Source organism: Brevibacillus choshinensis (assembly GCF_001420695.1).
In the GTDB taxonomy this organism is placed as follows: Bacteria; Bacillota; Bacilli; order Brevibacillales; family Brevibacillaceae; genus Brevibacillus; species Brevibacillus choshinensis.
Genome location: NZ_LJJB01000007.1, coordinates 1851705 through 1909375, shown reverse-complemented (window position 1 = coordinate 1909375; position 57671 = coordinate 1851705). Strand labels below are relative to the sequence as shown.

At 44.7% G+C, this 57671-nt stretch carries 50 protein-coding genes and 1 pseudogene (2 of these 51 cut by a window edge); 10 read left to right on the top strand and 41 right to left on the bottom strand.

The genetic code is table 11. From position 1 onward, the window contains the following. Positions 1-948, top strand: the 3' portion of a protein-coding gene (locus AN963_RS09025; RefSeq protein WP_055744150.1) for an FAD-binding oxidoreductase. Its footprint begins 378 nt before the window's first position; 948 of the gene's 1326 nt are visible here — the last part of the coding sequence; the start codon falls outside the window, past its left edge; its stop codon occupies positions 946-948. A gap of 168 nt (positions 949-1116) precedes the next feature. On the opposite strand, the gene AN963_RS09020 is transcribed toward AN963_RS09025, so the two are convergent. The 8 genes from AN963_RS09020 to AN963_RS08985 form a co-directional block, all read right to left on the bottom strand. Next, positions 1117-1710 carry a class I SAM-dependent methyltransferase gene (locus tag AN963_RS09020; protein WP_055744149.1) on the bottom strand — a complete coding sequence of 198 codons (594 nt, stop codon included), beginning with the start codon at positions 1708-1710 and terminating at the stop codon, positions 1117-1119. A 161-nt stretch (positions 1711-1871) separates the two neighbouring features. Then, positions 1872-2792, bottom strand: coding sequence for a plastocyanin/azurin family copper-binding protein (locus AN963_RS09015; protein WP_055744148.1), 921 nt, complete (start codon positions 2790-2792; stop codon positions 1872-1874). A gap of 112 nt (positions 2793-2904) precedes the next feature. Then, positions 2905-3945, bottom strand: a complete 1041-nt coding sequence (locus AN963_RS09010) for an ABC transporter ATP-binding protein (protein WP_055744147.1) — start codon at positions 3943-3945, stop codon at positions 2905-2907. Between the two features lie 4 nt (positions 3946-3949). Then, complete coding sequence (locus AN963_RS09005; RefSeq protein WP_055744146.1) at positions 3950-4906, bottom strand: ABC transporter ATP-binding protein; 957 nt, start codon at positions 4904-4906, stop codon at positions 3950-3952. 6 nt (positions 4907-4912) lie between these two features. Further along, positions 4913-5767: an ABC transporter permease gene (locus AN963_RS09000; RefSeq protein WP_055744145.1), complete on the bottom strand. Its 855-nt coding sequence runs from the start codon at positions 5765-5767 to the stop codon at positions 4913-4915. After that, positions 5760-6737, bottom strand: coding sequence for an ABC transporter permease (locus AN963_RS08995; protein ID WP_055744144.1), 978 nt, complete (start codon positions 6735-6737; stop codon positions 5760-5762). Before AN963_RS08995 ends, AN963_RS09000 begins: the two co-directional genes overlap by 8 nt. Before the next feature lie 82 nt (positions 6738-6819). Continuing rightward, entirely contained in the window at positions 6820-8643 is a 1824-nt protein-coding gene (locus AN963_RS08990; RefSeq protein ID WP_055744143.1) for an ABC transporter substrate-binding protein, read from the bottom strand. A gap of 17 nt (positions 8644-8660) precedes the next feature. Then, complete coding sequence (locus AN963_RS08985; protein WP_201783724.1) at positions 8661-9404, bottom strand: PIG-L deacetylase family protein; 744 nt, start codon at positions 9402-9404, stop codon at positions 8661-8663. A 320-nt stretch (positions 9405-9724) separates the two neighbouring features. On the opposite strand from AN963_RS08985, the gene AN963_RS08980 reads away from it, so the two are divergent. Continuing rightward, positions 9725-10006, top strand: coding sequence for a metal-sensing transcriptional repressor (locus AN963_RS08980; RefSeq protein WP_055744142.1), 282 nt, complete (start codon positions 9725-9727; stop codon positions 10004-10006). Positions 10007-10019: 13 nt separating this feature from the next. Then, positions 10020-11396, top strand: a complete 1377-nt coding sequence (locus tag AN963_RS08975) for an MATE family efflux transporter (RefSeq protein WP_269084383.1) — start codon at positions 10020-10022, stop codon at positions 11394-11396. 117 nt (positions 11397-11513) lie between these two features. On the opposite strand, the gene AN963_RS08970 is transcribed toward AN963_RS08975, so the two are convergent. The 6 genes from AN963_RS08970 to AN963_RS08945 all read right to left on the bottom strand — a co-directional run bounded on the left by AN963_RS08970 (position 11514) and on the right by AN963_RS08945 (position 16932). Next, positions 11514-11837 carry a metal-sensitive transcriptional regulator gene (locus AN963_RS08970; RefSeq protein ID WP_055744141.1) on the bottom strand — a complete coding sequence of 108 codons (324 nt, stop codon included), beginning with the start codon at positions 11835-11837 and terminating at the stop codon, positions 11514-11516. A 102-nt stretch (positions 11838-11939) separates the two neighbouring features. Further along, entirely contained in the window at positions 11940-12146 is a 207-nt protein-coding gene (gene copZ, locus AN963_RS08965; RefSeq protein ID WP_055744140.1) for a copper chaperone CopZ, read from the bottom strand. Positions 12147-12315: 169 nt separating this feature from the next. After that, positions 12316-13332 carry an ABC transporter ATP-binding protein gene (locus tag AN963_RS08960; protein WP_055744139.1) on the bottom strand — a complete coding sequence of 339 codons (1017 nt, stop codon included), beginning with the start codon at positions 13330-13332 and terminating at the stop codon, positions 12316-12318. Between the two features lie 9 nt (positions 13333-13341). Next, positions 13342-14271 carry an ABC transporter permease gene (locus tag AN963_RS08955; RefSeq protein WP_055744138.1) on the bottom strand — a complete coding sequence of 310 codons (930 nt, stop codon included), beginning with the start codon at positions 14269-14271 and terminating at the stop codon, positions 13342-13344. Continuing rightward, positions 14271-15212: an ABC transporter permease gene (locus tag AN963_RS08950; RefSeq protein WP_055744137.1), complete on the bottom strand. Its 942-nt coding sequence runs from the start codon at positions 15210-15212 to the stop codon at positions 14271-14273. Before AN963_RS08950 ends, AN963_RS08955 begins: the two co-directional genes overlap by 1 nt. Positions 15213-15285: 73 nt before the next feature. After that, positions 15286-16932 carry a peptide ABC transporter substrate-binding protein gene (locus AN963_RS08945; RefSeq protein ID WP_055744136.1) on the bottom strand — a complete coding sequence of 549 codons (1647 nt, stop codon included), beginning with the start codon at positions 16930-16932 and terminating at the stop codon, positions 15286-15288. A gap of 201 nt (positions 16933-17133) precedes the next feature. Between AN963_RS08945 and spoIIP the strand changes: the two genes are divergently transcribed. After that, positions 17134-18240, top strand: a complete 1107-nt coding sequence (gene spoIIP, locus AN963_RS08940; RefSeq protein WP_055744135.1) for a stage II sporulation protein P — start codon at positions 17134-17136, stop codon at positions 18238-18240. 41 nt (positions 18241-18281) lie between these two features. On the opposite strand, the gene AN963_RS08935 is transcribed toward spoIIP, so the two are convergent. The 3 genes from AN963_RS08935 to copZ (AN963_RS08930) form a co-directional block, all read right to left on the bottom strand. After that, positions 18282-18908 carry an NAD(P)/FAD-dependent oxidoreductase gene (locus AN963_RS08935; RefSeq protein WP_055744134.1) on the bottom strand — a complete coding sequence of 209 codons (627 nt, stop codon included), beginning with the start codon at positions 18906-18908 and terminating at the stop codon, positions 18282-18284. Between the two features lie 35 nt (positions 18909-18943). After that, on the bottom strand, positions 18944-19381 hold the full coding sequence (locus tag AN963_RS30205; RefSeq protein ID WP_083496841.1) for a putative iron-sulfur cluster-binding metallochaperone: 438 nt from the start codon (positions 19379-19381) through the stop codon (positions 18944-18946). A gap of 94 nt (positions 19382-19475) precedes the next feature. After that, positions 19476-19679, bottom strand: coding sequence for a copper chaperone CopZ (copZ, locus tag AN963_RS08930; protein WP_055744133.1), 204 nt, complete (start codon positions 19677-19679; stop codon positions 19476-19478). Positions 19680-20358: 679 nt separating this feature from the next. Here copZ (AN963_RS08930) and AN963_RS08925 point away from each other — a divergent pair. Beyond that, positions 20359-22038, top strand: a complete 1680-nt coding sequence (locus AN963_RS08925; RefSeq protein ID WP_055744515.1) for a multicopper oxidase family protein — start codon at positions 20359-20361, stop codon at positions 22036-22038. Positions 22039-22484: 446 nt separating this feature from the next. Here AN963_RS08925 and AN963_RS08920 read toward each other — a convergent pair whose 3' ends face one another. From AN963_RS08920 to AN963_RS08870, 12 genes are all read right to left on the bottom strand, one after another. Next, positions 22485-23828: a sensor histidine kinase gene (locus tag AN963_RS08920; RefSeq protein WP_055744132.1), complete on the bottom strand. Its 1344-nt coding sequence runs from the start codon at positions 23826-23828 to the stop codon at positions 22485-22487. Positions 23829-23831: 3 nt separating this feature from the next. Further along, a complete protein-coding gene (locus AN963_RS08915) occupies positions 23832-24527 on the bottom strand; it encodes a response regulator transcription factor (protein ID WP_055744131.1) in 696 nt (231 codons plus the stop codon). Between the two features lie 126 nt (positions 24528-24653). Beyond that, positions 24654-24821 (bottom strand): prolipoprotein diacylglyceryl transferase family protein, encoded by a 168-nt coding sequence (locus AN963_RS32505; RefSeq protein ID WP_407922541.1) that lies wholly within the window; start codon positions 24819-24821, stop codon positions 24654-24656. Positions 24822-25190: 369 nt separating this feature from the next. Beyond that, positions 25191-25586 (bottom strand): tyrosine-type recombinase/integrase, encoded by a 396-nt coding sequence (locus tag AN963_RS32500; protein WP_161827260.1) that lies wholly within the window; start codon positions 25584-25586, stop codon positions 25191-25193. 330 nt (positions 25587-25916) lie between these two features. Next, positions 25917-27317, bottom strand: a complete 1401-nt coding sequence (locus AN963_RS08905; protein WP_055744129.1) for a M20/M25/M40 family metallo-hydrolase — start codon at positions 27315-27317, stop codon at positions 25917-25919. A 24-nt stretch (positions 27318-27341) separates the two neighbouring features. Continuing rightward, a complete protein-coding gene (locus tag AN963_RS08900; protein WP_055744128.1) occupies positions 27342-29369 on the bottom strand; it encodes a S9 family peptidase in 2028 nt (675 codons plus the stop codon). 5 nt (positions 29370-29374) lie between these two features. Continuing rightward, positions 29375-31168, bottom strand: a complete 1794-nt coding sequence (locus AN963_RS08895) for a S9 family peptidase (protein ID WP_055744127.1) — start codon at positions 31166-31168, stop codon at positions 29375-29377. Positions 31169-31275: 107 nt separating this feature from the next. Continuing rightward, complete coding sequence (locus AN963_RS08890) at positions 31276-32910, bottom strand: peptide ABC transporter substrate-binding protein (protein ID WP_055744126.1); 1635 nt, start codon at positions 32908-32910, stop codon at positions 31276-31278. A 33-nt stretch (positions 32911-32943) separates the two neighbouring features. Then, positions 32944-33891 carry an ABC transporter ATP-binding protein gene (locus AN963_RS08885; protein ID WP_055744125.1) on the bottom strand — a complete coding sequence of 316 codons (948 nt, stop codon included), beginning with the start codon at positions 33889-33891 and terminating at the stop codon, positions 32944-32946. Then, positions 33888-34910 carry an ABC transporter ATP-binding protein gene (locus tag AN963_RS08880; protein ID WP_055744124.1) on the bottom strand — a complete coding sequence of 341 codons (1023 nt, stop codon included), beginning with the start codon at positions 34908-34910 and terminating at the stop codon, positions 33888-33890. The genes AN963_RS08885 and AN963_RS08880 overlap by 4 nt, the downstream gene beginning before the upstream one ends. Before the next feature lie 28 nt (positions 34911-34938). Next, the gene (locus AN963_RS08875; protein ID WP_055744123.1) at positions 34939-35883 is read right to left on the bottom strand and encodes an ABC transporter permease; all 945 of its coding nucleotides are present in this window, start codon (positions 35881-35883) and stop codon (positions 34939-34941) included. A gap of 3 nt (positions 35884-35886) precedes the next feature. Continuing rightward, positions 35887-36819 carry an ABC transporter permease gene (locus AN963_RS08870; RefSeq protein ID WP_055744122.1) on the bottom strand — a complete coding sequence of 311 codons (933 nt, stop codon included), beginning with the start codon at positions 36817-36819 and terminating at the stop codon, positions 35887-35889. Between the two features lie 388 nt (positions 36820-37207). Here AN963_RS08870 and AN963_RS08865 point away from each other — a divergent pair, with 388 nt between their 5' ends. Further along, a complete protein-coding gene (locus AN963_RS08865; RefSeq protein ID WP_055744514.1) occupies positions 37208-38521 on the top strand; it encodes a helix-turn-helix domain-containing protein in 1314 nt (437 codons plus the stop codon). A gap of 1317 nt (positions 38522-39838) precedes the next feature. On the opposite strand, the gene AN963_RS08855 is transcribed toward AN963_RS08865, so the two are convergent. From AN963_RS08855 to AN963_RS08845, 3 genes are all read right to left on the bottom strand, one after another. Continuing rightward, positions 39839-41080: an MFS transporter gene (locus tag AN963_RS08855; RefSeq protein WP_236707902.1), complete on the bottom strand. Its 1242-nt coding sequence runs from the start codon at positions 41078-41080 to the stop codon at positions 39839-39841. 10 nt (positions 41081-41090) lie between these two features. Continuing rightward, on the bottom strand, positions 41091-42668 hold the full coding sequence (locus tag AN963_RS08850) for an N-acyl-D-amino-acid deacylase family protein (RefSeq protein ID WP_152985619.1): 1578 nt from the start codon (positions 42666-42668) through the stop codon (positions 41091-41093). Between the two features lie 425 nt (positions 42669-43093). Further along, a complete protein-coding gene (locus AN963_RS08845) occupies positions 43094-43660 on the bottom strand; it encodes a DUF1273 domain-containing protein (protein ID WP_055744118.1) in 567 nt (188 codons plus the stop codon). A gap of 420 nt (positions 43661-44080) precedes the next feature. On the opposite strand from AN963_RS08845, the gene AN963_RS31340 reads away from it, so the two are divergent. Further along, entirely contained in the window at positions 44081-44245 is a 165-nt protein-coding gene (locus AN963_RS31340; protein ID WP_162531861.1) for a hypothetical protein, read from the top strand. 171 nt (positions 44246-44416) lie between these two features. Here the strand turns inward: AN963_RS31340 and AN963_RS08835 are convergent, their stop codons facing one another. Continuing rightward, positions 44417-45475 carry a 2,3-butanediol dehydrogenase gene (locus AN963_RS08835; protein ID WP_055744116.1) on the bottom strand — a complete coding sequence of 353 codons (1059 nt, stop codon included), beginning with the start codon at positions 45473-45475 and terminating at the stop codon, positions 44417-44419. A 24-nt stretch (positions 45476-45499) separates the two neighbouring features. Beyond that, entirely contained in the window at positions 45500-46009 is a 510-nt protein-coding gene (locus AN963_RS08830) for a 2,4'-dihydroxyacetophenone dioxygenase family protein (RefSeq protein ID WP_201783722.1), read from the bottom strand. 180 nt (positions 46010-46189) lie between these two features. On the opposite strand from AN963_RS08830, the gene AN963_RS08825 reads away from it, so the two are divergent. Next, a complete protein-coding gene (locus AN963_RS08825) occupies positions 46190-48883 on the top strand; it encodes a tetratricopeptide repeat protein (RefSeq protein WP_055744115.1) in 2694 nt (897 codons plus the stop codon). A 216-nt stretch (positions 48884-49099) separates the two neighbouring features. Here the strand turns inward: AN963_RS08825 and AN963_RS32495 are convergent, their stop codons facing one another. The 6 genes from AN963_RS32495 to AN963_RS08800 all read right to left on the bottom strand — a co-directional run bounded on the left by AN963_RS32495 (position 49100) and on the right by AN963_RS08800 (position 54371). Further along, a complete protein-coding gene (locus tag AN963_RS32495) occupies positions 49100-49303 on the bottom strand; it encodes a transposase (RefSeq protein WP_083496839.1) in 204 nt (67 codons plus the stop codon). Between the two features lie 409 nt (positions 49304-49712). Beyond that, positions 49713-50309 (bottom strand): DJ-1/PfpI family protein, encoded by a 597-nt coding sequence (locus tag AN963_RS08820; protein ID WP_055744114.1) that lies wholly within the window; start codon positions 50307-50309, stop codon positions 49713-49715. A gap of 219 nt (positions 50310-50528) precedes the next feature. Continuing rightward, positions 50529-50858 carry a hypothetical protein gene (locus AN963_RS08815; RefSeq protein WP_055744113.1) on the bottom strand — a complete coding sequence of 110 codons (330 nt, stop codon included), beginning with the start codon at positions 50856-50858 and terminating at the stop codon, positions 50529-50531. Positions 50859-50909: 51 nt separating this feature from the next. Continuing rightward, positions 50910-52031: a Ger(x)C family spore germination protein gene (locus AN963_RS08810; protein WP_055744112.1), complete on the bottom strand. Its 1122-nt coding sequence runs from the start codon at positions 52029-52031 to the stop codon at positions 50910-50912. Next, positions 52028-53125 (bottom strand): GerAB/ArcD/ProY family transporter, encoded by a 1098-nt coding sequence (locus AN963_RS08805; RefSeq protein ID WP_055744111.1) that lies wholly within the window; start codon positions 53123-53125, stop codon positions 52028-52030. Before AN963_RS08805 ends, AN963_RS08810 begins: the two co-directional genes overlap by 4 nt. Continuing rightward, positions 53103-54371, bottom strand: coding sequence for a spore germination protein (locus AN963_RS08800; protein WP_236707901.1), 1269 nt, complete (start codon positions 54369-54371; stop codon positions 53103-53105). The genes AN963_RS08805 and AN963_RS08800 overlap by 23 nt, the downstream gene beginning before the upstream one ends. 497 nt (positions 54372-54868) lie before the next feature. On the opposite strand from AN963_RS08800, the pseudogene AN963_RS30195 reads away from it, so the two are divergent. Continuing rightward, positions 54869-55132, top strand: a pseudogene (locus tag AN963_RS30195) (transposase); the annotation flags it as partial. A 255-nt stretch (positions 55133-55387) separates the two neighbouring features. Here the strand turns inward: AN963_RS30195 and AN963_RS08795 are convergent. Further along, a complete protein-coding gene (locus AN963_RS08795) occupies positions 55388-56680 on the bottom strand; it encodes a 5'-nucleotidase C-terminal domain-containing protein (protein WP_083496837.1) in 1293 nt (430 codons plus the stop codon). A gap of 364 nt (positions 56681-57044) precedes the next feature. On the opposite strand from AN963_RS08795, the gene AN963_RS08790 reads away from it, so the two are divergent. Further along, on the top strand, positions 57045-57671 hold the 5' end (the start) of the coding sequence (locus AN963_RS08790) for a spore germination protein (protein WP_083496836.1). It continues 705 nt past the right edge of the window; the window shows 627 of its 1332 coding nt (coding positions 1-627); its start codon is at positions 57045-57047; its stop codon lies off the right edge, out of view.

Below are 57671 nucleotides of genomic sequence, written 5' to 3'. Positions count from 1 at the left end.
ACAACAGGCGTGTCCGGGTTGACTCTTGGAGGAGGGTATGGCTATCTATCCCGACTTCTTGGCATGACCTGTGATAATTTACTTGCAGTCGAGGTGATAAACCCGTGGGGTAGGATTATTCAGGTCAATGAACAGAATCACAGCGATCTGCTTTGGGCTTGCCGTGGCGCCGGAGACGGAAGTTTCGGTGTGATCACAGCCTTTACCTTCCGTGTGCACCCGATCGGTGATGTCGCACTCTACTCAATGACGTGGGACTTTACTGATCTTCAAAAAGTGGTGCGTTTTTGGCAAGAATGGGCTCCGTATACCGATGTCCGCTTAACCTCTATGCTACTGCTCCATGCACAAAACCAAGGCGATATCTTATCCCGTGGTATCTTTGTCGGCTTGGAACGAGACCTTCGTCACCTTTTACGGCCTTTGCAGGAGGCTGTACCGCCCAAGACGATCTCGATCCGTTCCGCTTCCTGGATCACAGCAGCACGAAGCTTGGCCGGAGCCGAGATCCTCCATGCTAAGTTTAAAAATACTTCTGCTTTCGTATACGAATCTCTCTCAAACGAAGCTCTTTCCATATTGACCCACCATTTATCTATTGCGCCCGGTGCCAGCAATTCCGTTATGTTCGACGCCTATGGGGGTGCGATTGGCCGGCTCACCCCCGATGCGACTGCCTTTGTCCATCGCAAAGCCTTGTTTATGATACAATACCTATCTTATTGGGAGAACGATAGGGAAGAGTCAACCAACATCCGATGGGTCGAACAATTTCGTACATCCATGCTTCCCTTTACCCGAGGTGCATACCGCAACTATTCCGATCTGCTGATTCCTGATTGGCCGACCGCGTATTTTGGTGAGAACATTGCCAAGTTGAAAAAAGTCAAAAAAAACTACGATCCAGAAAATGTCTTCCGCTTCGAACAGAGCATCCCACTACTATAACGAAGAACAAGCAGACCTATTCGAGAAAGTATGTAGAGAGTGTGCGGAACAGCACACCATGCCAACTTCAAAACCAAAGAAGAGGAAAGGATTTCTACTACCTTTCCCCTTCCCTCTTTTGTATACCCATCGTCCTTCTATAGGTTAGAACTGAAGTAGATCGAATAATTATTTCTTGTTTACCGCTTCAATTACTACAAAAATATTTTTAAAATATCTTTGCGTTCTAGTCACTTTCCATCCTTCCCGTTTTACTAACCCAAGAGTATCCCGATTCAGATGGCAACCATCGCAAAGTCGCTTCCAAAGAGGTGTTAACCTATCTTGTACGCGACCTAAAACGGCATGGTGTGATCGAACATGCTCAAATAGTAGGATTTGTCCATCAGGCTTACAGACCCTTCTCATTTCTTTTAGAGCGAGTTCTGGATTTGGAATTGTACAGAAAACCAAAGTCCCCACGATAGAATCAAAGGTGTTGTCTGGAAATGAAAGTATTTCTGCGCTTCCTTCAAGCACAGTTATGGGATATTTGGCACTTTTTGCCCTTTTATAAGACTTGTTTCTCATGTTTGGATTGGGCTCCAAGGCATCCACTTTTTTCGCATGTTGATAATAAGGGAAATTTAATCCGGTTCCTGTGCCTATCTCTAACACTGATCCAGTCGCCTTGCCAATTAGTTGTTTTCGAATTTCCTCAACACCGATTTGTTCAAAAGGCGCCATGAAAATGTCATATAACGTTGCGAACCATTTTCCCATTGTTTCTCAACTCCGAGTTTCGTTTATCTTAAATGGTAACGCTTAAATAGCATTCAACTGCACTTGTTCCCCTTTGATATATTGTACCGAGGGTTTCTAACGAACTTCGAAATGGATATCTGTAATTTTATCATAAGGTAAAAGGATTGTTATTTGTTCTATCATATTACTATCAGGCTTCCAACCATTCCGTTTTCTTTATGACCGGGAATTGTACAATAAAATTCATAGGAACCCTCTTTCGTTGCTTGCCAAACACTTGTAGCCGATTCTCCCGGTTTTGCATGCAAATGCGGCTTTTCTTTACCCTTATTTCCATGTTGATGATTGTTATTGGATTCAGAACTAATAACAAAATTATTTCCAGTAGAGACGACCTCAAAGTCATGTTCAACGCTCCCATTGTTTAGAAACGTGACTTTCATTGGAACACCCTTTTTCATTACGATCTGCTTAGGCTTATAGGAGAAATCGGATGCGATGAGATTTATTTCTTGTACGGCAGGTTGACTCATATGATTTTGATTATGCATTTGATCACTTTCTGCAGATAGAATGGGGAACGGCAACGATTGAAACCATATGAATACCCCAATTAGCAGAACAGGAGGAGTAATTGGATTATGCAATGTAAATAACCCTTTTCTTTTTGCTGGTTCTCTCTCGTCGGTCTCAATCAAGTTTGACAGCAGCAGTATACATCCCGTATGGAGCATGACAAATAAGAACAAAAGCGGTTCCATTTTTTCAATTGGAATCATTTCTCCCAGCATAGCTCCCATCATACCGGCCATAATTCCAGAGAGAGTCCCCTCTACTGTAGTCAGAAGGGATAATGGAATCCCTATAATCATCCCGGAGATACCCCCAATGAGCATTCCCCAAATGGTTGAGAGAAACAGATCACCTTTGTATTCAGCGCCAAATAATAGACCGGCTATCAAACCTATCATCATACCCATCGACATACCGATAATCATCGTATGCATGTGGTCCATACGTTTTTTCTTCTTCCAAGCAAAGAACGAGAACCAACCAAAAGATAATCCAACATAAATCAGGACTTGATAAGTCAAGCTCACGATACCACCCCCGAGTATATTCCCTCTTTAAAGAATATGTCGCTAGAGAGCAAAACAGGACAAGAATAAAACCCTCCGACACAAGGTCAAAGGGCTCTCTTTCTGCATGATTCTAGTTCGCTTGTTTGTTAGCACTTATCAAACTTTCAGGGTGAAGATGAAAACAAGATACATAGTGATCATTCGACAACTGCTCTAGCTTAGGGATGCTATTTTGGCAAGTATCCATTTGTTGTGGACAACGTGCAAGAAAGGGGCATCCCCCTTGGACTACTTCGTTTTGTACCTCGCCATCCAATATCATTTCGTGTCGATGCCCTAAAAAATGATGGAGATCAGAGACAACCGCGACCAGTGCCTTCGTATAAGGATGGGTGGGATTGGATATGATCTCTTTGATCGGCCCAATCTCTACAATATTGCCACGGTACATGACAGCAATACGGTCACACATAAAAGCAGCCGTAGAAAGGTCATGGGTGATAAACAGCATGGTTAAGCCCATTTCCTCTTTTAGAGACTTTAATAGTTGCAAGATCCCCATTCTTACAGAAACGTCCAACATCGAAGTTGGCTCGTCAGCGGCAACAAATTTGGGCTTTAAAATCAAGGCACGAGCAATCGCAATTCGCTGGCGCTGGCCTCCACTCAATTGATGGGGATACCGATACAAGAATGTTTCTGCTGGTTTCATGTCTATGTGCTCCAAGATTTCGATAACTAGCTTCCTTTTTTCTTCAAAAGGTACTTCCATTTTATGAGCATTGAGCGGTTCCATCAGAATTTCAAGGATCGGCATCCCCGGGTTTAATGAGTCATAGGGGTCTTGAAAAATCATTTGCATTTCCTGCCGAGCTCTGCGTAATTCCCGTTCCCCCATCTGACATAAATCTTGTCCGTCAAATAGAATTTGCCCTGAGGTTTCTTTTGTCAAGCGCATGACCATTCGAGCAGTCGTTGTTTTTCCGCAGCCGCTTTCGCCAATAATTCCTAGAATCTCGCCTTTTTTTATAGAGAAGTTTACATTATTTACAGCATGCACGGTTGATTTTGTTCTTCGGAAGATCGTTCCCTGTTTCTTTTCAAAACGTTTAACGAGACTCTTTACCGTAATCAAAGCTTCTTGAGAATGTGTCTTTTTCGAATTTGTCATGTAGCTATCCCCCTAAAAAACAGGATACGTAGTGACCCTCTTGCACTTTCCTCATGACGGGTACTTGTTGTTTGCATTTGTCCATCACAGAAGGGCATCTTGTTTGAAACCTGCATCCCTTTGGAGGGTCGATCAGCATAGGTACTGTACCTGGAATTGACTTGCACACTTTGTCCAGATTGTTAATATCTGGTGTAGCCGCAAGTAAACCTTGCGAATACGGATGCTGGGGATTATTCAACAATTGTTGAGTGGTGGCCCATTCTACAAGCTTTCCTGCATACATAATGGCAACCCGTTCGCAAATGGCCGTTACCATCGGCAAATCATGAGAAATAAGGATAATCGAAAGGTCCATTTTTTTCTGTAAATCTTTAATGACTGCAATGACTTGTGCCTGTGTTAAAACATCAAGTCCGGTTGTAGACTCGTCTGAGATAACGATCTGAGGTTGACAGGCGAGAGCCATCGCAATTGCCACGCGTTGTTTCATTCCTCCGCTAAATTCATGAGGATAAGATTTTCTTCGTTGCTTGGGGATGCCAACAATTTCCAATAGATATTCTGTCCGTTTGATCGCTTCGTCCTTCGTAACTTCTTCATGTAACAAAATAGCTTCCACAATCTGATCTCCGACAGTCATTACGGGGTTTAACGCGTTCATAGCGCTTTGGGGAATGACCGATATTGTTTTCCAACGAAGCTTCTCAATCTGATCCATAGGAGCATGCAATAAATCAATTCCATTCATTACTGCCTTTCCCTTCATGACTTTTCCAGGGTATTCCAGCAGGCGAAGGATCGATTGAATAACCGTCGTTTTTCCACAGCCAGATTCGCCGATCAACCCAAGCATTTCACCTTTCTCCAGATGAAAGCTCACATCCTCAACCGCTTCCACCACTCCGTTTTCCGTAAAAAAATGTGTGTGCAGGTTTTCAACAACAAGGACTTTATCCACGTTCTGTCACCCCTTTCTCAAACGCGGGTTAAAGATTTCTTCTAGCGAATACCCTGTAAAGGCGAAACCTATAACGAGTGCTGTGATCATGACACCAGGCGGCAGGACCCACCAAACCCATGCATCAGTCAAGAATGCGTTTCTTGCTTGGGCATAATACAGAATGGTTCCCCAACTCTTGTTTAATGGGTCTCCTAATCCTAGAAAACTTAGAGAAGCCTCAATTAATATCGCATGGCTCGCTGCCATAACGAATTGGGATAACGCAATGGGGACAACCCCGGGCAAAATATGCCGGCCCATTATTGTTGGAACGCTGCTCCCGATTGAGCGCGCTGCCTCCACAAAGCCTTTTGTTTTAACGGTAAGAACTTGCGAACGAATGACTCGGGCCGGAGATGCCCAACTTAATATGCTGATCACAAGGATAAGATTCCAAAAACTCGGGCCGATAAAGGCAGCGAGCAGGATCATGAGAGGCAAAAAGGGAACAACCAGGACAAGGTCGACCAATCTCATCAGGATGGAATCAGTTTTGCCGCCAAAATACCCAGCGACAATACCGACAAGACATCCAACTAAAATGGAGAGGAAAGCGGCAAGAATACCGATCAGTAGCGACACTCGTGTACCGAAAACCATTTCACTGAAGATGTCTTGTCCGACGTCATTCGTCCCTAACAGGTAGTCCCCTCCCGGTTGAAGAAACGGTTGTGCCACACGTTCCTCCGCATCGAATGGGGCGACAAGCGGTGCCGCAATGGCAACGACCAGATACAATAGAATAATGCCTGCTCCGATTGACCCAAGCCGACTGGATTGAAATACATGCCAATATTGTTGCCATCTTCCCTTATCCATTGTTTCTTCCCACCTTTGGATCGAGTATGGGGTAAAGTACGTCTGCCAGGAAGTTGGCAATTACCACGCTTAGCGTAATGATAAGAAACGAGGCTTGAATGACAGGATAATCCCTGCTTAGCACAGCCTCAAACATGAGCCTGCCAATACCCGGATAGGCAAATACGGTTTCTATCACCGTTGCTCCCCCAAACATAAAACCAAGACTCAACATAAAGACAGTAGCTACCGGAAGTAATGCATTTCGCATTGCATGCCTGTACTTGATCATTTTTTCCTTAACACCTTTCGCTCGTGCCATCATGATATAATCTTCGCCAAGAACGTTCAGCATGGAATACCGCATGGTCATGAATACGTTCGTCACTGAAATTAACACTAGTGTAGTTAAGGGCAAGACGAGATGGTGCCCAACATCCAGAACACGGTCCAACCCTTTTAAATTGCTCCAGGCCGTCTCTGCACCGTAGATTGGAAAAAGGCCTAATTGTGATGCGAAAATGGAAACTAGAATCATGCCCAACCAGAAAGAAGGCATGGCACTTAAAAACATAAAACCAGTCAGCAGGCTGATATCCCTGTTACTGCCGCGTTTCCATGCTGAAATGGTACCGAACAATACACCCAAAACAGTTGAAATGATCAAATTCAACCCCGTCAATAGCAACGTCCAAGACAAACGGTCCAGTACGATCTCAATAATTGGCATCTTTTGTTGGTAAGAATAGCCGAAGTCGCCAGTCACAATATTTTTCAGATAAAGAGCATATTGCTCCCAGAGTGATTTATTCAGTCCGTGTGATTCTAAAATGGCTTCTTTTTCGGATGCCGACATGAGACCTACATCTTCTCCAGCAAGAAAGGCAAGAGGACTGCCTGGCATTAATCGCGGGAGAAGAAAGTTCAAAGTAAGCATGATGAAGATGACAAATACATATTGGGTCACCTTGCCGGTCAAAAATCGTGACATGGGTTCACCTCTTTTTGCGGAGTCTTAGCACGGTAAGCAATTCCCCCACAATGAACAAACGGGGTCATTGTGGGGGAATACTCTATAAATTCTTACCTTTGTTCTGAGTTTTTGTCCGTCTTAGCCAGTAACCCCCTCCGGCAATCACAACCAGAATAACGAGGAGTGTTACTAAGGCACTCGATCCTTTTCCAGTATTGGCGTTGGGCTGTTCTTGTCCTGTACCAATAGGTTTTGAAGGTTCGGACTGAGTGCTGTTCGTAACATCTGTCTTAGCTGACGCCGGTTGGTCTGCTGCTGCTTTTGTTGTATCGCTGGTAATGAAAGACAACTTGTTGATTATTCCTTTTCCGTCCTGGAATACCCACCCTCCATACTTACTAGAATTGAAGGCATTGGTAACCTCTTCATAATAAAGTGGCACGATTGGATTTTCTGCAGCAATTTGCTCTTGCATTTTGTTAATAAGTTGGCCTCGTTCTTCCGGCTTTTGCGTGACCTTCAATTGGTCAGCAAGTTTATCGAATTCCTTGCTCTTGAACGCCCCGATGTTTGTATTTCCGATTTCTAAATTGGAGTGGAACAGTTCGGTTATTCGTGCCGGAAACAACTGCATGGTTGATGACCATGACCAAATTGCCATGTCATAATTTCGCCCTTTTGTCACATCAAATTCAGGCCATACAAGAGAATCGACGGTAGTGGAGTCCATCGGCCGGACTTTTACATTCAGCCCGATACTCTTCATCCAATCTGAAATGATTTCTGCGGTTCGTATCCTTGTTGGACTATTCGAATAAACCAAGTTCACCAATTCCACTTTTTTCCCGTCGGGTGCTTCTCTCATCCCGTCGTTGTCGATGTCCTTATAACCCGCTTGTTCAAGTATTGATTTTGCCTTTTCAATATCTGTCTTGTGCATAACGGTCTTATTGTAATATGGGGAATCTGGATGGATAAATCCGGGGCTTCCCGTTGCTCCATAACCTAACAGGACTGTATCTACCAGATACTGTGGTTCAATTGCGAGACTGATAGCTTCACGCACCTTGACATCAGTGAGCGGGAACTTTTCCGAATTGAATTGAAGCATCGTTGTGGAAAAACCTGGTCCTCTCATTAATTTGATATTTTGGTTGTTCTCAAATTCCTTGGCCAGTTCCGGCGAAACCGAACGACTCACGGCATCCAACTGTCCTGCTTTCAATGCGGTAAACAATGCAGTTGGATCTTCAATAATGGGTAAAACCATGTTCTCGATTGGAGGCTTGCCTTTAAAATAATCCGGATTCGATTTGAATTTGTAATACTGCCCTTGTTTATACTCTTCAAGAAGGTATGGGCCGCTTCCTAGATGTTCAGTAGATTGATCGGGATTGGAAATAGTGCCCCAAATATGTTTTGGAAGAATGGGCAGATCTGCGAGAGGTTGGATAAAAAAGTCAGGTTCAGGTTGATTGAGCTCCATGATAACCGTTGCAGCATCGGGGGTCTGAATACTTTTGATTGCTTTTACTGGTTTGGTAAAGCGGGATTTATTGTGGGTAACCAGATACTCGTAAGTAAATTTGACATCCTCCGAGGTCAACGGTTTCCCGTCTTGCCATTTTACATTGTCATGCAAGATAAACTTGTACTGTTTTCCGTCATCGCTAACAGAAAAGTCTTTTACCAACCAGGGAAGCGGTTTGTTGCTTTCATCAAGCACAAACAGCGTATCGTAAATCAGATTCACAAGGTCAAGCCCTGGTGAGCCAGTGACATACGTGTAAGGGTTTAGCCAGTTTTCGTCCTTGCTGATCCCCAGTTTCAGCTCTTTAACAGGTTCCGCACTGTAGGCGGGTACCGCAACGGTACAGAGTAGAACAATCAGCAAAATCAAGATGGGAATCCGTTTTGGCTTCATGGGGTACTCTCCTTCCGTTAATCAATAAGCTCTTTCAGATGGAAATTACCTTCTCGTTTGTATGCTTCCGCAAGGACAAAATGCCCATGTGTCGCCAGTCCATGATAAACGTGAATGGCTTGGTCGAGGACTTTGTGCATCGCCCTGCCCTTCTCGTAATCATTGGATAATGTCGAGAAGCCTGGAACGATTGCTTCAATTGCCTTTAGCTCGATAGCTTCTTCAAAATGCCGGCCGCTGAATTCCATTTGGCTATGTAGTACATCCATAGCTCGATTTTTTTGTTCCCAAACAGGAGAAATGTCAACGACACAATTTGGATGGTGCGGGGTCATGTAGTAGATTGTAGGAATGGGGTGGGGATTAAGTCCCGGCATTTCATCCAATGCAAAGTCCCTGCTGGCCAACGCGATGCTTTCCAGAATTAATACCATTGCTTGTCTGCGATCTGGATCCAAGTCGTGGAAAGAATGCTCGGGATCCTGCGTGATTATGATATCAGGTTTTACCTCCCGAATGATCCGCACTAGTTTTTTCTTGGACTCCGGACTTACATCTACATACCCGTATTGAAAACCAGGAAAATACATATTCACACCCAGAACTTCTGCCGCATGAGTAATTTGGGGGCGTGACTTTTCACTGGACAGCATGATGGAAGCGTATGATTCCCCCCCATTTTTCACGTTAATAGCAAGAGCTCCTCCACATTCGACAACCTCCATGCCGTACACACCCAGTAGTAACATTTTTTTGCCCAATTGAATTCCTCCCTCTCTACATATGGATATTCACAATTCAGTATTGATACAATTTTCTGAACTTTTATATACTATACCCCACTGACCTATATTTATCAATAAGAATTACATATTTTCTCTAACAAGCTACATGTAACAGTCTGTGAGCTAATTGCTATCGATTTAAGTGCTTTTATAGAACAATGAACAAGGTTTCTTGAAGATCTGACTATACCCATACGCGGTATTCATGATTTATTTCTCTCTTTTGTTCGGCTTGACACTATCCCCCCCCGAGGGGTTAGGATGGTGTCAAATGAATCAAGAGGAGTTCGGATACTATGGAACATCACGACCATGAACACAAACATCGAAAACAAATTGTAAATCGATTGGCACGAATCGAAGGTCATTTGCGGTCCGTTAAGGAAATGACGGCAGGGGGACGTGACTGTTCAGAGGTTTTACTGCAAATTGCCGCAGTACAAAAAGCATTGGATAAAGCTGCGAAATTGCTCCTCAAAGACCACCTTGAGAGTTGTGTAGTTGACGCAGTGCTTCATGGCAATCAGGAGAAAGTGCTGGAGGATTTAAATAAGGCTTTAGATAATTACATCCGATAAGGGAGTGAAAACCTTGTCAAACTTAGTATCGGTAGGTGATACCAGCAATAAAGAGAAAATGAAAGTTATTTTAGCCTTGGCAGTGCCAGCCATGATTGAAAACATGCTTCAAACGATCGTCGGTTTTGTAGATACCTTATTTGTTTCCAATCTCGGTCTTGGCGAAGTAGCTGCTGTTGGTGTAACAAATGCCATATTAGCCGTTTATCTTGCCGTTTTTTTAGCAATGGGTGTCGGTACTTCAGCTCTTATTGCCAAGAATGTGGGCGCAGGAAATTTCGCAAAAGCAAAGTCCATCGCAAGGCAATCGACTTTGCTTTCTGCTCTCTTGGGCATTCTTTTTGGCCTGATTACCTTTTTCTTTGCGGAGCCATTGTTGAGATTGATGGGAGCAGAAGCAAGTATATTAGCTGATGGGGTTATCTATTTTCGGATCGTGGCAGTTCCCTCCATATTCATTTCATTAATGACGATATTTGGAAGTATTTTGCGTGCCTCAGGTGATACAAAAACTCCGATGAAAGTGGGCATTTGGGTCAACCTCATCCATATCGTCCTGGACTATGTGCTGATCTTCGGTTTTATTGGAATAAACGGATTTGGGATTGCCGGGGCTGCTTGGGCTACTGTCATCGCTAGAATTATCGGAACATTAGCGCTTTATCATAAAATCCAAAAATCAAATCTCTCTATTTCCTGGCGGAATGGTGGATCAAGAGAATTTTTATTACCTCTTTTACAAATTTCATTTCCTGCTGCGATTGAAAGGTTAATCATGAGGTTCGGTCAGGTACTTTATTTTGGACTGATTGTCCGAATTGGAGCGGATGTTTATGCGGCCCATACGATTGCAGGCAACATTGAGGTATTTTCTTATATGCCTGGTTATGGTTTAGCTGTTGCAGCAACAACATTGGTAGGGCAAAATTTAGGGGCAAATCGGCGCAAGGACGCTTACCGTTATGGAATTCTAACAACCGGTATAGCTGTCATATTCATGTCATTTGTAGGGGTTCTGCTTTTCTTCCTCTCCCCCATTGCGGCATCTTGGTTTACTGATCAAGCTGAAGTAATTCAAATGGTAACGACTGCACTCCGGATCGACGCTTTCGCTCAACCGTTTCTAGCTGAAGGATTGGTTGTTGCGGGTGCCCTGCAGGGAGCTGGCGACACCAAAAGTCCAATGTACAGTACAGCAATAGGCATGTGGCTAATCAGGGTTGTCGGGGTTTATGTCTTGTCCATCCACTACGGGTTGGGAATTGCCGGAGTTTGGTTGTCAATTGCTGTTGACCTTTTTGTCCGCGCTGTATTCCTATATCTTCTCTTTAAGCGGAAGATGCGATTAGATGATCACGTACATGATTCAAGCAAAAACCTATCGGTATAGCGCATACATCAATTACAAACACGAAACCGACAGCCCTTGCCTTTGTGCAAGGTTGCCGGTTTTCTAGGCTCAAAATGTCTTGTTCCGCCCAAGAAAAAAAGCTTCGTACAGAAGCCTTTATTTCATAAGTTTATTCATCGTCGTTAAGATCTCGTCAATAACTGCGTGATCACCTTCTTGAATTCGTTCAATAACACATGACTTCATATGTCCTTCCAGAAGAATTTTGCCAACTGAATTTAGAGCGGATTGAATGGAAGCAATTTGGTTAAGGACTTCATCGCAATATGCATCCTTTTCAATCATGCCTTTTATACCGCGTACTTGACCTTCAATTCGATTTAATCTGGACTGAAGATTTTGCTTCGTCTTCTCAGAATGATGACTCGTTCGTTCAGATGTATGGCAGGACTGACCGATATTCGCTTCGATTGATGACATGTATGTTCCTCCTCAAAATTCACGATCTATTACTAGTATCCCCTATTCTGCCGAGTAGGCTATTCGTCGATCGGCGTATACCCTACTCGACCATGGCAAGCCCTATACTACATCATAACCTTGCTCTTCGATTGTCTCTTTAATCGTGCCAACACTGATTTTGGAATCATCATACGTGACAAATACGTGATTCGCTGAGAGTTCTACTTTAGCCGAATGAATACCGTCTAGCTTACCCAATGATCCTTCGATTGCGTTCACACAATGTTGGCAAGACATGCCCGCCACCTCCATTGTAATTGCTTGCATGAGTCATTCTCCTTTCAAGAGCCAAGGTGGGATGATTTTTTAATTTGAATATTCAAATTATTGTACATTCTACTTAGATACACGAAAAAAGTTAGATACAATATGAATGTTAGCATACCCCCCCTGCGTATTCAAGAGTTTTGTAAAAAGACTTGGTGAAGGAGCCTTTTTATTGTTCCGTTGCAGTTCTCTCGTATGTCCATGAGACTTTAGGAGCTCGATCATCCTGCAACCAACATGAAGTTTTATGGTCTGTAGAGAGACTATATTCAGATGGCTTCGTGGATTCACATATTTCCATGGTATACGGACATCGAGGAGCAAATGTGCACCCGATAGGGGGATTGAGCAAGTCAGCAGGTGTACCAATGATTGATTTGAGCGTCCCTCCTTTTTTAGCATCCATTCTTGGAAGCGACTCTAATAACCCCCAGGTATACGGATGTTGTGGCCTGGTAAAGATGCCCTCGACAGTTCCGCTTTCTACAATTTCTCCTGCATACATGACGATGACACGCTGCGCAACATTTGCAACAACACCTAGGTCATGGGTGATCAGTAATATGGACATATCCCGTTTATTCTGTAAATCCTTCAGCAAGTCAAGAATTTGCGATTGTACCGTTACATCCAATGCTGTCGTAGGCTCGTCGGCGATTAACAAATCAGGCTGCAATGCCAACGCCATTGCTATGAGAACTCGTTGTCTCATACCCCCACTGAATTGATGGGGATATTGTTTTGCTCTCGCTTCTGGACTTGGAATTCCCACGATCTGTAATAATTCAATTGCCTTCTGAAAAGCTTTTTTTGCAGATACTCCAAGATGGACGACAAAAGCTTCGGCCACTTGTTCTCCAACTGTCATGGTAGGATTCAACGAAGTCATCGGGTCTTGGAATATCATTCCGATTTTGGATCCTCTAATTTCTTTCATTTGTTTCTCTGAAAGCGATAATAAATCCTTCCCTTCCATGAGGATGTAACCTGAAGTTGTGGCATTGAGTTTCGGCAAAAGGCCAAGAATACTTTGAGCAGTGGCACTTTTTCCGCACCCTGATTCTCCCACAATGGCGACTACCTCCTTTCTCCCAACATGAAAGGAAACATCCCTGATTGCCTGCACTATTCCGTATTTAGTATGAAAACTTACTCGCAACTGAGTGACGTCAAGCAAATTGCTCATTTCCATCCCCTACTTTCGATGTCGTGGATCCAAAGCGTCTCGCAAACCATCCCCCAATACGTTAAATGCAAACATCGTCAAGGAAATCAACATAGCCGGAAAGAGAATACGCCAGGGTTGACCTGTCAAAATGCCAACCAATCCATCAGACGTCATTGTCCCCCAACTGGCTAAGGGCACAGGAACCCCCAACCCCAAAAAGCTAAGCGTGGCCTCAGAGAATATCGCTCCCGGAATTGTGAGAGTCATCGCTACAGTGATTGGCCCTATCGTATTTGGAATTAAGTGCTTGAACAAAATACGCGGAAAGCTAGAACCGAGAGCTTTCGCTGCAATGACATATTCCATCTCTTTCAGCTGCAAGACTTGACCTCGAACCAGACGGGCCATCCCAATCCACCCTGTAGCTGTCATCGCAAGAATGATCGTTAATAACCCCGGTTTCAGAACAACCATAAGCAGGATGGTTACGAGAAGATGAGGAAGGCTGTACAACATATCTGCAATTCTCATCATCACTTCTTCTGTTTTTCCGCCTGCATACCCGGCAATCGCTCCGTAGATTACTCCTATCAATAAGTCGATTAAGGCTGCAGTGATTCCAATAAATAGCGAAATTCTTGCGCCAACCCATGTCCGTGCGAATATGTCCCTTCCTAAATCATCAGTACCAAACCAATGCTGCAGATCCGGTGGCATATCCGTATCCAATAGACTTTGTTCTGAGTAGGAATACGGGATTAAATATGGTCCGATTGCTGCCATCAAGATTAACGAAATGATGATGATCATGCCTGCCATTGCCAGCTTATTTTTCAGCAGCTTTTCCCTTGCCTCTTGAAAAGAGGACCGGCTCGTGCCGAGAAGTGGTTCTTGACGAATGACTTGATCCCTTCGTTCTACAAATTGAAATTGTTTGTCCGACATAGTTGGCTGCATCAGGATTTCCTCCCTGTCACTCTAATGCGAGGATCAATGAATCCATAAGCGATGTCAACAATGAAAACAAGCAATACCAGGATGGAACTGAAAAAGACAGCTGTCCCTAGAATAACCGGATAGTCACGGTCTACAATACTGGACACAAAGTATTTTCCCAAGCCCGGTATGCCAAAAATTTGCTCAATAACAAAGCTTCCTGTGAGGATACCTGCTGAAATAGGACCTAACACTGTAATCACAGGGAGGATAGCGTTACGTAAAACATGTTTTAAAATTAATCGTTTACCAAAGACACCTTTGGCGATTGCTGTTTTTAAGTAGTCCTGCTCCAATACTTCCAGCACGCTTGATCGCATCAATCGTGCAATGTACGCTAAAGGAGTCATTGCCAGTGCAAAAGATGGCAGGATTGTATGTTCCCAACTCCCCCAACTCGCTACAGGAAAAATTCGCCACGTCACGGCAAAATAATGAATAAGAAGTGTAGCTAGAATGAAACTGGGGACGGAAATACCGATTACTGCCAGTACCATTGAGAGGTAATCAATGAGACCATTTTGCTTCAGTGCCGCAATGATTCCTAATGTGATTCCTAATGTGATCCCGAAAATGACCGCGATCAAAATAGCCTGAATCCCCAACCTTGCTGATACTGGGAAACCATCCCAAATAATATCAATTACTTCCCGGGTCTCCGATTTTAATGAAGGGCCAAAATCAAGTGTGAAGATGCCTTTCATGTATTGGAGGTACTGTATAAAAAGAGGTTTGTCCAATCCGTAGTATGCATACAAGTTTTTTAGAACTGTATCTGGGATACGCTGTTCGCTCGTAAATGGATCGCCTGGGATGGCATGCATGAGGAAAAACGTCAACGTCGTGATGGTCAACAATGTCAGGATAATACCCAAAATTCGTCTAACGATAAAAACAAGCATCTACATCCCTCCTCTGCCATTACTGATGGGAAGGGGTGATATTCTCGTCCCCTTCCTCATCGTGTTGCTATTCCTATTCCACGAATGCTTCCCTCAAATCCAATGCTGAAACGGCAAACCGATAAACGTTCTTTACCCGCTCATTTTCTAAAATGACTAGCTTGTCGTAATAAAGCGGATTGATAGCCATATCATTCATGAGAACTTTTTCAGCCTCGATCATCGCTTGGGCCCTTTTTGCCGGATCAGTTTCCTGAAATGCTGCTTTCACGAACTTATCGTATTCTGGATTACTGTATTTGCTGTAGTTATAACCGTCTCCCGTAGTAAACTGTCCAAACAGATTGTATGAGTCATCATAGTCAGCCCCGGTACTGTATAAAGCAAACTGAAATTCACCTGCTTTCACGCTTTGCACAAATACCTTTCTCTCCATACTTTTGATTTCTACTTCAACACCCAGGTTACGTTTCCACATTTCTTGGAGAGCCTGAGAAATCTTACTGCGGAGATCATTATTATCTGTTAGAAAGGTAACTGTCGGAAGGGAAGCCTGATTCAACTCTTTCAAACCTTCCTCCAGTAATTTCTTAGCTTCTTCGACTGAATATCCTGTAAATTGATCCGTACCGGCTTGTGTACGGAAGTCCCCGTTCCCACTGGATAGACCTTCAGGAATTAATGCTGTCGCCGGAGTCTGTCCACCTTGCACTACTTTATCTACAAGCATCTTGCGATCGATCGCAGAGGCAAACGCTTTTCTTATCTTCTGGTTGGCAAAAAGGCTATCCTTATGGTTGTAGCGAACGTAAGCTGTCCTAGCCACAGGGACTGTTTTCGCTTTTCCTTCTGTCAATAATTTTGCTGTAGCGCTGGTAGGAGGGTAGGCAATATCCAATTCACCTGTTTGATACATCTGATATTCCGTATTCTGATCATTGACCATTTTCCATTCGATGCTCTGAAGTTTAACTGAATTCTTCGCCCAGTAATGGGGATTAGGCACCATAACAATTTCTTGATCGTGCTTCCACTCTTTCATCATGAAAGGACCGTTTGAAACGAAACTTGGAGCTTCTCCAGACCAGTTAGGATTACTCTCGTCGAGTTTTTTGTTAATAGGCAAGACGGAAAAGAAAGAAGTAAGTCTGAGGAAAAATGGTGTTGGGCGTTCTAATGTGACTTGGAGAGTTTGAGGATTTATGGCCATAATACCCAATGTGGTTGGATCCTTTATTTCACCTGCTAAATATTTGCTTCCATTCTTAATAAAGCTAAGATTATCGGCGAGTGGAGCTCCCGTATCAGGGCGCAATGCTTTTTCCCACGAGTAAACGAAATCCTCTGCTGTAACTGGCTCCCCGTTCGACCATTTAGCATCTTGCCTTAAATGAAAGGTATAAACCGTTTTATCATCAGAAACATCCCATTTCTCTGCGACCCCTGGCAATATTTCGCCATTTTTATCTACCCGTGCCAGACCTTCAAATAATTGATTGGCGATATCTCCTGCTGATTGATTGTCGATCAACGCAGGATTTAAGCTAGGAGGTTCAGTTTTTGCATTAATTTTTAATGTTTGTGTCGTAGTTTTTGTGTTCGAAGATGATTCCTTGTTTGGTGTATTCGTTTGTTGTTGTGGTACATTTGTGGATTGTGAACAAGCAGTAACAGTCAATAAGGATAATAATAGACTATACATGATAACCTTCTTTATCATTATAAAATCCCCCCTTTTTGTTATATACCATGCATGGGTATAGTATTATTCTAATACAAACAGCCACCCCTATGTCAAATGTTTTTGTTGAATTTTGCGAATATTCAATCCGACGCTCTCTCTATTTTTATACCAAAAATCCTATTCATTTTTGATAATCGGTGCATAGATTAATAGTGAACAGCAGGAAGGAGGAGAATTATGTTAGGTCTAAAACGGTACTGGTATCTCACGTCATTTCTGTTTGGTTTCTTTATGGCCTTCACTCTCTTTAGTTCAAGCAATGGAAGTGTCATTACGCTTCTCTCCCCCTTATTCCAACAAAATGAAACTACTGTAATAAACCGATTAGTCAATGGAGCACGTCTTTTTTTAATTGATGAGACAAATAAAAAAATAGCAAGCCACCTTGTAGAACTAAGTTCAGGTGTAAATACACAAGAACTAAATACACTTCTCAACAAAGAATTACCCGGAGCTCCTAAAGGTAATTGGGAAACCATCGTTGCTATTACACCGCAAAATCTTGAAAATCCAATTACTGAATTGAAGAAGGAAAAAATAGCTGAACCGCGCGCTACGACATTCAAACCCGAGAAAAATCCTATTAAACCAGAAAAAGTAACAAACAAGCAGATAACGAAGGCGACTACTGCAGCGTCACTTGATAACAACAAAAAGAAAGTATTTGTCTATCAAACGCACAATCGAGAATCGTGGCTTAGCATCACCTCCCCTACTAAATTAACGAAATCAGTGGAACATACAACTAAGAATATGACATTAATGGGAAGGAAATTGGCGGAGAAGCTTTCTGAAAAAGGCATTGGAACAATAATCAACACCGATGATTTTTATCAAAACCTACTTGATCATGGCAAGTCATATGTTGATTCTTACGAAGAGTCACTGAAAGCGATACAAGCTGCAAAAAAGAAAAACAAAAGTTTACGTTACTTTTTCGATCTTCATCGAGATGATAAACCACGCGAAAAAACAACTGTTACGATTAATGGCAAAGAATATGCAAGAATTTTTTTCGTAGTTGGTGCTTCCAGTAAGCATAGTGACAAAAATAGAGAGTTTGCGGAAGAACTCCAGAACATCATGGAAGGTATATACCCTGGCCTTTCCCGTGGAATCATCGATAAAGGCGAAGATGGTGGGGACGGAGAATACAATCAGTCTGTCTCGCCCAACAGTATTTTATTGGAGATTGGAGGCATAGAAAATTCAATTGATGAGGGGTACAATTCGGTTGAAGCTTTTTCTGAAGTATTTGAAGAGTATCTATCTACTGCACATTAATAGTAAGGGGGAAGTTAAGGTTATTTCCCCCTGTTTATTATTTAAGAAGACAACCCCAAATCTTTACGAATGTTCTCTATTCCATATCTCTCCACAAATTTGAAAAACTTCTCCCTCTTTTTCCCTTTTTCCTGATACAAAATAACAACGCTTTTTACAATCGGAGACAGATCTTCTTCCTTAACCTGATCTATCAACAATTCTGCCGTCTTTGCCTCCAATGTTTTGGTTTGGCCACCAAGGTAAATTTCAAACGTTTCCTTTCGTTTAACGATTCCGATATCTTTGACAAGAGGTTCACCACATGCATTTGGGCAACCCGTATAGCCTACTCGCATTGTAAAAGGTACTGTCATCCCTACAATAGAATCGTTCAGGTTTCTTGCTGCTAACAGCCCCTCTTCTTCAGCTCCTTTACAAAAAGTGCAAACAGACAAGTTTTTCACTACAGAACCCGTTTCGTACACGCATAACCCTTTGTCACGTAACGCCTTTTTAGCCTCTTCAGACTTTTCTTCGTTCATCTCAACGATTAATTGTTGAAAGGTAGTAAGTTCAATTTGCGCATCATCACCGACAATTTGTCCAATTGCAATCATATCTTTTGGAGTAAAAACAGTTCCTCCTACTCGAATTTCAGGACTGACAGCAAATGTTACACGATTCATGGATATTTCCTCCCCCGACCACAAAATGAAATCCCTTATTTCTTGCCCATTTGTTGAACCACAAGCGATACGTTCCCTAAGCAACATGCCCCTTGAGGATTATTTACTTCATAACTACAACGATTCTCTTTAATCTGTTCACGAATAAAATCAATAGGGTTGGCTGTTACTACTGAGATCAAACTTGCTCTCGACAATCCAAAACAGTAACAAACTGGCACTTCTGATCCGGTATCCTTTTGGAATACAGGCACTTTAAGATCTTGGGTACGAAATGTGTTCAATTCACAGTAATACACCACTTCACAATGGGAGGATAAACAAAAAGAATAATTCAGTTTGGGATGTAACTTTGCTAGCGATACTGAGGATTTCAATGTGATTACCTTTACACCCTTACCACTTTGATAGCATGATGGACACAATGTTCCTGGAGAATCTGTTTCAATGGTGATGTGACAACAATTTGCCATATCATGTCCAACTCTATTTTTAAAACATTCTGAAATCTATCACTTCAAAGAAAAGCTACGATTTTTAACCGCAGCCTTTCTCACATAAACTACCTTAGACGACATCGTATCCCTGATCTTCGATTGTTTCCTTTACTTTATCAAGAGAAACAACGGATTCATCAAAGGTAACGCTAACCTGATTATCCTCAAGGGAAACTTTTGCTGTGCTAACACCTTCAAGTTTATTAAGAGCCCCTTCAATGGAGTTTACGCAGTGGTTGCAGGACATTCCTTGAACGTTTAGTGTAATAGACATTTTTCTCTCTCCTTTTTAATGGATTAATTTTAATCTTGGATTACAGTCTGCTTCATTAGCCTGGAACGCGTATCTAATCTTCAAACGCTTGAGACGCAGCGCATTAAGAACAACAGATACAGAACTAAATGGCATTGCAGCCCCTGCAACCCAAGGTGCCAATAAATCTATAGCAGCAACCGGGATTCCGATTTTTCCAATGCGTAATTTACTTTTACCTGCTTGACACCTTCCAACTTGCCTTACCCTTTTTCAATTCGAATCGCACGGGATGCACAGGCGATCCCCTCGATCTTCAGGCTTGCACTGTTTTCATTCGCCTCTTTGACCATGGTTGTGTTGTTGATTAGGCCGACATCTCCAAGAAAATCCAGACCTCTTTCTAATCACATATTACTATACCCCTGTAGGGTATTCAATACCTAAATTTTTTTATATCTTTTCTTTTGTTACCTACCTATGGTTTTACTTTTCCTTCGCTTTAAGGACTTTTCCTTCCCCGAGTACTTTGACACATTTACCACATGGGATCCATCTCTTGTACATTCTTGCCTTGCATTAAATCTACGTATACCCACAGGTAGTTCCTCAGTCCATCTCCATCTTTTCTTCACAATCGTATGCTATTCTTCACCTAGAAGTCGTAAAGGAGGATTCAAAAATGACCAACAAGAAACGAATGAAAAAGTGGATGGCACTTCCGATCGTTTTAACGGGTGTTTTAGTGTTGTCTGCTTGTTCGAATAATACCCAAAATAATATGCAAGGCCATGATATGTCAAAAATGGGCTCTATGAGTTCTGAAAATACTGAACAGCCCAAGCAAATGTCTGCCTCTGCAGATTCAGCATTTGAAGTTCTTACAGGCAACACTTTTACGCTAACAGCAAAAGAAAGTATGCTGCATCTTGATGACAACACCATGAAAACAGCCTGGACCTATAACGGAACCGTGCCTGGTCCGCAGTTGCGCGTCAAACAAGGTGAAACGATAAAGGTTTTTTTGAACAACGAACTGCCAGAGCCCGTTACGATTCACTGGCATGGATTGCCTGTTCCAAACAATATGGACGGAATACCAGGTGTAACGCAAAACGCAGTTAAACCGAGAGAGAGTTTCACGTATCAATTTAAGGTGGATGTACCGGGGACTTACTGGTATCACTCGCACCAAAACAGCGTTGACCAAGTTGACAAAGGTCTGTATGGATCAATTGTAGTAGAGCCTAAGAATGCCGAACCAGTTGACAAAGACTTCACGCTTGTCTTGGATGAATGGATGCAAGATGATAGCATGGCCGATATGCACGGTGGTGGTGGAACAGGAACGGATAATAATGCTAGTAACTCCAGTCACTCAAATATGAATATGAATAACATGAACCACGGAAGCAGTACTACTAACTCTAGCACGGATATGAGCAGCATGAACCACGGAACTAGCACTAACAACACCAGTACGGACATGAGCAATATGAGCGATGCCGAAATGATGCCGCTGATGTACAAGATCTTTTCTGCAAACGGGAAGACAGGTTCTGCCATACAACCTCTAAAAGTAAAAGAGGGAGAAAAAGTGAGAATCCGTCTGGTAAACGCGGGCTACCTCTCTCACAAAATACATTTGCCTGGCCATGATTTTAAGATCGTTTCAACAGATGGTCAACCGATTAACAACCCACCTTTGGTTAACGGGCAATTGCTGAACATCGCTCCGGGTGAGCGTTATGATATCGAGTTTGTCGCAAATAACCCTGGCAAGTGGTTGCTGGATGAACACAGTACGAATCCGGGAGCAAAATCTCTAGCAGTTCCAATCGTCTATGAAGGTTCTGAGAATGCTTCTCCGAAATCGGATACGGGTGAACTGCCCCTGGTGGATATCACAAAATACGGTGAAGCCGCAAAAGGTAACTTCTCTCTGGATGATAAATATGACATTGAGTATGCGATGGATTTAAATACGAATATGAGCAACGGAAAGATGGCCTTCACGATCAATGGTAAGACGTTCCCGGACACACCTCCTCTCAACGTGAAAGAAGGTGACTTGGTGAAAGTCAAAATGGTAAACAACTCTCCAAAGGACATTCACCCAATGCATCTGCATGGTCACTTCTTCCAGGTATTGAGTAAAAACGGGAAACCTATTTCCGGTTCTCCGTTGGTGAAAGATACGCTTAACATTCTCCCCGGAGAGGAATATGTCGTTGCCTTCAAGGCTGACAATCCAGGGAACTGGATGTTCCACTGTCATGATCTGGGGCATGCTTCGCAGGGTATGATGAGCGAAGTGAAATACGAAGGTTTCAAACCTGACTTTACCATCGATCCAAGCGTGAATAATATGCCAGAGTAACAGAATGAGAAAAGGGTAGGAACAATCGTTCCTACCCTTTTTTTACTTGTTTGAAGTGGAATAAGAGCTATTCGTCAAAGTCACTAGCTCTTTTTCAATAGTACTCTCTTTACGGAGCCGGATATGGAGGAAAACCACGGGGATAACACCATAATAATAGTAAGTGGCTCCGTAATCGTTATATGAATAATGAGCGTAATTAAACAAATACGGTGTCAACAAAAGGAGCGGTAAAGGATTTATCCATGCCCGTGTCGACTGTCATGGTACAGTATGTGAAAAAGACTGAAACAATCTATTCCTGACGCAAAATGGTACGTTCATGATTGAAATACATGACTTGCTGCATATCTTCATCATTTCTTGTCCCTCGGATGAATTCACCGCATCCATCATTTTCGTGATACCGTTCATCGTGGGTGGCTGGTCCTTATCTCCTGACCTACTTAATTTTGTGAGCTACTCTCAGTCACAGGGAACCTTAATGTTACCGTTGTTCCCTTACCTACTTCACTTTCGATAGTTATATTACCTTGATGTGCCTCAACAATTCCCTTCACAATGGTCAAACCGAGACCCGTTCCGCCTTTTTCCCTGTTACGAGAACGATCTCCTCGATAAAATCGTTCAAATACAAATGGCAAATCATCCGATGATATACCGGTTCCACTATCTATTACCTTAACCTCAATGATTTCCCCTTTTTTTTCAACAGAAACAATGACCTTACCACCTTTTTTGCTATGCTTCAAAGAATTTGTAATCAAATTTGAAACTACTTGAGCTATTCTTTGTTTATCGCCTGTAATCCACCCCGCAGTTTTCAGTTGACTCGTTATATGTATCCCCTGAAGCTGAAATGCTGCTGTCATTGAACCCACAATGTTTTCAACAACCTGGCTCAGATTTATTACTTCTTGAGAGATATTCAATGCCCCGGCTTCCGCTTGAATCACTTGGTCCAAATCGTTTACGATCCTGATGAGTCGCAGCACTTCGGAACGAGTAGCCTCTAGATGCTCTGGGGACGCTTCCCAAATCCCATCCAGCATGCCTTCCGTTTGTGCAAGTAATGTATTTAATGGCGTTCGCAACTCGTGGGCGATATCAGAAGTGAGTCGTTTCCTCAGTTCCTCTTGTCTTTGGAGGTTTTCAACTAGATTATTAAACGATTGGACCAAACCGGACAGCTCGTCTTTACCTTGAGGAAGGGCTACCCGTACAGACAGATCCCCTTTTGAAACAGTTTGGGCAGCGTCACTAATATTAACGATTGGCTTGGCTATACGTTTAGCGATGAATATGCTAGCGATACATACCAGTAGAAGCAATGCAATCATCGTCCACTGCATTGCATTTGTATGAGCAATCTGAAAGTGTTCCTCCAAGGACATTGCATTAGAGTTGTCATACTGGATGTCGATGTACCCTACCGTAATTCCCTGTTCCCTTATAGGGATCATGTCTTCTTTACTCGTAAAAGCTGAACTAACCGTTTTCCCAAACGTTCGTATGAGTTTTCTCTCATTATCAAACAGAGCAATTTGCAATCCGAGTACTCGTGAAGCTGATTCCAGTTTCAACTGAGTTCGATCGTTCCATCCTTGTCCCCGTTGATACTCACTCTGAAGGATGTCGAGGAGATCTTGCTGGTGCTGTTGATTTACATCACTCACATAAAGTGAAAAATGATAATTCATCTCTTTGATGGAGAGAATCGTAGATATAAGAATGCCACTGGCGCTAACAGCCATTAAGGCAAGCGCCAGTCTCATCCATATGCTCTTCATCTGTTATCCCCCATTCTTGGCGGGATTGTCAAAGCGGTAACCCAATCCGTACACTGTTTTAATGTACTTTGGTTCTTTTGGATCGTCTTCAAGTTTTTGACGCAAGTTTTTAATGTGCGTGTCAATCGTTCGGTCACTTCCAATGAAGTCCATTCCAAGTACTTCCTCCACCAATTCATCACGAGACCATGTTCGGCCAGGGTGACGTACCAAGGTGGTAAGCAAGCGAAACTCATTGGGTGTCATTTCTACAGCTTGCCCCTTCTTTGTAACGTTTTTCTCACGTAATGATATCATCAAGTCACCCATTCCGATAAGGTCGCTCAATACCTGATACTCCCCTATTCTCCTCAATATGGCCCTAACCCTCGCTACTAACTCACGAGGACTAAACGGTTTTACAATATAATCATCTGCCCCAATCTCTAACCCGGTGATTCTGTCGGCCTCCCCACTTTTGGCCGTCAACATCAAGATCGGCACTCTTGAAGCTTTACGAATTTCCCTGCATACATTTTCACCGGTCATGTCTGGCAACATTAGATCGAGGATGATAAGACTAATTGGATAGGTGGCCGCACATTCCAGTGCTTGCCTACCGTCTTCTGCCGTGATAACGTGGTACCCTTCCTTTCTCAAATAAGAAGACAGAATTTCAAGGATTTGCGGCTCATCATCAACAATAAGAATGGTGGACACTTGTAGCACCTCTCAGTCGTTCGAATGAAACGATACTCTTGTTCTTATGCATTTATCTCGGACGTTTTACTGACACGATCGCGTTTTACCAGGTAAGCTAAAATTGTGTGCATAATAACTATTACCTCAATACTGGTCCGATTGAGCTGTAGACCAATTGAATAGATATCGAGGTGTATCACCGCGTAAAAATTCTAAGGTAAATCTCCTAAATGCATATGAGCATTGGTAAGTAATAAAGAGTATACCCTTAGGCACGCGCTTGTTCTTCAATACTAATAATAAACCAAAAATCAGAAATTCCCATTGACCTTACCAAATTTCTGCAGTCCACAATGGCTGGGAACCATACCGTTCGTATGCAATCGTTCCTTCAGGGTAGACGATGCCGAAACCGTTGCCAGTTGGTGATTCGAAAGCATCACCATTCAAGAAGCAAGCAATCCGTCCAATCCCTTGTCCAAAAAAAACCTCTTCTCTATAAGTGGTATCTCGATAGAGAGGAGGTTTATCATTTTTCGTTTCAGTTCATGAAATAGCATTTTCATAAACTGAAATTTAATTTGATTTAAATTTTGTAACATTTAATTTGTTAATAGGATTAAAACTTTTATTTTTTCTGAGCTTCTTGATCATCTTGAACAATTCCTTTTTCGATAAGTGTTATGCTAGTTTGGGATAGGATTCTAACAGTTTTATCAATACATCTTCCGTTATTGACGAAAACATTACTTCCTTCGCTATGCTACTCCCTTCTTCTAGCGAATTCATTACATTATTGTTTTTAACCATAATATCGTTATGTAAGCTACTGTCCAGTTCTTCCTCAATCTTCGTTAATTCTTGTCGTAACTGATTAATCTTCCTCTGATCTCTCCGTAAGTAATAATGAATGTTTTCTTGATTCCTGTGACCTAAAAGGTATTTAATTGCATCTAGACTGATATTCCTCCGTTCGTCTAAAATTGCTGCGATGCTGGTCCGAAATCCATGAGGAGTCACCTTCTCTTCCCCGCTCCAGCCAAGTCCTTTGCATATTCTGTCGGTAATTCTGTTCAATTGTTTGTTATGTAACAAGCTTAATATTTGAAGGGATAACTTTGCAGCTCAGATCTATTTCAACATTTTTAGCCTTAGCGTCTTAATAAATAAGATCAAAAAAGGATTTCCCATCGAAAGATATTGAAGCTGACTGTTCAAAAAACAGTAACTTTTCTTCGCCGTGATCATCATCGTAAAGTAAATTAGTGATGCAGGCAGTCTGCAGCTTCATTCCTAATAGCTTCATATAATTGAATATTGGATGGTCCCTAACTGCTGCTAAAAACAATCAAATAGGAAAAGGAGACCCTGCATCTGACAAGGCCTCCATTTTGGGATCGGAATTCCCTACGCTTCAATTTCTTTTTCCTGCGCCGACAGCGCGTTGGCAAAACCGGAGAGCATGACCACCATGTGAGCGATGCCATCTTCAAAATCCTTCAGACGAATGGATTCATTCGGAGCGTGCACTTTGCAACCTACCCAGCCCACACCTGTGCTGACTACAGGCAGTTTGAGCTCTTCCCCGAAGATGAACATCGGTCCAGTTCCTGCCGCGTTTGGAGCGAGAACCGGTTCCTTATCATAGATATCGCGAGCTGAATCTAGCACATGAGCGACAAAAGGATGATGGAAATCGGAGCGATACGCTTTTTGACCGTTAATCATGGTAACCGAAATATCTGTAAAGCCATGCTTGGCCAAATGATTCTCGATGCACTTCAAGATGTGCTGCGGATCTTGACCTGGTACCAAACGGCAATCCACCTTGGCTTTTGCATTCTTCGGCAAGACTGTCTTGGCGCCTTCTCCCGTATAGCCGCTGTCCAACCCGCATATCGTCATGGTCGGGTGGAACACCATCGCTTCCCGTGGATCTACACCTTTTGCCTCTGTAATCAAAGGACGCTTCAAACCGTACAACTGGGCAGTTGCCTCTTCGCTGAAGGGCAATTCGGAAACGACTTTCTTTTCATCCTCTGTCGGTTCCTCAATTCCGTCAAAGAAGCCTTCTACCAAAATCTCATTTTGTTGATTTTTCATGGATGCCAGGGCCTGAACCAAGCGCCATGCAGCGTTATCTACATACGCTCCTACCGAAGAGTGCATATCGATGTCTGCGCCAACGCAAGTAAGCTCCAGATAGGCCATTCCTTTAATTCCGGCAACCATGCTGATATGCTCTGCCTCATCCTTGCCGCCGAATTCCCAAATGCATGCATCCGCTGCGAACAGCTCTTTGTATTTTCGAAGGTAAGGCTCCAAGTTCGGGCTTCCGATTTCTTCTTCCCCTTCAATTAGGAATTTAATGTTGCAAGGCAGCCCGCCCTTTTTCTGTTGGAGAATCTGAATCGCAGTCAAACGGGCGACGAGGTCCCCTTTATTGTCTGCAGCACCGCGGGCATAGAGCTTTCCATCGATCACGGTTGGATCGAACGGCTCTGTATTCCACTCGTTGAAAGGCTCCGGCGGCTGGACATCGTAATGGTTGTAATAGAGCAAGGTCTTACTAGCGTCCCCTTCAGTGCCTGCTGCAAAACACGCATAAATGACAGGATTTCCGCCAAGGTCATCGAGTACTTGTGTCTCACCGCCAACCTCATGAATCATATGCGCTACATAATCAACCGTTTCCGGAATCGCCTTATGTTGTGCGGACACTGTAGGAAAACTCAAATATTTCTTCAGCTTTTCGATTGCTTCCGGCAGACTTTCCTGCACATAGCTTACGACTTGTACTTTGTTCATGATTGCTCTCCTCCTATTGGCCGTTTATTCAGATGCCACTTTCACCTGCGAGTCCATGTACGCTGCAAACCAATCCGCTGTGTACTGCAATCTCAATACACGCTGCTCAGGATCTCCGCTGCGGGACAGTTCATGGCTGGCGCCCGGGAAGCGAACGAACGACACTGGGCCTTTTTCTTGATGCTTTAAGGTAATATAGAGCTGCTCTGCCTGTTCGATCGGGCAACGATGATCCTGTTCGCCGTGCATGATCAAAAGAGGCGTCTCGATATTGGCTACGAGACGAATTGGGGAGTGCTGCCACATTTTTTCCGGATTGGTGAAGGGATTCGCCTGAATCTCCTCTGCACTGAAGTAGTAGCCGATATCGCTTACTCCGTAAAAGCTCACCCAGTTGCATATACTACGATCTGTCACCGCCGCTTTGAATTTGTTGGTCTGTCCAACGATCCAGTTCGTCATGAAGCCGCCGTAGCTGCCGCCGGCAACTCCCAGACGATTTTCGTCCACGAAATCAAAATGACGGCACGCGTATTCAACTGCACTCATCAGATCGCCGTAATCTTTGCCACCGTAATCCCCGCAGCACGCCTGAACAAAACGTTCACCATAACCGAAGCTTCCCCGTGGGTTGGTATAGAGGACGGCATAGCCTTGATTTGCTAGTATATGGAACTCATGGAAAAACGTATTTCCGTACATAGAGTGTGGGCCACCGTGAATTTGCAGAACCATCGGATACTTTTTACCGGGCTGATAGCCAACCGGCTTGAGCATCCAGCCATGCACTTTCCAGCCATCTTGCGCTTCGAATTCAATTTCTTCGGGGATGGACAGCTCCAAACCCGAAAACAGCTCGTGATTGACCGCAGTCAAGCGTGATTCTTCCCCACTGGTAAGGTGCACCTGATACATGTCTCCAGGGATAAATGGATCGCTGATCACTGCCACCAACGTTTGCTCTTTTTCGTGGAGGGAAAAGCCGTAAATATTGCGATCGCCGCCCACTACGCTGGTCACATGACCACTCAAGGACACGCGATAGATCCCGGAATTTCCTCTTTCGCTTGCGATCACGTACATCGCATTTCCATCCTCGCTCCAGATAGGACCAGGATTCGGGTGTCCGGGGGAGCGTACGTCGCCAATGGTAGAATCGGCTACTTGAGCGTCCCAATCAGACGTAATGCAAGACTTTTCACCACGTTCCAAATCGTACACCCAAACTCTCTTTTGCGTCGCGTTCAAGTGCGTATCTGATTCACTTCCGATAAAGGCGAGTTTTTTGCCGTCAGCTGACCAGGTGGGATAGAAAAAGATTCCTCTGCTGTTCGTCAGCTTCTTCCATTCTCCACCTGCAAACGGAATGAGGTACACATCAATACTGTGCTGAAAGTCGGGATTCTCTGTACGGCTCGCCGTAATCGCCAGCCATTTTCCATCTGGGGACCAAGAGCCAATCGTATGATTGTAGGCTCCTTCTGTTATCTGGGTGATTTCCCCTGTCTCCACATGAACAACAGCAAGATGTCTGTTTTTCTCGTAAATAAAGCCGTTGTCGTCGGATTTGTACTTCATGCGCTCAACTGTAATCGCTTTTGGGGTTTCTTTATTTCCAGTCGTCTCTTCGCCCTCTTGATCTGCAAACGTATCACCAGCATCCAACTGGGAAGAAAAAACGATGTGTTTTCCATCTGGGGCCCAGGTGGGATTACTCACACCTGTTTTGCAATGAGTGAGCTGACGTGCCTCTCCTCCCTTGGCATCGATCAGCCAAATTTGCGCTTTGCCCGAACGATTGGAAACGAAAGAGATCTGCGAACCATCCGGGGACCAACGTGGGTATGTGTCACGAACAGAGCCGTCTGTCAGTGCGCTTGCCTGCTCATCTTCGAAACGACGCAAGAAGAGGTGATTGCGATACTTACGGTCATCATCAATCATCGTTTCTATGTAAACCACCGTTTTTCCGTCCGGTGAAATCTGTGGATCGCTCACATACCGAATTTGATACAAATCTTCTGCCGTCATACCCCGTCTTGTATTGGTCATGCCAATCACTCCTTCTCACTTTTGGAATGGTTTAGATGATATAAAAAGAATTGGGTAATTTTCTGATTTAACGTAATGTGGTTATCCAGCTTTTCCGTAAAATGGCCTTCATCCTCAAAGATGTGCAAATCCACCTGCTGGCCTCTATACTTCATGTCTGCCACAAGCTGTTCCGCTTCACTGACTGGTACGCGGGTATCATTTCGTCCGTGAAAGACAAGAAGCGGCGCCTTGATTTTGTCGGAATGATTCAACGGTGCAATATCTTCGAAGAAGTCATTGTCTTCGCCCAAATACCCGTATTCCACCTCGCGCAGCTTCCTTCTCCATTCCCCGGTGTTCTCAAGGAATGTACGGAAATGGGAGATCCCCACGATATCAACGCCCGCTGCCCACAGGTCCGGATAATGTGTGAGAGCGGCCAATACCATGAAGCCCCCATAGCTGCGCCCCATAATGCCGATTGCTTCGGGATCAACCGTCTCCTTCTTGGACAAATCCTTGACCAGCCACGCCAGATCGGCGACAGAATCCATCCGTTTTCGGCGATCATCCAGCTGCACGTACTGGCGACCGTAACCCATGCTGCCGCGAACGTTAGGCGCTACAACGGTAAAGCCTTGATTCGCCAAGTATTGAAACACGGGATGATACTCTGCGCGTATTTGACTTTCGGGACCTCCGTGTACATAGACTACCACAGGGTTTTTTCCTGTTTTTTCTTTGGCATAGAGGAAATATGGTACTTCCAGACCATCAAATGATGTAAACGTGCACATTTCCGGGTCTACCAGCGTTTCTTCGATTGCTTCAGCTCGACCAATACTGGTCACTCGGGTGCTGGATTTTTCACTTAGCGTGTATGTCCAAACATCTCCTGGCAATATAGGGCTCTTCAGCGTGAAAGCGAGCTGGTCTTCAGTAAGCCACGACACTGACTGTATGACCCCGCTCGGTACTCCCTCCGCATTTTCCCAACGGTGGTCTGCCAAAGAATAGAGGGCAAGGGTGGAACGGCCACCTTCATTGATAGTGAAAGCGAGCCACGACTCATCAGGCGATAATTTTACTTCCTCGATGTCCCACTTCTCGACATGCGCAAATTTCTCCATCGCCCCATCCGAAAGAGAGAATCTGCAGAGCGCCATCGTATTGTCGTCGCGATCCGTCACCACAAACCCAACTTGACCATCTTTCGTCAGTTGCAACGAATGAAATCGCGCCTGCTTTTCGCAAATCAACAGCTTTTCTGCTTGTTTCGTTCGCAAATCCAACAGATAGAGGGCATTGTCGATGTTTGTTTCTTGAACGCTAAAAATCAGTCCGGTCCCATTTGGCAGCCACCCGATCGGATCGCATCGTCCGTCGTAGCGATAGACCTCTTCATAGACGCCGCTCTCTACGTCCTGAACAAAAATATCAAAGCAGCGCGGGTGGCGGCGGTTGCTGGACCAGGCAATCTTTTCCCCGCAAGAAGACCATCCGCCAAAGTAGTGAAAATATTCGGGCGCATCTGTCAGCGGCTTGACGACAGCCCCGTTGTCCTTTAACAAGAAAAACTGCTGGCGTTCGTCGCCTTTGTTGTCCATACCGACGAGCGTCTTGGTTCCGCATGGCGAGTGCTCTACCTCTACGACCCTGTCGGGCAAAAATGTCACTTGCTCCGAGGTCTGCCATTGTTCATTCCACCGCCATAATTGGGCAATGCCTGTTTGCTTGCTTAAAAAGGTAATCTCTCTTTTTTGCGGTACCACCTTCATCTGATAGGCTGATTTTACTTGCAGATAGTCCATGATCATGAGAAATCATCCTTCCTTTGGGTGTATTGCGTATGTATGTGAGAAACCTTAGCTGACATCAGACCCGTAGTGGGTAAAAAGAAAAAGAGGAGAAGCTCCTCTTTTCTCTATTTTTTCGTTGCCCAGCGAGCGCTTGGGAACGCATTGACTGGATAAGTCAGACCTTCGAGACCTGGTTTTACCAGATAGTTTTGTTGATAATGATAGATTGGAATGAACGGCATGTCATCCATCAAAATTTCTTCCGCTTTATGCAGCATTTCAAAACGCTTATTCGGATCTTGCTCAACTTTTGCCGCCATATTCAATGCGTCATACTCTTTGTTCACCCAACCTGTACGGTTATTCGGGCTGTCACCCAAATAGTAATCGAGGTTAAACGCCGGGTCACTTATTTGACCTACCCAACCCATGCGGCCCATTTGGTAGTTCTTTTGTTTTGTGGTATCGAGGTACACTTTCCATTCTTGGTTGGTCATTTTCACTTCTACGCCCAGGTTTTTCTTCAGCATTTCTTGGAGAGCTTGGGCAATTTTCTTGTGGCCTTCATCGGTATTGTACATGAGGGTCACTTCAGGCAGCGTAGACCAGCCTGCTTCTTGCATGCCCTCTGCCAACAGCTTCTTCGCTTCAGCAGCATCTTCCTTGAAATAGTCGCCGCCTTCTTCGCGGAAGTCTTTTCCGGTTGGCGTTACGGCTCCACGCGGTACCATGGAGTATGCAGGTGTTTCTCCACCTTGGCTAACCATCTCAGTCAGCGCTTTGCGATCGATAGCCATCGCGAATGCGCGGCGAACCTTTTTGTTGGTAAAAGGCTCTTTTGTTACGTTGAACATGTACATGTAAGTTCCGTAGTAAGGTACGGATTTGAAGTCTGGACTTGATTTTTCTTGACCAAGGATGTCAGAAGGCATCTCTTTGTTGAAGTCAAGCTCACCGCTTTTGTACATTTGATAGGAGGTTGTGGCATCGTTCACCATCTTCCAGGTGATCTTCTCCATTTTCACATCGTTTTTGTTCCAGTAGTTTTCGTTCTTTTCAATCGCGAGCTCAGAGTCATGCTTCCAGGAAACGAGCTTGTACGCACCATTGGAAATGTACGTGTCAGCGTTTGCTGCCCATTTCGGATTGGCTTCCGCTTGTTTTTTGTTGATCGGATGCCAGTAACGGGTAGCCAGCATTTTGTCGAAGTAGGAGGTAGGTGCTACCAGCTCGATTTCAAGCGTTTTCGCATCCACTGCCTTGATTCCTACGTCTTCAGCTTTTCCGTTCCCTTTATTGTATGCCTCTGCCCCCTTGATATAGTAGAGAAGATACGCGGTCGTGGAAGCAGTGGCTGGATCGATATGCTTCATGAAGGTATAGGCGAAATCTTCAGCCGTGACTGGCTCGCCATTGTTCCACTTGGCATCGTCACGCAGGATAAATATGTACTTCAGCTTGTCATCGGACAGCTTCACTTCTTTTGCCGTTCCCAAAACCGGATTGCCGTCTTTATCCTTGGTGTACAAACCTTCACCCAAGTGATCCATGATCCAGAAAGAAGTGGTATCCGTTGAGGTGAGTGGATTCAAGTCAGGTGGCTCCGACTTGGCGTTGAATACGACTTCTTGTTTTACAGCTCCACCTGGAGTGCTTGTAGCGGATCCTCCGTTAGATGCTGTTCCTCCACCGCCGCCGCAAGCAGCAAGCGCCGGTACCATGAGCGATAGAGAAAGAGCAAAGGCAGCAAATTTCTTCACAATGTTTCCCCCTATATTAAGATATAAATCGAACTACTGATAGAGATGGCACGCGACCCAATGATTCGGTGCGGCTTCAATCCAATCGGGCACTTGTAATGAGCATTGCTCCATGGCCTTAGGACAGCGTGTCCGGAATACACAGCCGCTTGGTGCATTGGCTGGGCTCGGCAAATCACCTTGTAAAATGATGCGCTCCCTCTTGATCGTAGGATCAGGTATCGGGATCGAAGACAGCAATGCTTGCGTATAAGGATGAAGCGGTTTCGCATAAAGCTCGTAGCTTTCAGCCATTTCCACCATTTTCCCCAGGTACATGACACCGATCTTCGTAGATATATGTTTGACCATCGACAAGTCGTGGGCGATGAATAAATAAGTCAGACCTTTGTCCTGCTGCAAATCCTCGAGCAGGTTGACGACCTGCGCCTGGATTGACACATCGAGAGCGGAAATCGGCTCGTCGGCAATGATAAACTCTGGTTCTACCGCGAGAGCTCGCGCGATTCCGATCCGCTGTCGTTGACCTCCGCTGAATTCATGGGGGAAACGACTGGCATGCTGCTTGGAGAGGCCGACGAGCTCCAGCAGTTCTTTCACTCGATCCGCTCTAGCACCGCGCGATAAGCCGTGAATATCCAAGCCCTCCGCGATAATATCCATGACGGTCATGCGTGGATTGAGACTCGCTTGAGGGTCCTGAAAGATCATTTGCACGACGCGATGGAACTGCGCTGCATCTTTTCCCTTCAGCTGATGCGCATTTTTCCCTTTGAACAGAACCTCGCCATCCGTATGTTCATACAGGCGAATCATCGTTCTGCCCAACGTGGATTTTCCGCAGCCGCTCTCTCCTACAAGACCTAGAGTCTCCCCCTGATTAATGGCAAACGTAACACCGTCAACTGCCTTTACTTGTATCCCGTTGCCGATATCAAAATGCTTCTTCAGATTCTTTACCTCAACCAAAGCGTCGCTCATCTTATCTGCCTCCCTGCTGCTACCAGTTCCTCCAGCTTCGGTGCCCGTGAATCATGCAGCCAGCAAGCTGCTTGGTGACTGTTCCCGAAATCGGAAGCGTCAGGCATTTGCTGTTCGCAAATTTCCATCGCAAACTGGCAACGCGGAGCAAACGGGCAGCCTTTTGGCGGATGAAACAAATCTGGAGGTGTACCCTCAATGGGCACTAAACGTTCTTTTTCCACCCCGTCAATCCGCGGCAGAGAACGCATCAATCCCCATGTGTATGGATGCTTGGGATTGGCGAAAATGTCATCAACCTTGCCTGTTTCGACCACAATTCCAGCATACATGACTACAGCCCGGTGAGCGATTTCTGCCACGACGCCTAGATCATGAGTGATCATCACGATGGAAAGCTGCTGTTTTTCCTGCAGCTCTCGTAATAAATCCAGGATTTGCGCCTGAATAGTTACATCAAGTGCAGTCGTCGGCTCATCTGCGATCACCAGCTTGGGGTTATTCGCTAGCGCAATGGCAATAACTACACGTTGGCGCATCCCGCCGGAAAATTCATGCGGATATTGCTCCACCCGTTTCTCCGGATCAGGAATACCGACCAGACGCAGCATTTCCATCGCCTTTTTGCGAGCTTCTTCCTTGGAAACGTTATGTGTACGCACAAATCCTTCGACGATTTGCGAACCTACCTTCATGGTCGGATTCAGCGCGGTCATCGGGTCTTGAAAGATCATCCCGATTTCGGATCCCCTTAGCGAAAGCAGTTCTTTCTTGGTCATGCCGGTGATTTTTTTGCCGTCGAAGCGAATTTGTCCGTCTACAATACGGCCTGGCGGATTCGGGATTAATCCCATGATGGCCTGCGCGGTCACGCTTTTCCCGCAGCCGCTCTCTCCAACCACGGCCAGCGTCTCTCCACGATCGACATGAAATGTGACGCCCCGTACTGCTTGTACTTCTCCCCCGTACGTTTTGAAATGTACCCGGAGGTTTTCTACTTGTAGCAAATGCTCTGTCATACCTGATTCCTCCTATCCTTGGGCGCGTTTATTCACGTATACGTGGGTCCAATGCATCCTGCAAGCCATCGCCGAAAACGTTAAAAGCGAACATGGTAAGGGAGATCATTAAGGCCGGAAAGAAGAGTCTCCACCAGTCGCCCGTCAAAATAACTCCCAGCGCATCGTTTGTCATCGTGCCCCAACTCGCAATGGGAGCTTGTACGCCTAATCCCAAAAAGCTCAGAAAGGATTCTGCAAAAATCGCCGACGGAATGGTAAACGTCAGGTTGACAATGATGACCCCGATTGTGTTCGGAATCAGGTGGCGCAGCAAAATGCGCGGGAATTTGGCCCCGAGTACCTGAGCAGCCATAATGAACTCTTGGTTTTTCAGTTGCAGAATCTGACCGCGCACGAGCCTAGCCATCCCGGTCCAACCGGTCGCTGACAAGGCGATGATGATCGTCAAAATTCCAGGCTCCATGACAACCATCAACATGATCACGACGAGCAAATACGGCAATCCGTACAGTACCTCGATCAATCGCATGATGATCGTATCGATCCGATCTCCTCGTTTTCCACGTCCCGCCATGTATCCGGCAATTCCCCCGACTGTCACACCAATGACCAGGTCGATTAAAGCTGCCGTCACGCCGATGACGAGAGAAATACGAGCGCCATACCAAGTACGGGAAAACATGTCGCGCCCCAGCTCGTCCGTACCGAACCAGTGCTCCCCGGAAATCTCCTGGTTGGCAATCAAGAGGCTTTGATCCGAATAGCTGTACGGCACCAGGTGCGGACCAATTAACGCCATGAGCACCATCAAAATGATGAGTGTGAACCCTACCATCGCAAGCTTGTTCCTGATTAGTTTCCGAGCTACTTGCTGAAAATGAGTCAGGCTCGGTCGCATCTGGGCGATCTGTCCATCTGTTTTTTGAGCTCTTGGTCGAAACAACTCATTTACCGATTGATCTACCGCCATTGGCTACCTCCCCTTGCTCGACAGTTTGATTCGCGGATCGATGAACATATAAGCCAGGTCAATCAAGAAAATAATGAGCACCAATATGGCACTGTAAAAAACGGTTGTTCCCAAAATGACGGGATAGTCGCGATTGAAAATGCCATCTACGAAATATTTACCGATTCCAGGAACCGCGAAAATCTTTTCAACGACAAACGTTCCGGTCAATAGCCCTGCAACCAGCGGGCCTAAAAAGGTGACCACCGGCAGAATGGCATTTCGGATTCCGTGCTTGATCACAATCAGAAAAGTCGGAATTCCTTTTGCCTCCGCTGTCCTTATGTAGTTCTGATTCATGACTTCAATCATGCTTGTCCGCATATACCGCGTGATGATAGCCAATGGTCCGAAAGCCAACGCGAGCGATGGCAGAACGGAATGCTTCCAGCTGGCGAGTGTCGCAACCGGAAACAACGGCCATTTGATCGCCAAAAAGTTAATCAGCATCGGAGCCATGATGAAGCTGGGAACCGCAATCCCGAGGACTGCCATCACCATCGCAACATAATCAATCCATGTATTTCGGTTTAAAGCCGCAATTGTTCCGAAAATAAGACCAAAAAAAAGCGCGACCACGATAGCTTGCATCCCGATCAATGACGATGCTCCAAAGCCATCTTTAATCATGTCGTTGACCCCGCGCGTTTCTGATTTAATGGAAGGTCCCAAATCCAGCATTGCCAAACTTTTCAGATAAGATAAATATTGCATCGGCAACGGTTCATCCAGATGGTACTTGGCGCGCAAATTCAGCAAGATTTGCTCGGGCAGCTGATCTGACTCCGACGCAAATGGATCGCCAGGGATCATATGCATCAGGGAAAAGGTCAACGTTACAATTATCCACAAGGTGAGTACCATCATCAGAATTCTTTTTAGCAAAAAACGCGCCATTCTCTTATTAGCCCCCTATCCAGACTTACAAAAAGAGTAAATAAATCTCTCTGCCCCCCTTTAACGGAAATTAACCTAAAACATTCCTTAATTCAACAATATAGTCCCGTCAGTATTTAATGTCAATTCAGACTTTTTATTTTTCTCGAAATTTATGAAGGATTTCCACGAATCTTGTCAAAATGTTAAGTACAATTAATACGGAATTTTTCTCTAAAACATCCCTTAAAAACAATTTCCTTACTTCATGATGGCTCTACTTTCTATTTGGAGGTATTTTTTATTTGCATAAGAAATCAAAACATACTATGATGCCGAAAAGAGGATCGATCCTCTCTGTAACGAATAGCATAACCCGTACTTTATCGTTTAATTGGAGGACATGATGATCATACGAGTCGGCTTAGTTGGCCCGAAAGATTCTGTGGAGTTAATGAAAGGCGTGGGAAGAGAGTTCTCAGATCGTATCGTCCTTATTCCGTTTACGTATCAACGTGCAGAGGAAGCAGCAACGATCGTGTCGGAAAATGACAAAGAGGTCGACATCTGGTTTTTCTCGGGGATTGGCCCTTACTCCATGGCGAAACAGCATTTACAGAAGCAAAAGGCCTTCTTTCCGCAAATCAACGCCAGTGTCCTCACAAAAGTACTCCTAGAATTGGTCTATCGCGATGGTCTTACGCTCGATCGTGTCAGTTTTGATACGGTGTCAGAGGTATATTTCCGCGAAACACTGGAAGAGCTGGGACTTAAGTGCGAGCAACCGTTTTTAAACCCGTATCAGGAATTCCCGTTCACCCATCAGTGGGTGGCCTATCATACTTCACTCATTCGGGAAGGAAAAGTAGATGCCTGCGTCACCGGGATGCTATCCGTTGCCGAAGAACTGAAACGGCAGGGGATCAAAGTGTATCGGATGGGCTTTACCCGTCTTACTTTTCGCGAAATTTACAAGCAAATCTTACAGGAGGGCGAGACTCTTCACTTCAAGCGCTCTCAAATTGCCGTACAGCTGATTGATGTGGCGGACGTGGATAGGATAATCCACGAACCTGCAAACGCTTACGATTTACGCAGACTTGACCTCAAGCTTCAGGAAATTGTGCTGGATTATACCGAATCGATTTCAGGTAGCTTCGTCGCTTTGGGAAACTACAAGTTCATTATTTTTTCCACACGTGGTTCGTTCGAAGACTACCCTGCTTTTCACCCCACCAATATTTTGGAAAAAATCATGCTTCTCACCAATTCTACAGCGAATATGGGAATCGGTTTCGGTATCACAGCACTGTCAGCTGAACGAAATGCGCAATTGGCCCTTGTTCATGCCAAAAAACACGTAAACTCCGCCATTCTCGTTGATCATGACGGCTCCATCGAAGGCCCCCTGCGTCAAACCAAGAGTATCAGCTACGAGTATTGGACAGAAGACAAGGAGATCAGTGATGGCCTGAAAAAGGCTGGCGTAAGCATAACAACTTTAAACAAGATCATATCGGTCCAGAAGGCACTCGGTCAAAATTACATCAGTGCTTCCGAAATGGCCGAATGGATGGGGATGACGCCTCGCAATGCCAGGAGGATATTAAGCGATTTAGCGGAGCACAGGATCATCGAACAGATTGGCGAGGAAACTCCTACCAATCGAGGCCGACCGCGAAAAATATATCGCGTTCTCCCCTCCTCTTCGACCACTACCTAAAGCATGTACGAGTTCCCTTTACGAAAATGAAAAAAGCGTAAGCATGTGTATAAGAGAACACTCCCTTTCGACCACTGCTTACGCTTTTTTCGTCTATTTTCTATCGTCCAATCATTATACCGATTCATGTGAGACTTTGCCTGCTGTACGGATGGCCTGGAACGAACACTGGCAACAACGACACCTGCAACGATTAACAACGAACCGCCAGCCTGAATTGCGTCACCTGAGAGCCAAGCAGCAAAAACCCGAACAGCATCGGAAAAAAGGCTGCAAATTGAGAAAAATCTCCGCTTTGCCCGTTCCCACGATTTTCAACTGCTCATTCCAAACGATCCTGCAAACCCCTTCAAATGCGCTTCGACATTAGATAACCCCTGCTCTCGTGCAGCTTTTCTGATACGACCAACGCTGGTTGCCACATAGGTTATGGAATCCGAAGTAAGAATTCTGGATAAATCAAGAATATTGTACCAAAAATGGACCGAGACGCCATAAAATAACTCATAATCGGCATTATGTGAAGTTATCTTCGGTTCGAAAAATTGGTCCGAATTAGCCCCTGCTTCAAAAGGCTGCACTAAGAAAGTAACTTTAACGTCATATTCCCGTTTCCTAGTATGCTATTGAATCGCTGCCATTTCGTTCATACTTTCAAATTCATAATAATTTACCAACAAGCACACACGGCGCACTTGAAACCAATATTCCGATAAAGACATGAATTAAACCCATAATCCAATTAAGAATTACGGGTTACGAACGAAACCAAATGTCCTAACAAATTGAGTATGGCTTAACCAGCCGTAGGTTCATAGGAAACACATCTGCAAATTTCGTGTCTATTATCAGTTTGTACAATTTTGCAAATAATATACATCGTAGTTCTATATACCATTTTCGTAACGAATTTCGAGCATTTGCTCAACAGGTTTGATTACAACTGTCCGTGCATCGCATCAATTTTCACCGGCCCTTGCAGCTGTGAGCTTCTACTTGCTCTTTTCACCATTTAATTCGGTGATAGTTTTTCTAAATCGATAGTACAAACGGGAGCGACTATCCAAGAATAAAAACCAGCTTTTCATAGCTGGCTTCTTTGTGTAGAAATAGTCATTGTATAATTCTTGCTGCTGTTCCTCTGCAACGGTCTGCCCTCCACCTTGCAAAGCAAGGCTAAGGGCAAAGACCATATCAAAACGGATAACGTTGATGTTAAAAAAATCAGGTGACAGAAAAAGAAACCCCAAAATGCATGGGGTTTCTCGACAGTCTGAGAACAACAAATGTTGTCCTCTGCTCTTTTCTCAACTCTTTTTAAGCTTCTTCCACCCCAGTGACTTTCATCTGCAGCGATCTTTGAGCATTGCCCAGTGTCATGCAGGCAATAATGGAAATCACAGCGGAAAGGATCAGGAACCAGAAGGCAGCGTCATACGAGCCGTTGAATGCGCTGATGAGAAAACCCATCACCATGGGAGAAACAAAACCGGCCACTTGACCACCGAAATTAATCATGCCCGTGGCGGATCCCATCACTTGAGTGGGAAGGACTTTAAGGGGAAGTGCCCAAATCCCTGCGAATCCGGCATACAGGAAAAAGGCGGACAGGATCTGGTAGATGACAGCCGTTTGAAGCGCCTGCGTGGTAAACATGAGGTAAAGGAAGAGCGCCCCCAGTATTTCAACCATGATTACAAAGTTCTTTTCACGGCCGACAAAGTACCTGTCCACAAGCCAGCCGCCGAGAATCATCGCCACTCCCCCGGCGAAGAAAGGCAGAGAGGCGACAAACCCTGCCTGCAGCAAATCGAGATGGCGGACTTTCAAAAGGTAGGACGGCAGCCACGACGCAAAGCCCCACAGCACGACATCCAATCCGAACCAGGCAACCACCAGTTTCCACATGGTAGGTGTCTGCAGCAAATCTTTCATCGACATGCTTCTGCCGGAATTTTTCTTCTGCGCCTCTTCCTTGTGAGCTGGTTTGCGCAGAAATACCGCGTACACCGCAACCAGAACGAATCCGATCAGCGCAATGACAACAAACATCATTCGCCACCCCAGCCACAGCATCATGGGTGCGGCAACCAAAGGAGCCAAAGCGGCACCGAACGCATTTGACGACAACATGGCAGACTGCGCTTTTGCCCTTTCCGCTTTTGGAAAGTACTCTGCGATCGCCTTCGAACTGGCCGCGGGAAACCCGCTTTCACCGATCCCAAACAGAAAGCGAATCACCAACAAGGAGGCGAGCGACCAAGCCACTCCTGTTAGAGCAGTGAACAACGACCACATCACCAGCGCCACGATCATGACTCTTTTAGAGCCGTACTTGTCCGTAAGCCAGCCTCCCGGAATCTGCATCAAGGCGTAGCCGGCAAAGAAACTGCTGAGCACAATACCCAACGAGCTTGCCTCCAACTGCAAATCTGTTCCGATCGACGTCAAGGCGACACTGATCACCATCCGGTCGAGATAGGAAATATTCCAGCCGATGAAAAGCAGCAAAAGGATAAAGTAGTTGTTTCGCGCCAAAACGGTAATACGGCTCATCATATCCCCCCGTTTACTCGCCTTTTTTGATAAATCGTCCGTTCTTCACCAAACGGAATTCACCGTTTCGGACAACCGGAGACCCATTCACAAAAACGTGGTGGAAGCCAATCGCTACCTCTGAGGGCAAGTCATATGTCGCGACGTCCGCAACCATTTTCGGATCGAAGACGACAAGGTCGGCAAACGCTCCTTCACGAATCATCCCGCGATCCTTCAAACCTAGTTTTTTCGCCGGAAAAGAGGTCATCTTCCGTACGGCGTCTTCAAGGGATAGCACTTTCTCCTCCCGCGTATAGTGACCGAGTACCCTAGCGAAAGTGCCAAAGTAGCGAGGGTGCGTTTTTCCTGGGTCAGGAATCCCGTCTGATCCGATCATGGTTTCAGGCTGCTTCATGATAAAGCGAACGTCATCTTCGCTCATCATAAATACTACCATCGTGGCGATCCCTTCCTCCTCGATCAACGTATCGCATAAGGCGGACACAGGATCCAGCCCACGCACACGTGCGATCTCCTCAATGCTTTTGCCTTCTAATTCTTTATGGTATTTGGCCGAGGCGACAAACACCTGATCCCAACCGGTACTTTTCGCGAAATTCTCCCAGCCGGGTATCCCGTGTTCCATATCGTGCTGAATCTTCCGCCTGTTCTCGGGATCGCGAAGCCGCACCAGCATCTCCTGCACGCCTCCCTCGTGGCACCAAGGGGGCAGAACAGCGGAGAGCAGCGTACTTCCCGCCGTGTACGGATACAGATCCATGTCAACGTCAATGCCGTCTGCTCTGGCCTGCCTGATCATCGGTACGGTAATTTTCGGCTTGCCCCAATTCTTCTTGCCAGCCGCCTTATGATGAGAGATTTGCACCGGAATATCGGCGTTCCGCCCGATCGTGATGGATTCCTCCACCGCTTCTACGACCAGGTCAGACTCGTTGCGCATGTGAGTCGCATATATGCCGCCCCGATCCCGGACCACACGACAGAGCTCAACCAGTTCTTCCGTGGAACAGAACACACCGGGCGGATAAATCAAGCCGCTGGAGAGTCCGAATGCTCCCTGTTCCATGGTATCGGCGAGGAGATTCTTCATCGTTTCCATTTCTTCCGCTGTCGGAGGGCGCTTGTCAAAACCCATCGCGGCAATGCGGACGGCTCCATGTCCCACCAATGGGACCAGGTTGGTGACCATCCCCATCGAGGTGGAGACCTGCCCGTATTCGGAGAGCGAATGCCAGCTCCAATCAATATCGCCAAAGAGACTGCTCACATACTGCTTCAGCAAATGGGCGTTTTTGGGGTTGACGGGATACGCGCTCATGCCGCAGTTGCCAATTACTTCCGTTGTCACTCCCTGCATCAATTTTCCTTTCGACAATTCCGGAACAAACGGCGCATTGTCAGAATGCGTATGAATGTCGATAAAACCGGGTGCGACCGCAAGTTCCCGCACATCGATCTCTTCATCGGCGGAAAACCCGGACACGTTTCCGATTCGCTCGATACGATCTCCGCTGATGGCGATATCTGCGGCATACCAGGAATTACCGGTCCCGTCATAGACGCGACAATTGCGCAAAATTCTGTTCATTTCATACACCCCGCTCTCTTTAGATTGGACACTGCACGGCAAATCATCTCGCCCAGGAAATCGCGAACCTTTCGATGCTGCGTCAGAATTTCTTCCCTCTCATGGCATTGTCAAAGCTGAAACAATTTCTTCGTCGGTACATTGGAAAAGGTGCAGGTCTCATGGGCAACGGTACCAATGACAATTCCCCATTTGTCAATCATCCATTTGTGAAGTTTAAACTTCGAAATCATTAAAACTCGGAAGCCTTTGCTCCTTTGGTGATATTATATGGTCAAAAAGGTATCATTTCAATACGGAATATTAATAAATTTCTGACTTTATCTTAGGTCCATATCTTCATTAGAGAGCATATTTGATAAATCATACAAATGATTTAAAGTTGAAAAACGAGAAAAACCAGCTTTCATAGCTGGTTTCTTTGTTTAGAAATTGTCATTGTATAATTCTTGTTGCTGTTCCTCTGCGATGCTCTGTAAGTCATATGCGTTAATTCGAAATAACTGATAATCGCCAATATCCGCTTTTTTTGCGGCGAGCTTACTTAAAAATTTCGGGGAGCCTTCGTTTTCTTCATCGTAAACTAACAAGATACTGTCTGAGTTGGATAGCAAGAATTTATCTTTCTCTGCAAGCTGCCAAACTCCCTGGTAAGGTGTTTGATAGACACTATTGATATAGTCGGCTTGCATCACAATATTTCGGTAGTAATCCTGAGTCTCTTCTTTCCACTTTTCCTCTTGATTCAAAAACGGAGTAATTATCGCCAGTTTTAGATGTGGATACTCCTTTTTTAATTCCAGAACAGTTTCGGCTGCCCACATTTCTACCCCGAGTTGACCTGATATGATGACCCATTCCAATTCTTCCTCAAGGAATCTTACGAGTTCCCGCTTCAGTGCTTTCTTAATAATTGCTAACCCCGGATTTTTTTCATTAAATATGCCAAGCTCGTAAGCCTTGTATCCTGAAACAAATAAACGTTTTAACATGATGCCACCTCTAAGTTTAAAAGGAGCTCTAGCAGAAAATAGCTTTCTTTTCACTCGCTGTCTCTGTATTAGTGTTACATCTCATATTTTTCTTATATTATCACAAATTAGAATGACTCAGGATAAATCGGGTTTTAAAATGAATAAATTTTGTAGATAAGGGATATATAAACAACTATTTTGATATGTCGCAAAATAAAATGAGACTCGTTGTGCTAAGTTTACAACGTTTTAAAGCGTCTCTTTATCCTGATTTTTTTATATCGGGATTAAGAGACGCTTTGTTATTGTTTAAACCATTAATTTTTCATCGAAGAAAACCAAGATCGATCTAAAATGAAGTATTTATTCACCCTCAAAAAATTTAATGAGATACCTTTCTGGCTGCGCTATAAACTCTGAAAAACTGCACAAGTCCGCATGCCGGAAGATCAGCATTGGTGGACGGGTGAGCTGGAGGATGCGGACGGAAGGGATGACGGCTCCGGTTTTCTCTTCGGTTATCTGGTACAGACACCCGAGGAATATGTGGATTGGGCAGAGACTTACTTTGATCAGCCGCTTGCTCTCGACGCGGTGCGCTAGGTATTTGACGGCGCTGTCATCACCGGATTGTTGGTGGCGGAGCTGAACCTTCATCGCAATGCTCAGGATGCCTTGGCAGAGCTGGCTAGTCTGGGTGTGCGGACGGAGCTTCAATAAATAATAAGGCGAACGCCGAATATTCCAGCGTTCACCCATGAACCCTTGTTTCGATTATTTTGCAGAAGGAGATACGAGAATCTTGATATGCCCCTTGTTTCTTGCCAGTTCCTCAAACCCGCCTTCGGTGATATCGGAGAGCGGGATTTTCTTTGTAATGAGCTCGTCTACCTGAATCCGTCCTTCCGCGATCAATCGGATCACGGCAGGGAAGATATTTTTGCCATAACCAAAGGAACCCATGAGATGGCGCTCCCGCAGGACAATCGCATTGGGTGATACAGTGACTGGTTTTTCCCAGACGCTCACGATGACGGTTTGTCCACCAGTCCTTGAACTCTCGATCGCGCCCAGTAGTCCTGGCTCAACTCCCGTTACTTCGAAGCAAACATCTGCGCCGCCGTTCGTGAGCGCTCTGATTTTTTGCACGGCGTCCGTTTGTGTAGGATCGATGGCGTGAGATGCCCCCAGCTTTAGTGCCATCTGCCTTCTTTGCTCCGATACTTCGACTGCGATGATGGGGCTTGCTCCTGCGGCTTTGGCTGCTAAAATCGTCAACAGTCCGATCGGCCCTGTGCCAAATACGGCGCAGGAGTCCCCCGCTTTCAAGCTGCTTTCCCGCACGGCTTGGAGCGCTACAGAGGTAGGCTCGATCAGAGCTGCCTGCTCGTACGTGATGTGATCAGGCAACAGATGCACCATCTCTTCACTTACCACGGTCAGCTCGGAAAAGCCTCCGCCTCCGCCGTTCAAGCCGAAGCACCCAATCACTTCACAGTGGTTTTGCCGTCCTGATTTACATGCATGACAGCGTCCGCACGCCAACACAGGTTCAACCGCCACCCGGTCTCCCACCTTGACACTTGTAACTCCTTCACCGATCTCTACTACCTCGCCCGCGAATTCGTGACCGAGGATCAACGGCGCGCACTCTTTGGTCAGGGGATGCGGCTCCACCGACAAGAAAATCGGTCCAGCCATATATTCATGCAAATCCGTACCGCAAATTCCGCACCACGCCACACGAATCTTTACTTTCCCCGGTTGGACTTGCGGTTCTGGAACATCAACGACCCGCACGTCTCGCGCTCCATGCCAAAATGCTGCTTTCATCTGTCATTCCTCCGTTAGTCAAGCTTAGGTTTGCAGCTCCGTCGAACCGATCTTGTAATCGACGATCATCGTATGCTCAATCGCATTGTTCTCCCGAGCCATGTAGTAGTGGAGACGGGCATCTGCCATCACGACCAGGTCACCCTCGTCTGTATACCCGCCAATCGGTCCATGCGAGACAGCAAACATCAGACAGCCTTCTGGCGCAAAGGGCTTGTGGACATTACCAGACATTTCACACGTGTAGTAGCCTCTCATCCCCTTGTCATCCCCGTCTTCATAGAAGAAGCCGCCCTCCAGAATAATGGCTTGAATGTTGTGGACATGCCAATGAGGTGTGGCCTGCACACCTTCGTCAACCTGTAAAAGCATCGTGAAATGGCCAGAAACAAGGTCACAAAACAACAGCTTGAATCGGGTTCCAGGCATCAGCCAGTCGGTCCAGGGAATCCAATCCGGGTTGATAAACTCTCGATGATCTCCTTTTGGTGTATCGCCTGGGCTTTTCATCCAATACATCGGGTTAAATTTCATGTGCCTCTCCTCCTCATATAACGAAAAATTCAGGTTGCGTTATTTTTGTGTTAGTATAGAACCAACGTAGATGCATCGTATCAGCCGAACCTAACTGGTTTCTAACAAAAAGCAGGGAACTTCTAACAAAGCGCCAGTATTTTATTGAATTTTCCGTTAGATGATTGGAGGGGCGTGAATGTGAATATCATAGAATCCAAGCTGACGATTCCAGATTTTTCTCCGTATCTTGTCCGAGACAGGCTGTTCTCTCTTCTAGAAAAAAATCTGGAGCGCTCTTTGATATGTCTGACGGGTGACGGCGGATACGGTAAGACCACACTCGTATCCAGCTTTGTCAAAATAAAAGATATTCCCACGGTGTGGTATCAAGTAGGACACACGGATCGCTATCCGCATGTGTTTCTCTCCTACTTAAAAGCGGGTTTAAGCAAGGTGATGGGACTCGAACAGAAGGATACCTACGTCCACCCTGAGCTGGTCGAAGAGGAGCTGCAGCAGCTTCTCTCGCTGCTTTCCACCTGGCCGACGCGCCTGCTGATCGTCCTGGATGACTATCAATGGCTGGATCAGAGCGAGGAGATTCAGGAAATCATCACAAAGCTGCTGTTCCAATCCGCAAGAACGATCACCTACATCATCACGAGCCGAGTGCGGCCCGCTCTACCGCTCGTCAAACTAAAGCTGCAACAAAATCTCGCAGAGCTAAAAGCAAGTGACCTCGCCTTCAGCAACGAGGAAACAACCCTTTTCTTCAATAGTCTGCATCAGCTTCATTTGCAGGAGCACGAGATTCAATTTATCGTAAACCGGACAGAAGGCTGGATTGCCAGCATACAATTGATCCACGACTTGATCAAAGAGATGACTCACTCCGAGCGTTACCGCTTTTGGGCCCATTTCAAAGGGATACCCGATCTGTACGATTATCTGGGAAGTGAAGTGCTGGCGTCTCAACCAAAGGAGATTCAGAGTTTTCTCTATAAAACGAGCTTGCTGGCAGAGCTTCATGTGGACATCGTCAATCTCTTTCTGGATGAGGACCACACCAAAAGGATGCTGGATCATCTGCTCGACCATCATCTCTTTATCTATCGGACCGAGGAAGGCACCTACAAGTACCACCAGCTATTTCGGATGTTCCTGTACGAAAAGCTGATCAAGCAGTCAGATCGGCAAGAAATCGATGCCTACCATCTAAAGCTCGCTCACATCTATGAGGAAAAATACCAATTCTTCCATGCATTCGCCCATTACATTTCCGGTAAAGACTATTTACGCGGTGCAAATGTCATGCGGCAGATGCTCGATCGCTATCATCCCGACCAGTTTATGGTGCTGATCGACGGATGGCTGGAGACGATTGCGCCGGACCTTTCCCTCGACAATACCAGTCTGTTTTTGTTCCGCTGTCTTCCGGCTACAGTCCTGGACGAGATTGTTGAGCCTTTGGAGGCGAGGGTGACGGCCATCAAGCAGGTTCATCCCCTGACCATTGCCCATTTCCAGCATCGGTTAGCCAATATCCAGTTTTATCGCGGAGATTTGGTTCAATCGAAGAAATACTTTCTGGAGTCACTGGACGCTTGCTTGCCGACCAACAATTACGGGCTGATCGCGTTTAACCTGAGCATGCTGGGCCAGGTTTACCGATTCATGAACGATTTGGACAAAGCCATCCATTATATCAAGCAAAGCCTGTCTTATTCGGAGCAGCATCGCATCTCCTACTCCCAGATGCATTCACTCTGGAACCTGTCCGAAATCTATTTGACGAAAAATGATCTGAACATGGCCGAGCCGCTCATTCATCAGGCACTTGAAATCTCCAGACACTGTGACGAGGCTTCAAAGGTATTTCCGTACAGCTCGATGGTGAAGCTCCTGCGTTTGCGGGGTGAGTACGCACAAGCATTTGAGTGGGGAAAAGATGCCCTGAGTCACGCCAGCAGGTTTGATATTGAGCCGGATATCGGCTGGATTTACATGGAGCTGGGGCTTACCTATCTGGCGGCTGGACATGCTGAAGAAGCGCAGTTCCATCTGGGAAAAGCGGAAGAGAAGCTGACGCGCCAGCTCAATCTCTATCTGAAAAGTGAAGTGGAGAAGCTCCGCAGCAGAAATCAGCCATCTGTTGAAGTCGTGGAAAAGCAACCAAGAAAGTTGAAGCTCCGCACCTTGGGAACCTTTGAAATCGAATACGGTGGTGAGGCGATCAAGCTGCTTCGAAAAACAAGCTTGCGGCTGCTGCTGTTTTTTATTGCCCATCGGGATCGGAAGCTGGTCAAAGACCAAATCCTCGATCAGGTCTTTCCAGACGGCTCGTTCCAGTCCATCAACAGCCAGTTTTACGTCTCCCTCTCTTCTCTGAGAAAGGCGCTCGAACCCGGTCTGCAATCAGGTCGACAGTCCCGATACTTAATGCAGTCGGGCGAGCATTACACCTTTTGCTCACAAGAGATCGATCTCGATGCAGAGCAGTTTTTGCAAACGCTTTCTGACCAGCCGGGCATGCCGCAGTCGAATCGAATCGAGCGATTGCTGATGGCTGAACAGCTATACCAGGGGGACTTTTTTGAAGAGTATCCCTATGTTGACTACCTTGAAGCCGAGCGAGAAAAGATGCGCCTGCTCTATCTGAATAGCTTGTTGGAGCTTGCGCGCTATTATTGGGATGGCAAGGATTATACCAACGGAATGAAGTACTATGAGAAGGTCTTGGAGAAGGACCCTTATCTGGATCATGTGTACGAGGAGTTTATTGAGCGGCTGTTGCAAACACAACTGGTTTCTAGCGCGAGGAAGGTGTCCGAGCGGAGGCAGAGGTATATGGAGCAGGAGTTAGGGGTTTCAGTTCGGAAGCTATCTTTATAGCTTCCAAAGCAATAGGAAAAGCCTGTTTCATTTTTTTGAAAATGTTACGGGCTTTTTTCAATTATAGATTAAAATGGAAACTTATTCGGAGTGCTTTGAACAGATACAAACTTCCTTTACTATTCGAATAGATTTTGGCCAGCAAAAGCAAACAATAGGCGATCAGAGCGACAAAACCTGATTCAGGACGGCTTCTTCCCTTTTTCCGTAAAACGACTAGGTAATCCTCACATGTTGTTTGAGCCATTTAAAGAAAATTTCGATGACCCACCGACTGCGGTACATGGCGCTAATCTCTCCTGCCGACAAATCCCACCGATTTGTGATCAACACAAGGGGGGGCCTTCTGAATCCGTGGTTTCGACGATGCGAAGAAGATGGCGCATTCGCTTTTGCGTTGTCCCCATTTCCACGAAACAATCTCTTGTAATCGCACTATTTTTGCGAATAGATCGATCTCATATATACTGAATCGATGCATTCTTTTTCGCGCGGGTGACGAAGAAAATACCTTGTTGGCAATACTCATCAAACTTTGCACTGTCGTTGTAACCCCCGGTCAAATACATACGCGATGCCAGACTGATCGACCAGTTCATCGAGTTGTGTACGATCATGGGAACTTGCGGTTGTCTTGTACCGTTTCTGGATAGACATCTTCCGGCGATGCAAAAGCCCGCAGTTATCGGTAAATAAGAAGAATCCATTTTAAGAAAAGATTGATCAAAATGGATTCTATTCTAGCAGTTTTAAGTTATGTTTTTATAAAAAGTTTAATCATTTTCTAACTTCGATCTTCAACAATCGCGCCCGTTTGTTCAATAATGATTTAAATAACAATATCATATTCCATAATTTTAGCAGTTTCCCGAGCAACGTCAGAACCTAATAATCGTTTCACAATATGAAATGACATATTGATACCTGCTGAAATTCCACCTGACGTAATTATATTGCCTTCATCAACAAATTTAACTTCCCGTTGTACTTCGACATGTGGAAATTCTTTTTCTAATCTTTCAAGACTTGCCCAATGAGTCGTTGCCATTTTACCTTGAAGTAAACCAGCCTTTGCTAATAGTAAAGCACCCGTACATACAGATGTCATTAGTTGCACCGTTTTCATTTGATTTGTAATCCACTTTATTACATTGTCATTATGTATTTCTCGTTCCCTAGCACCTAGACCACCAGGGATAATTAAAATATCAAATTTAGGTATAGTATCAAAACTGTAATCTGGCTGTACCTTTAACCCATTACAAGCAATTACTATGTTCCCTTTTTCTGATACTGTTTCTACTACAAATGGCTGATGACCATTTTCTAATTCTGTGACAGAAAAAACTTCAAATGGACCTGCAAAATCTAAAACCTCTACATCATCAAATAAAAAAATTCCTACTCTCCACTGTCTTTTATTCATATGGGATTCCCCTTTTTTAATTTTATCTTTGTTTATTTTACAGCAAAATTCACAATTATCGTTAAACTAATTTTCCATACGAATCTGCCCCGTTCAAAAAGCTTCTTCAACAATCTGGCCCTTTAACGGAATAACTTATTATTACTCAACAGTTCCTTAATCGATCTTTCAATTCAGATGTTCTTTTCCTTTTCACTATAAAACAACCCTTTAGACAAATTACGCCTTAAACTTAGCAACTAAATCTTGAAAGTTCTCAGCCATACTAGACAAAGATGAGGCCGACGAGGCGATCTCTTCCACCGTCGCAAGTTGTTCCTCCGCAGCAGACGACACATTTTGTGAATCTGCAACAACAGCCTTAGACTCTTCTGAAAGTTCCTCAACGGAATGTACAACTTGTTCCGTGTTCGCGGCGATTTGCTGGCAAGCAGCTGTTATTCCTTGAATTTGATTAGAAACCTCATCAATGTTATATCTAATTTCCTCAAAAATTTTACCTACGTCATGTACGACTCGGATGCCTTCATTGACTTCCTTGACGCCCATACCCATCGACTCCACGACATGATGGGTATGATCGGTAATGGTCCCAACCAGTTAGTTAATAATCCCTTTTTTCCAAATTTCCACCTGAATGTCGGGATCAAAGTTCACTTTTTGATAATGGCTCCCCCATTCTTCCTTTTGCTTCATCCAAATATCAGGCTGGAACGCCATGAGCTGCCTGGCGATACCTAAACCGTCGCAGCGGGCATCTTGCATTTTTTTTAGCGTTTTTTTAGCTAAATCAGTCATTTCTTTAGATAGAAGTTGGTTTAAACGGGCAACCATTTTTTTATCGTCTAACTTGTCCTTGGGATATTCATCGATACTTACTTTCCACTTCAAATCCAGCTTAACCGTAATTTGATCGTCTGGTTGAATCAACACGTTCATCTTTCGTTTCGATTTATCTACATTAAAAGTCAAATAATTAAAGGCTTTTTGCTGGCCTTTTTTGTTACTTATTTTATGTGTGAATTTCGCCACTTTCCCCTTACTGGCTTGTAATAGTAAGAACATGGTTGATTCATCAGGGCTCAATATCCCTGTCAATCGTTGATCATGAAACATGGCGACACGAGAAATCTCCACTCGGTTCCCTTTCTGCATGAGGTATGGAAGAACAAAATCCTCTCCGGGATCCTTCATGACGGGGTAAATCGTTTCAAGGGTAACCCGTGGGACGGTTGTAGTCTCTTCTTTGCTCTTGATTAATTCATCAATTTCTTCTGCGATTAAGACATTCCCAATTTTTTTAAGGGAAAGCATGTCGGTCGCCTTTCCTTGCGTCACTCCGATCCTCGCATTTAATGCACTCTTGGGATCACGGTAAAAAATATCGAGGATCGGATAAATATCTTGTTTTGCCAACTCTTCTCCAATGAGAACAATCCGATTTCTGTAGGTACGAAGCAGCCTGGATATTTGATCATCTGCTCTATCGCGGGCTTGCTTTGGCGTATTGCCAACCCCGTAAATAATATCGTTTTTAGGACTCTGTTGTTCGTTCTCGGGCACGTCCCGTATGACAAAGGTGGATAACAGTTTTCCATTCGGCGCGAGATCGAACCCTCCTCCATAAAGCAAACGAGCGTCTTTTAAAAGATCTTGGTCCCAGCACCCGGTTATCAAGAGGAGAACAGCAAGAGCCGCGCTCAACATACCGATCTTTTTCATCTTACCAACGCCCTCCTTTTACTTGACAGATACGAAAAGACGAGCAGGATCAAAGGAAGAACCACCACAAACGCATAATGAGAAATCTTAATCACTCGATCGTAGAGGTCACTGATCGACGGATCTTGTGATATCAGAGCGAGAATAAAAACAATGAAAACAGCATAGAAGACCGCCTTTTTATGTTCACCACCGTGAAAGAAGTGACCCAAACCTACCGTTGCCATGTAAAGCCACGAAACAGTGGCAGTGCTAACAATAAAAATCCATAAAGATAAAAAGATTAAATCGATCCGTTGAATGATCTGGAAGGAAAATCCTTTCAGCATGTAGAGGAGAGGTTCCGAAACGGCGGGCATAACCGCTGGGCTAAAAATAACTAAACTGGTGAACACCTCAAATGTGTAAAAAATGGAAATCAACAAATTACCTAACGATGCTGCCTTTAATTTCCCACCGCTTTTCCCTTCAACAAAAGGGTAAATGACTAATATAACTTCGTAGCCGATTAAAGGAAATAATGCCTCATTCGCAGCTTTAATGATATTCCACCATCCAGCTTCCATTATCGGAAATAGATAAGTAAAATTCGCATGGGCATAACCGAACAAGGATAGTATCACCATCACAATGATGGTAAACGAGGAAATGACAAATAGTCTGGCAATTACTCTAATGTGTTCTTTAACCAAATATATACAGGTAAGAAGGGTGAGAAGTAATAATGCCCATCTTGGAGTTGTTTGGAGCACCCACTTTCCCACGACATCGGCAAACAAGCCTAAAATCATGCCCGCAGAGGTCAGGAAATAGCCAATATAAGCTAACCCAAGCAGATTCCCTATAAGCTTGCCGGTGATTTTCGGCAAGAAACTGTATATCGTATCGGAAGGAAACCGTCTGCAAAGAGCCCAAAGAATCAAAATAATTACTTGTACGACCAATCCAGCGATTAATGTAGAGATCCACCCTCCTCCCTTAGCAGTTGCCTGCATTTTATGAGGAAGAGATAAAATTCCAACCCCCACTTGAGTCTGTATTACAAAAAACATGAGCTGCCCTTGAGTAATTCTACTCTTTTCCGGGATCTTCATTTTCCCACCCCCTTGAATATCTTTCTTGTTTCAACCGTTTTGGATGCGGGTCATGGGGGCGCTGATTCAATTTCCAGATTGGAAAACGAGTAATGGTATCCTTCAAATCTTTGATTCGAAGAGGCATCACCGGCGCAAAATAGGGTGTACCAAAACACTCTAATTTACATAAATGGATTAAAAGAATCAGCAAGCCAAACATGATCCCGATCAAACCGAACATTGCGGCTAGGATCATGAGTGGGAAGCCCAGTATACGAGACACCGAACTTATTTCGTTAGACGGGGCAACAAATGACGAAATCGCGGTTAAGGCGACAACGATAACCATGGAATAAGAAACCAATCCAGCTCGCACGACCGATTCACCAATGACTAAACCGCCAACAATGCCGATGGTTTGACCTACCCGGCTAGGCAAACGAACCCCTGCTTCACGCAGCACCTCTAATGTAATCTGCATGATAAAGGCCTCTACAATCGGTGGAAATGGAACTCTGTCTATAGTGCTTTTTACGGTAAAGATCAAATTGGAAGGAAGAATTTCGGGATGAAAGCCGACAACGGCAATATAAAGAGCAGGTACTAGAAAAGAGGTGATAAAGCTAATCAAGCGAATCAATCGGACGAACGACCCGACAACCCACCTGCTTTGATAATCATCTGGGCTTTGATAAAAAGCAAAGAAAGTCACAGGCAAAATCAACGCAGACGGATCTTCGTTAGATAAGATAACAACACGGCCTTCCATGAGATGAGCTACTGCCCGATCCGGTCTTTCCGTAAATAAGATTTGCGGAAAAAGAGAAAATGGGTTGTCTTCTATCAGTTCGGCAATAAATCCAGGTGAGAAGATGGTGTCCATCGCAATGGAACCAAGTCTCGAATCTACCTCTTTAACCAGATCCGGATTGGCCAGATCCTGCATATATAGAAGGGCCAATTTTGCTTTTGCTTCCTTTCCGACCTGGTAATAGCGAGTGACCAGGTTCGGATTTTCAATACGCTTTCGTACCAGATACAGATTCGTGATGAGGTGCTCAATAAAGCCTTCATGAGCGCCGCGAACAACTGCTTCGTTCACCGGCTCCGTGATACTCCGTTTATAACTTGCCGCGACTCCGATTACAAAAGCTTCTGCTGAGCCATCAAATAACAATATTCCTTTTCCTTGAACTAAAGCCTCGGGCAACTCGCTGAGATCAGATTTCCTCTCAAACTCCATAGAAGATATGATTTCTTCCACGATTCCTTCTTTCTNTCACGCTTGTTTTTAATTTCCATTAATGTAACCAATAAAATGATCATTATCCATAAAATCCCTTCCTCTTCATATTTGACGGAACTCTCAGCTAGACAAGATCTAGTTACTTTGTGTTGGACGACAAGGTTTGAGACCAAAGCTAAATTATATTGAGGGTTTCATACATAACTGGACAAGTTATTTCGGAACTTCGTATTCCTACTTGTTGCTAAGATTATGGTTAAAGCGTTTCCTTCTCCCCTTATTTCTGATCTCCACTTCTGTCCCGCTTTTAACATTCGGACAAAACACAGCTTCCCAGTTTCAATCCCCGTTTTTCATCACGATTTGTACTGTGAATGTCACTTGGCTGATGTTTGACCGGATCACTATGTACTTCATGATTAGTTTAATCTGCTTCGTTCTACTTTTTTTATCACTGGTGATGTGGAAGACGACAATGCTATTTCGGAGGGGCTTCCCATTGTAGAGAAGTAGTGATTGAAGAATATAAGATTATCCAATCTATCCCTGGTATCGGAGAAAAAATCGCTGCAACGATTATCTCTGAAATTGGTGAGATAGAACGGTTTAATCACCCTAAAAAACTCGTTGCTTTTGCTGGAGTAGACCCCAGTGTTCATTCTTCTGGGAAGTTTACGGCAACTATTAATCGAATCACGAAAAGAGGTTCCAGCAGGCTGCGACATGCCTTATATATGGCAGTCCTATGTGGGAAGCCCCTTATTTCCATAAGGGGCTGCTCTGTTGTTTAACATTCTGTTGCTTTCCATCTTCATTCAGAGAGTTTCACGAGCATCCTGAGGAAGAGCAAACATGACTTCGAAAGTATGCCACCCAATGTCATGGCAGCCATACATTGCGCAAATGCTGCGTCCAGTACTTGTGATAAATAAAATGCGCCGAGCTGCTACATAGTCTGAACCAAATAAAGAGGACCCCAATGGCAATCCCACGGGAAATCCTCTTTACACATACACGATATTAACAAATGAAGTTTATGGCGTCGTCACTGGAACCATTACTTTTTGGATACGACCTTCCACTTTATAATCAAATTGATTCGGCAGTGATTTTACATAAGCAACCGTTGCTGTTAAATCTACTGGACCAATCTCAAGATCTGTACCAAGAGAGCCAATACCATACTTCACATTACCGTACATATAGTTGTTCACAACAACACTATATTCGTTGTTTTTGTTGATCTTGCTTCCATCCGGCAAAAAGATGTCCACCACTTTACCTGATTTAGTAGTGCTATCGTAGGTATACGTGTATTTAAAGCCGGCGATATGGAAATCAAGACCTCTGTCCGTAATTTGGTTGTTTAGTACCGTCTCTAAATCCGCGCCGCTGAGCTTCACCTTGTTGAGCACATTGCCAAACGGTTGAATCGCGAACAGATCACCGAATGTAACATTACCTGCCGGGAGATCCGTACGAACACCGCCGCCATTCATAAGCGCAAAATCTGCATCCATAGTCTTTTTCATACCATCCGCGATGAGATTTCCGAGTGCGTTATCACCTTGCTCTTCTGTGGCAGAAGGATACCCTTTTGGTAATGCTGCAGAGGAAACACCAACTACTTCAGCTTTAATCGGAGCAATCAAATCTTCGTATTTTTTCATGATCGCAGCTACATTGGAATCTGGAGTGTAATTCTTCTGATATACAGTTACGATCTCCGCTTTTTTGCTAACAATATCACCAGAGACAGGATCAAGCTCGAGATCTACATCAGAAAACGCTGAACCATACGAATAAGCTTGAACGATTAACTTATTGTCTACTTCTTTGTTCACAGAAACATGGTTGTGGGCAGCGAAAATCACGTCTACTTCGTCATCCACTCTCTCTGCGATATCTGTTGCGTCATATAAATCTGCTTTGCCTGTTTGAGTTGTAGGATTGTGAGCAAGGACCACAATGGCCTTGATACCTTGCTTCTTTAACTCTTCAGTATATTGATTAATCGCTTCTACTTCATCGGTTATTTTAAGTGTTTCATTTCCTTTTCTCACAATCATATTTGGAGTTTCTTGGGTAACGACACCTATGAACCCGATCTTTTTACCGCCAACTTCTTTTATTACATATGGTTCTGTTATAAGCTCACCTTTTTCGGTGTCAAATGCATTTGCCGCAACGATCGGGAAATTCATGCCATCATAGCCTTTTGTTCCTTTTGGATGTTCTCCGCCATGAATCATGCGTTGCAACTCAACAATACCTTCGTCGAATTCATGATTACCGAGAGTACCGACGTCAAAGCCAATTGCTTCCATCACTTCTACCGTCGGTTCATCTTGAAAGGCACAATCGAATCTTGAAAAAATTTTTGGTAACTAAGCTAAAAAGAGTTACTTCTATCCATTTAAAGGATAAAATCATTAAATTATTCAACGGGGTATTGACCGCATCGTTCATATCAGCGTAATGATCCAGTTACTTTCGTGACGTGTTCTGATAATGACTTTTGGTAAGCAATTGCCCAGTCTGTCTGAAAACTATCTTTACTATCTCTGCACATAGTTCAACGATATATGGAGCGCGCCTCCACCCAAATTGGTAGGAGATTGATCAATCAAGTTTGCACCACTCACCATCTGGAAATACTGAAAAATTATAAGTGATGGGAAGTGAACTTGCTTGGACCTATTGGAACGTTTGCAGACAAGACAAAAGCGGGATTCCGATTTGTTTTTCCATCGCATGTTTCTTTTCGATCAACCTGTCACCCTCACAGGGTACACATCACTAGTTGATTTGCCCCAGACCCTTATGTTGCTTCAACGGCAAGCTCAGAATGCCGTCGCTGCAGAAAGGCCGTTGTGTGCGCTCGAAATCGGAATCGGTGAATTTATAAACCATACTGAAGAGCAAGTAGTAATCGACGCAATGACAGAAGGACATGTGATCGTTCTACTTGAATCATCCAACTCTTGCATAAAAGTTATTCCGGTATCCCGTACTTTGTCCCGATCCATTGAAGCGCCAACGACCGAAAATGTAATGCGCGGTTCGATTAGCTCCTTCATAGAAGATCTTGATACCAATATCGGAATTCTAAAAAAGCACGTGCTTTCGGACAAACTTCGAACGCAGTCATACTGGTTTGGAAAAGATCAACGCAGACGAGCAATACTTTTATACATGGAGGGGAAAACAAACACCTCGTTCCTCACGGCAATGATACGAAGAATCGAATCCAATTTAGATAAAGATATTCCCAATTTGCTTTCGTTATCCAAACTGTTTGGATTTCCGAAATGGACG

What these genes read in the sequence shown, in the direction of transcription:
- AN963_RS08955 (WP_055744138.1), bottom strand. Translation starts at nt 14,271, where the DNA reads ATGCAGCCAACTATGTCGGACAAACAATTTCAATTTGTAGAACGAAGG.
- copZ (WP_055744140.1), bottom strand. Translation starts at nt 12,146, where the DNA reads ATGCAAGCAATTACAATGGAGGTGGCGGGCATGTCTTGCCAACATTGT.
- AN963_RS08905 (WP_055744129.1), bottom strand. Translation starts at nt 27,317, where the DNA reads ATGAACAAAGTACAAGTCGTAAGCTATGTGCAGGAAAGTCTGCCGGAA.
- AN963_RS08980 (WP_055744142.1), top strand. Translation starts at nt 9,725, where the DNA reads ATGGAACATCACGACCATGAACACAAACATCGAAAACAAATTGTAAAT.
- AN963_RS31340 (WP_162531861.1), top strand. Translation starts at nt 44,081, where the DNA reads ATGCCGGAAGATCAGCATTGGTGGACGGGTGAGCTGGAGGATGCGGAC.
- AN963_RS08945 (WP_055744136.1), bottom strand. Translation starts at nt 16,932, where the DNA reads ATGATAAAGAAGGTTATCATGTATAGTCTATTATTATCCTTATTGACT.
- AN963_RS08950 (WP_055744137.1), bottom strand. Translation starts at nt 15,212, where the DNA reads ATGCTTGTTTTTATCGTTAGACGAATTTTGGGTATTATCCTGACATTG.
- AN963_RS30205 (WP_083496841.1), bottom strand. Translation starts at nt 19,381, where the DNA reads ATGGCAAATTGTTGTCACATCACCATTGAAACAGATTCTCCAGGAACA.
- AN963_RS08870 (WP_055744122.1), bottom strand. Translation starts at nt 36,819, where the DNA reads ATGGCGCGTTTTTTGCTAAAAAGAATTCTGATGATGGTACTCACCTTG.
- AN963_RS08875 (WP_055744123.1), bottom strand. Translation starts at nt 35,883, where the DNA reads ATGGCGGTAGATCAATCGGTAAATGAGTTGTTTCGACCAAGAGCTCAA.
- AN963_RS08845 (WP_055744118.1), bottom strand. Translation starts at nt 43,660, where the DNA reads ATGTTAAAACGTTTATTTGTTTCAGGATACAAGGCTTACGAGCTTGGC.
- AN963_RS08835 (WP_055744116.1), bottom strand. Translation starts at nt 45,475, where the DNA reads ATGAAAGCAGCATTTTGGCATGGAGCGCGAGACGTGCGGGTCGTTGAT.
- AN963_RS08895 (WP_055744127.1), bottom strand. Translation starts at nt 31,168, where the DNA reads ATGATCATGGACTATCTGCAAGTAAAATCAGCCTATCAGATGAAGGTG.
- AN963_RS08810 (WP_055744112.1), bottom strand. Translation starts at nt 52,031, where the DNA reads ATGAAAAAGATCGGTATGTTGAGCGCGGCTCTTGCTGTTCTCCTCTTG.
- AN963_RS08850 (WP_152985619.1), bottom strand. Translation starts at nt 42,668, where the DNA reads ATGAACAGAATTTTGCGCAATTGTCGCGTCTATGACGGGACCGGTAAT.
- AN963_RS08970 (WP_055744141.1), bottom strand. Translation starts at nt 11,837, where the DNA reads ATGTCATCAATCGAAGCGAATATCGGTCAGTCCTGCCATACATCTGAA.
- AN963_RS08880 (WP_055744124.1), bottom strand. Translation starts at nt 34,910, where the DNA reads ATGACAGAGCATTTGCTACAAGTAGAAAACCTCCGGGTACATTTCAAA.
- AN963_RS08995 (WP_055744144.1), bottom strand. Translation starts at nt 6,737, where the DNA reads ATGTCACGATTTTTGACCGGCAAGGTGACCCAATATGTATTTGTCATC.
- AN963_RS08935 (WP_055744134.1), bottom strand. Translation starts at nt 18,908, where the DNA reads ATGAATCGTGTAACATTTGCTGTCAGTCCTGAAATTCGAGTAGGAGGA.
- AN963_RS08795 (WP_083496837.1), bottom strand. Translation starts at nt 56,680, where the DNA reads ATGGAAGCAATTGGCTTTGACGTCGGTACTCTCGGTAATCATGAATTC.
- AN963_RS09000 (WP_055744145.1), bottom strand. Translation starts at nt 5,767, where the DNA reads ATGGATAAGGGAAGATGGCAACAATATTGGCATGTATTTCAATCCAGT.
- AN963_RS08830 (WP_201783722.1), bottom strand. Translation starts at nt 46,009, where the DNA reads ATGAAATTTAACCCGATGTATTGGATGAAAAGCCCAGGCGATACACCA.
- AN963_RS08855 (WP_236707902.1), bottom strand. Translation starts at nt 41,080, where the DNA reads ATGATGAGCCGTATTACCGTTTTGGCGCGAAACAACTACTTTATCCTT.
- copZ (WP_055744133.1), bottom strand. Translation starts at nt 19,679, where the DNA reads ATGTCTATTACACTAAACGTTCAAGGAATGTCCTGCAACCACTGCGTA.
- AN963_RS08815 (WP_055744113.1), bottom strand. Translation starts at nt 50,858, where the DNA reads ATGGGCGTCAAGGAAGTCAATGAAGGCATCCGAGTCGTACATGACGTA.
- AN963_RS08885 (WP_055744125.1), bottom strand. Translation starts at nt 33,891, where the DNA reads ATGAGCGACGCTTTGGTTGAGGTAAAGAATCTGAAGAAGCATTTTGAT.
- AN963_RS09010 (WP_055744147.1), bottom strand. Translation starts at nt 3,945, where the DNA reads ATGACAAATTCGAAAAAGACACATTCTCAAGAAGCTTTGATTACGGTA.
- AN963_RS08960 (WP_055744139.1), bottom strand. Translation starts at nt 13,332, where the DNA reads ATGAGCAATTTGCTTGACGTCACTCAGTTGCGAGTAAGTTTTCATACT.
- AN963_RS08990 (WP_055744143.1), bottom strand. Translation starts at nt 8,643, where the DNA reads ATGAAGCCAAAACGGATTCCCATCTTGATTTTGCTGATTGTTCTACTC.
- AN963_RS08920 (WP_055744132.1), bottom strand. Translation starts at nt 23,828, where the DNA reads ATGAAGAGCATATGGATGAGACTGGCGCTTGCCTTAATGGCTGTTAGC.
- AN963_RS08820 (WP_055744114.1), bottom strand. Translation starts at nt 50,309, where the DNA reads ATGAATAAAAGACAGTGGAGAGTAGGAATTTTTTTATTTGATGATGTA.
- AN963_RS08925 (WP_055744515.1), top strand. Translation starts at nt 20,359, where the DNA reads ATGAAAAAGTGGATGGCACTTCCGATCGTTTTAACGGGTGTTTTAGTG.
- AN963_RS08805 (WP_055744111.1), bottom strand. Translation starts at nt 53,125, where the DNA reads ATGAAGATCCCGGAAAAGAGTAGAATTACTCAAGGGCAGCTCATGTTT.
- AN963_RS08900 (WP_055744128.1), bottom strand. Translation starts at nt 29,369, where the DNA reads ATGACCAATACAAGACGGGGTATGACGGCAGAAGATTTGTATCAAATT.
- AN963_RS09020 (WP_055744149.1), bottom strand. Translation starts at nt 1,710, where the DNA reads ATGGGAAAATGGTTCGCAACGTTATATGACATTTTCATGGCGCCTTTT.
- spoIIP (WP_055744135.1), top strand. Translation starts at nt 17,134, where the DNA reads ATGTTAGGTCTAAAACGGTACTGGTATCTCACGTCATTTCTGTTTGGT.